Raw genomic sequence first — 57,671 nt, forward strand, 5'->3', positions numbered from 1 at the left:
GGGCGCCGCCGGATCCCGGGCCGGGGCGGCGGCCGGGGCGTCCGCGGGAGCCGGTTCCACGACCGCGACCGGCCCGCCCCGGATGACCGCGGGGGTCGCCGACCCCCTCCGCGGCCTCGCCGAGCTGCCCGCCGCCTGGGAGCAGGCCGTGGCCGCGGCCCGCGCGGCGGTGGCCGAGCCCCGGTTCGGCCCGGTTGCCCAGTGGTCGCTGATCGGCCCGTACCGGCTGCTGGCGAGCCTGGCTGCCGACCCGGTGGACGATCCGGCGGCCCGGACCCTGCTCACCCCGGTCCACCGTGAACTCGCCCGTACCGCCGAGGTGTTCCTGGACTGCGCCGGCCAGGCGGGCCGCGCCGCCGCCGCCCTCGGCATCCACCGCCAGACCCTCTACTACCGCCTCGGCCGCGTGGAACAGCTGACCGGCCTCGACCTCGACGCGGGCGAGGACCGCCTCCTGCTCCACATGGCCCTCAAGGCCTCCCGCCTGACCTGAGGGAACCGGGGGCGGAGCACTCCCGCGCGGAAGGCGGTCACGTGGTGGCCGGCCTCCGACCCCGGGCGGGTGCTACGTCCGCGGACGTGCCATGGCCTCGGCGGCCCGGCGCATGCCCTCGGTGAACTCCTCGGCCGTGGCCGCCGATTCCGGGTCGAAGAGCCATTGGATCATCAGGCCGTTGAGCAGCGCCTGGTAGAAGGACCCCAGCGTGCGCACGTCCCGCTCGTCGAGCTCGTCCTCCGGGGTGCCGGTGAGCATCGAGATCAGCCCGCGGCGCCCCTCGGCCTGCGAGGCCGCGAGCCTGGCCCGCAGCTCCGGCCGCCGGTCGCGGCCGAGCGCCACCTCCAGGCTCGCCGCCCAGACGGGCGCGGACTTCTCGTGCTGCGCGAGGACGCCTTCCCAGAGCGCGCGGAAGCGCTCCAGCGATCCGTCGTCACCGGCGAGGCCGTCCTGGAAGAGCGCCCCCCACTCCTCCATCAGGCCGATGAAGGCCTCGGCGAGCAGGGCGTCCTTGGAGCCGTAGTGGTAGCCGATGGAGGCCAGGTTCGTCCCCGACGCGCTGACGATGTCGCGCGCGGTGGTGCGTACGAACCCCTTCTCCACCAGGCACTTCTTGGCGCCTTCGAGCAGATCTTCGCGATGTCCCATGGCCTCACCGTAGCAAGACAGCTGTCCTAGACGGCAGTTCCAGACGGGAGTTCTATACAAGCGTCATAGACAGTCGTTTAATACGTGTGTATGTTTCTCGGCATGACGAACCCCGCCGCCACAGCGCGACTCGCCGGCCGCCGCGAATGGACCGCCTTCACCGTCCTGCTGCTGCCCCTGCTCCTGGTCTCGATGGACGTCTCGGTCCTCTACTTCGCCATCCCGGCGATCACCGAGCAGCTCGACCCGAGCGCCACCCAGCAGCTCTGGATCTTCGACAGCTATGCCTTCGCCCTCTCCGGCCTGCTGATCACGATGGGCTCGCTCGGCGACCGGATCGGCCGCCGCCGGCTGCTGCTGATCGGAGCCGGCGCCTTCGGCCTCGCCTCGGCGGGGGCCGCCTACGCCACGAGCGCCGAGATGCTCATCGCGGCCCGCGTCCTGCTCGGCATCGGCGGCGCGACCCTGATGCCGTCGACGCTGGCCCTCGTCCGCAACCTCTTCCAGGACGACAAGCAGCGCGGCAAGGCCATCGCCATCTGGTCCGGGGCGATGACCGGCGGCATCGCGCTCGGCTCGGTGCTGAGCGGCGTGATGCTGAACCACTTCTGGTGGGGTTCCGTCTTCCTCGTCAACGTGCCCGCCATGGTCCTGCTGCTCGCCCTGGTCCCGGTCCTGGTCCCGGAGTTCAAGGACCCCGCTCCCGGCCGCTTCGACCTGGCCGGAGTCCCGCTGTCGATGGCCGCCGTACTGCCGGTCGTGTACGGCCTCAAGGAGATCGCCGCCGAGGGCTTCGAGCCCCTGTACGCAGGCTGCCTCGCCGTCGGCCTGGCCTTCGGGTACGTCTTCGTCCGCCGCCAGCGCACCCGTGACGACGCCATGATCAGCCGCTCGCTGTTCCAGGGCCGCGGTTTCGGCACCGGCATCGGCCTGAACACCGTCGCCGCCTTCGCCCTGCTCGGCTCGGCCTACTTCACCACCCAGTACCTCCAGTCGGTGCTCGGCATGGGCGCCCTGGAGGCCGCGCTGTGGAGCCTGGCCCCCTCCGTCGTCATCGGTGCGGCGGCCCCCGTCTCCGCGGCCCTCGCCCAGAAGGTGGACCGGGCCTACGTCCTCGCCGGCGGGTTCGTCCTCGCCGCCGCCGGATTCGCGCTGATCGGCCTGGTGGGCACCGACTCCCTGTGGCTGCTGCTGACCGGCGCGGGCGCCCTGTCCTCGGGCATCGTCACCGTGATGTCCCTGGTCTCCGACATGGCCCTGGGTGCGGCCCCCGCCGAGAAGGCCGGTTCCGCCGCCTCGCTGCTGGAGACCGGTACGGAGTTCGGCGGTGCGCTGGGCATGGCCGTCCTCGGCAGCATGGGCACCGCGGTCTACCGCAGCGACCTGGCCGGCGCCGAGCCCGCCGTACGGGAGACCCTGGGCGGCGCCGTCGCCACCGCCCACCGGATCGGCGGGGAGGCGGGCGAGCGGGTCCTGGCCCTGGCCCGCGAGGCCTTCGTCCACGGAATGCAGTACGCGGCCTGGGGCGGTACGGCACTGCTGCTCGGGGCGGCCGTGCTCGCCGCGGCTCTGATGCGTGGGATCGGGGCCCCCGACGCGGCGGCCGCGGCGCAGGAGCACGAGGCGGCGTACAGCTGACCGGCTCGGCACGGCCGGCGGAACGAGGAAGGGCCCGGGGTCTGTCCCCGGGCCCTTCCTCGTGTCACTGCCGTGGCGGCGTCAGGCGAGGCTGACCGTGCGCGCCGAAACGGCGCCGATCTCGGAGGCGATGTCCGCGAGGACGCCCGCCGGCACCTCGGCGTCGACGGTGAGGACCGCGAGGGCCTCGCCGTGCTCCTCCGCACGGGCGACCTGCATGCCCGCGATGTTCAGGCCGCCCTCGCCGAGGACGCGGCCGACGGTGCCGACCACGCCGGGGCGGTCGGTGTAGCGCAGCACGACCATGTAGTCGGCGAGCGCCAGGTCCACGTCGTACTCGCCGATGCCCACGATCTTCTGAAGGTGCTTCGGACCCGCGAGCGTGCCGGAGACCGAGACCTCCTGACCGTCCGACAGGGTGCCGCGGACGGTCACCACGTTGCGGTGGTCCGGGGACTCCGAGCTGGTGGTCAGGCGCACCTCGACACCGCGCTCCTGCGCGAACAGCGGGGCGTTGACGTAGGAGACCGTCTCGTCGACGACGTCCTCGAAGACACCCTTGAGCGCGGACAGTTCGAGCACCTTGACGTCGTGCTGGGTGATCTCGCCGCAGACCTCGACGTCGAGGCGGACCGCGACCTCGCCCGCGAGGGCGGTGAAGATGCGGCCGAGCTTCTCGGCGAGCGGCAGGCCCGGACGGACGTCCTCGGCGATGACGCCGCCCTGGACGTTGACCGCGTCCGGTACGAGCTCGCCGGCGAGGGCGAGGCGCACCGACTTGGCGACCGAGACACCGGCCTTCTCCTGGGCCTCGTCCGTGGACGCGCCGAGGTGCGGGGTGCAGACGACCTGGTCGAGCTCGAAGAGCGGGGAGTCCGTGCAGGGCTCCTTCGCGTACACGTCGAGGCCGGCGCCGGCGACGCGGCCCTCCTTGAGGGCCGAGAACAGGGCGGCCTCGTCCACGATGCCGCCGCGCGCGGCGTTGACGATGCGGACGGACGGCTTGACCTTGTGCAGGGCCTCGTCGCCGATGAGACCGAGGGTCTCCGGCGTCTTGGGCAGGTGCACCGTGATGAAGTCGGCGACCTCCAGCAGCTCGTCCAGCGTCAGCATCTTGACGCCCATCTGGGCGGCGCGCGCGGGCTGGACGTAGGGGTCGTACGCGACGATCTTCATGCCGAAGGCCGACATGCGCTGGGCGACGAGGACGCCGATGCGGCCGAGGCCGACGACACCCAGGGTCTTCTCGCTGAGCTCGACGCCCGTGTACTTGTTCCGCTTCCACTCGCCGTTCTTCAGGGCGGTGTTGGCCTGCGGGATGTTGCGGGCGGTGGCGACGAGCAGGCCGCAGGCGAGCTCGGCGGCGGTCACGATGTTCGAGGTCGGGGCGTTGACGACCATCACGCCGGCCTTGGTGGCGGCGGAGACGTCGACGTTGTCCAGACCGACGCCGGCGCGGGCGACGACCTTCAGCTTCTTCGCCGCGGCGATGGCCTCGGCGTCGACCTTCGTGGCGGAGCGGACGAGGATCGCGTCGACGTCGACGATCGCGGGCAGCAGCTCCGCGCGGTCGGCTCCGTTGACGTGCCGGATCTCGAAGTCCGGACCGAGCGCGTCCACCGTGGCGGGCGACAGCTCTTCGGCGATGAGTACGACAGGTTTCGAGCTCACGTGGGTCATCCTCACAAGTCCAGTGCGGACGGCCGTCCCGACGGCCGCAGGCGGTGGAGGGGGTAGCCGCGTGGAAGACGCACGACACTGTGGGCCTGACGCGTATGTGTTGAGCAGTGTAGTGGCGCGGACGGACCGGTTTTCCGCCTGTACGGAAGGATCACTCTTCCGTGGTTGGCCGGGGTGGACAAGGGGCCCCCGCGAGGGCTCCGGTCCCGGCGCTCCGGTCACCGGTGCGGCAGGTGCCGTACCGCACGGTGATGCGCGGCGGGGCCGGGACTCGACCGTCCCGGCCCCGCCGCCGCGAGATCAGCTCTCGTCGTTGTCGACCCAGCTCATCAGCTTGCGCAGCTTCTTGCCGGTGGTCTCGAGCAGGTGCTCGGAGTCGGCCTTCTTGTACTCGTTGTACTTCGGCAGACCGGCCTTGTACTCGGCCATCCACTCCTCGGCGAACTTGCCGCTCTGGATCTCCTCGAGGACCTTCTTCATCTCGGCCTTGGTGGCGTCGGTGATGACGCGCGGGCCGGTGATGTAGTCGCCCCACTCAGCGGTCTCGGAGACCGACCAGCGCATCTTCTCCAGGCCGCCCTCGTACATGAGGTCGACGATGAGCTTCAGCTCGTGCAGGCACTCGAAGTAGGCGATCTCCGGCTGGTAGCCCGCCTCGGTCAGGGTCTCGAAACCGGCCTTGACCAGCGCGGACGCGCCACCGCAGAGGACGGCCTGCTCACCGAACAGGTCGGTCTCGGTCTCCTCGGTGAAGGTGGTCTTGATGACACCGGCGCGGGTGCCGCCGATGCCGGCCGCGTACGAGAGCGCCAGGTCGAAGGCCTTGCCGGTGGCGTCCTGCTCGACGGCGGCGATGCACGGGACGCCGCGGCCCTCCTCGTACTGGCGGCGGACCAGGTGACCCGGGCCCTTCGGGGCGACCAGCGCGACGTCCACGTTGGTGGGGGGCTTGATGAAGCCGTAGCGGACGTTGAAGCCGTGGCCGAAGAAGAGCGCGTCGCCCTCCTTGAGGTGGTCCTTGATGGACTCCTCGTAGATCTCGGCCTGCAGCGGGTCCGGGGTGAGGATCATGATGACGTTCGCCCACTCGGCGGCCTCGGCCACGGGGACGACCTTCAGGCCCTGCTCCTCGGCCTTGGCCTTGGACTTCGAGCCCTCCTTCAGGCCGACGACGACGTCGACGCCGGAGTCACGGAGCGACAGCGCGTGGGCGTGGCCCTGGCTGCCGTAACCGATGACCGCGACCTTGCGGCCCTGGATGATGGACAGGTCGGCGTCGTTCTCGTAGAACAGCTCGGCCACTGGGATATCTCCTTGGTGCGCTGGTGTTGCTCCCACCGTACGGCGGGGAACGGAATCTGAGTCTGTCGGTCTCGCTATGCGGGCCGAGCGTGTCTGCCGCGGCTCCGGCGGCCGCTGTGCGGCGGCCGCCGGGCCTGCCGGGTCGGGCGCTGCGGGTCAGGCGCTGCGGTCGAGCGCGCGCAGGCTGCGGTCCGTGATGGACCGTCCGCCGCGCCCTATGGCGATCGTGCCGGACTGCACCAGCTCCTTGATGCCGAAGGGCTCCAGCATCTTGAGCATCGCGCCGAGCTTGTCGGAGCCGCCGGTCGCCTCGATGGTGACGGCCTCCGGGGAGACGTCGACCGTCTTGGCGCGGAACAGCTGGACGATCTCGACGATCTGCGAGCGGGTCTCGTTGTCGGCGCGGACCTTCACCAGGACGAGTTCGCGCTCGATGGCGTTGTGCGGCTCCAGCTCGACGATCTTGAGCACGTTGACCAGCTTGTTCAGCTGCTTGGTCACCTGCTCCAGCGGGAGGTCCTCGACGTTGACGACGATGGTGATGCGGGAGATGTCGGGGTGCTCGGTGACGCCGACCGCGAGGGAGTCGATGTTGAACCCGCGGCGGGAGAACAGGGCGGCGATCCGGGCGAGGATGCCGGGCGTGTTCTCGACCAGGACGGAGAGCGTGTGCTTGGACATGTGAGGCGTTCTCTCTCTCAGGCTCTCTCGGCTCAGTCGTCTTCGTTGTCGCCGAAGTCGGGACGGACGCCCCGGGCTGCCATGACCTCGTCATTGGAGGTACCGGCGGCGACCATCGGCCACACCATGGCGTCCTCGTGGACGATGAAGTCGATGACGACGGTACGGTCGTTGATCGCGTTGGCCTCGGCGATGACCTTGTCCAGGTCGGCGGGGTCCTCGCAGCGCAGCGCCACGCAGCCCATGGCCTCCGAGAGCTTGACGAAGTCCGGGACGCGCGTGCCCTTGCGGGGGGCGACGGACTCGCCGAGCTGGGAGCCGACCGTGTCGTGCCCGGTCTCGTCGGCGTGCAGGACGGTGTTGGAGTACCGCTGGTTGTAGAACAGCGTCTGCCACTGACGCACCATGCCCAGCGCACCGTTGTTGATGATCGCGACCTTGATCGGGATGTTGTTCAGGGCGCAGGTGACCAGTTCCTGATTGGTCATCTGGAAGCAGCCGTCGCCGTCGATCGCCCAGACCGTGCGCTCGGGCATGCCGACCTTGGCGCCCATCGCGGCCGGGACCGCGTAGCCCATGGTTCCGGCGCCGCCGGAGTTCAGCCAGGTGCGGGGCTCCTCGTACTTGACGAAGTGCGAGGCCCACATCTGGTGCTGGCCGACGCCTGCCGCGAAGACCGTTCCCTTCGGCGCGAGCGCGCCGATCCGCTCGATGACCTGCTGCGGGGACAGGCTGCCGTCCGCGGGCAGGTCGTAGCCCAGCGGGTACGTCTCGCGCCAGCGGTTGAGGTCGTTCCACCAGGCGGTGTAGTCGCCGGCGTTCCCCTCGGTGTGCTCGGCCTGGACGGCCTGGATCAGGTCGGCGATGACCTCGCGGGCGTCACCGACGATCGGGACGTCGACGGCGCGGTTCTTGCCGATCTCGGCCGGGTCGATGTCCGCGTGGATGATCTTGGCGAAGGGGGCGAAGCTGTCCAGCTTGCCGGTGACGCGGTCGTCGAAGCGGGTGCCGAGCGCGATCAGCAGGTCCGACTTCTGCAGCGCGGTGACGCCGGTGACGCTGCCGTGCATGCCGGGCATGCCGACGTGCAGCGGGTGGCTGTCGGGGAAGGAGCCCAGCGCCATCAGGGTGGTGCAGACCGGGACGCCGGTCAGCTCGGCGAGGACCTTCAGCTCGGCGGTCGCGCCGGACTTCATGACGCCGCCGCCGACGTACAGGACCGGGCGCTTGGCCTGGCAGATGAGCTTGGCGGCCTCGCGGATCTGCTTGGCGTGCGGCTTGGTGACCGGCCGGTAACCGGGGAGGTCCTGGGAGGGCGGCCACGTGAAGGTGGTCTTCGCCTGCAGGGCGTCCTTGGCGATGTCGACGAGGACCGGGCCCGGGCGGCCGGTGGCGGCGATGTGGAACGCCTCGGCGATCGTCCTCGGAATGTCCTCGGCCTTGGTGACCAGGAAGTTGTGCTTGGTGATCGGCATGGTGATGCCGACGATGTCCGCCTCCTGGAAGGCGTCGGTGCCGATCGCCTTGGAGGAGACCTGGCCGGTGATCGCGACGAGGGGGACGGAGTCCATGTGCGCGTCGGCGATCGGGGTGACCAGGTTCGTGGCGCCCGGTCCGGACGTGGCCATACAGACGCCGACCTTGCCGGTGGCCTGGGCGTAGCCGGTGGCGGCGTGGCCGGCCCCCTGCTCGTGGCGGACCAGGATGTGACGGACCTTCTTCGAGTCCATCATCGGGTCGTACGCGGGGAGGATGGCACCTCCCGGAATCCCGAAGACGGTGTCGCACCCCACCTCTTCGAGAGAGCGGATGAGGGACTGCGCACCCGTGACGTGCTCAACTGCGGCGGACTGGTGTCCGCCGGAACGGGGCCGCGGCTGCGGATGGTGGGCCCCGGTGGCCTGCTCGGTCATCGGCATTCTCTTCTCGAAGCTGAGGGTTTTACGCGGATTCGACTCTGTGCCAGTGCAACAAAAAACCCCTCGTGCCAGGAGGCAAGCGAGGGGAGCGCGTCGGGGGTGTTGAGCGGGGACATGCAGGTCCCAGCTTCAGCCGACGCGCTTTCCAAGTACGAGAATTCGGGTGCGCATGGCACTGACCCTCCCTCCGGCGAGAGGGTGATGTCAAGTAGGTGGGACGGGCGTCTCATTATGTGAGCCTCTACGGATGACCATCGAGCCCCCGGAGGAGCCGCCCGCCAGTGCGGGCTGGGCCGCTCCGCCCGGTACTGGGAACGTACCGCGCACCAGCGCGCGCCGCAGCCTGTACTCGTCGAGGGGGCCGGAAAAGGCCATCCCCTGGCCGTGTGTGCACCCCATCGCACGCAGCGCGGCCACCTGCTCGGGCAGGTCCACCCCGTCGGCCACCGAGCGCATGCCCAGGTCGTTTGCGATGCGCAAGAGACCGGCTGTGATCTTGTGCAGGCGGGCGGATTCGACCACTCCCTCCACGAGGCCCCGGTCCAGCTTGAGCATGTCCACGGGGAGGCGGCGCAGGGCGCTGATGGCCGCATAGCCGCTGCCGAAGCCGTCGAGGGAGATTCCCACTCCGAGCCGGTGCAGGGCCGCGAGGCGCCGCTCCAGGTCGTCGAAGGGGACTCTGGGGTCGGACACGGCCAGCTCCAGCACCAGGGCCCCGGACGGCAGGCCGTGCCGGGTCAGCAGGGCCTCCACCGAGCCGAGCGGCATGGCACTGTCCAGGAGCCGCTGGGCGGTCATCCGTACGGCCACGGGTACGTCGTGGCCGGCCCGGCGCCGGTCGGCGGCCTGCTCCACGGCCTCCTCCAGCAGCCAGCGCCCCAGCTCGGCGGTGCGCGAGGCGTCCGGGCCCGCGCCGGCCGCGGCACCGCCGCCCGCCGCGCCCTCGCTGTACTCGGCCACCCGGAGGAACTCGGCCGGGGTGAAGAGGATCCCCTGGGCGGAACGCCATCGGGCCTGCGCGGCGACGGCCGCGATCTCGCCGGTGGACAGCGAGACCACGGGCTGGTGCAGCAGGGCGAACTCGCCCTCGTGCAGCGCGGTGCGCAGCCGGCCCGCCAGCTCGGCCTTGCGCACCACCTCGGCCTGCATCTGCGGGGCGTAGGTCTCGACGCGGTCCTTGCCGCCCGCCTTGGCCCGGTACATCGCCAGGTCCGCGTTGCGCATCAGGTCCGAAGGGGTGATCCCGGGGTCGGCGAAGGCCACGCCGATGCTGGCGGCCACCCGCACCTCGCTGCCGCCGATCCGGTACGGCTGGGACAGCCTGGCGCGCAGCCGGTCGGCGATCTCGCGCACCTGGTACTCGCGGGCGCTGCGGTCGCGGCTGCCGTCGCCCAGGATCAGCGCGGCGAACTCGTCGCCGCCCAGCCGGGCGGCGGTGTCCCCGGCCCGGACCGAGTCCTGGAGCCTGCGGGCGGCCTCGATGAGCAGTTCGTCGCCGGCCTGGTGGCCGATGGTGTCGTTGACCGCCTTGAAGCCGTCGAGGTCGATGAAGAGCACGGCGGTGCTGTGGTCGCCCGCGCGGCGGCCCGTCAGGGCCTGGCGCACGCGGCGGGTGAAGAGGGCCCGGTTGGGCAGGTCGGTCAGCGGGTCGTGTTCGGCGCTGTGCTGGAGCTGGGCCTGGAGCCGGACGCGCTCGGTGACGTCGCGGCTGTTGAGGATGAGTCCGCCCTGGTGGCGGTTGACGGTGGACTCCACGTTGAGCCACTCGCCGCCGCCCGACTTGAAGCGGCATTCGATGCGGGTGGTGGGCTCCTCGGTGGGCGGTGCGGCGAGGAAGCGGCGTACCTCGTGGACCACTCTGCCGAGGTCGTCGGGGTGGATCAGGGTGGCCAGTTCGGTGCCGACCAGCTCCTCGGCCTCGCGGCCGTAGACCCCGGCGGCGGCTGGGCTGACGTAGCGCAGGGTCCCGGTGGGCGCGGCGATCATGATGACGTCGCTGGAGCCCTGCACCAGGGAGCGGAAGTGGTTCTCCTTCTGGGCCAGCTCCTGGGTCAGTGCGATGTTGTCGAGGAGCATGATGCCCTGCCGGATGACGAGGGCGAGCACGACGGTGCAGCCGGTGAAGACGACCATCCTGTCGACCTTCCGGCCGTCCACGACGTTGTAGAGGATTCCGAGGGTGCACACGGCGGCCGCGAGGTACGGCGTGAGGGCGGGCAGTGATCCGGTGATCGGGCGGCTGTGCGGCCGGTCCCGGCGCGGGTGCCCGGCCGGCATCTGGCTCTGGTGGATGCGTCGGGCGCCCCAGGGCGCGTACGCGAGCAGCAGCGAGCCGGCGAACCAGCCCGCGTCGAGCAGCTGTCCGGACTGGTACTCGGCGCTCAGCAGCGGCGAGGTGAACAGGGCGTCGCTGAGGACGGTCAGGGCCAGCGCCGCGATGGCGGTGTTGACGGCGGAGCGGTTGGTCTCGCTCCGCCGGAAGTGCAGGACGAGGACCATCGAGACGAGCGCGATGTCGAGGAGGGGGTAGGCGAGGGAGAGCGCGGCGCGCGGGACGCTGCCGGGGGCGCCCGACTGCGCGGTCCGCGCCGCGTGGGCCAGGGCCAGGCTCCAGGACAGGGTGAGCAGGGAGCCGCCGATGAGCCAGGAGTCGAGTCCCAGGCACACCCAGCCGGCGCGGGTGACCGGGCGTTTGGCGAGGACGAGCAGGCCCACGATGGCTGGCGGCGCGAAGCAGAGGAAGGCGAAGTCGGCGAGCGAGGGCTTCGGCACGTCCTGGCCGAGGATCACCTCGTACCAGCCCCAGACGGCGTTGCCGCAGGCGCCCATGAGGGAGGAGAAGGCGAAGAGCAGCCAGGCGGGGCGTTCCCGGCTGTCGATCGTGCGTGCGTAGGTGTAGCAGGAGACGGCGGCGAGCAGACCGGCCACACTGAGCCCGAAGTCGCCCATGATCTCGGCGACTTCCTCGGACCCCCAGTTGAGGGCTGCGCCGACGGCGTAACCGCCGCTGACGACCGCGAGGATCAGCTGCATCGCCAGGCCCTTGCCTCCGCCGCCCGAGACCGACGGCCGGTCCAGGAGCGCCGCCCCCGGGGTACTCACCGGTCCCCCTCGCCGGCTGGTTCCGGCGCGGTCCAGTCTCGGCAGCGTCGCCTCCGGCGGCTCTGCCGCATCGGATCCTTCGTCCATTGGCCGTGCATCGCCCGTCGCCCCCCAAAGTGTCCGATCACTCCCCAGCGCCAGACGTTCCTGGCGCAGCCCCTTCTTCCGGACGATACACCACTTTCGTCACTCAGGGACATAGTTGCTCTACGCTCCGTTACCGAGCGGGGAGTTGCTGCAACCGATCGCATTCGAGTGACTGCGGAGCGTACAGGGGTGGGGTGTCACTCGGTGATCAGTACCGTGTGCTCCACGGGCTCTCCGGCGGCGAAGCGGGTGAGCTGGCGGGCCAGCAGGCGCTTGGCCCGTGGCTCGAACGCCGAGCTGCTGCCGCCGACATGGGGTGTGATCAGGACGTTCGGCGCGTGCCAGAGCGGGTGGCCGGCGGGCAGCGGTTCCGGGTCGGTGACGTCGAGGGCCGCGCGCAGCCGGCCCGACTCCACTTCCGCCAGCAGGGACTTGGTGTCGACGACGGGGCCCCGCGACACGTTCACGAGCAGGGCCCCGTCCTTCATGCGGCCGAGGAACTCGGCGCCGGCCAGACCCCGGGTGGCGTCGGTCAGGGGGGTCACGAGGATCACCACGTCGGCCCGCGGCAGCAGCCCCGGCAGGTCGGCGAGGGCGTGCACCGGGCCCCGGGCGGTGGTCCGGGCCGAACGGGCCACGCGTTCGATCCGTTCGCACTCGAAGGGCGCGAGCCGGTCCTCGATGGCCGAGCCGATGGATCCGTAGCCGATGATCAGAACTGACTTGTCGGCGAGGGCGTCGTAGAAGCCGGAGTGCCATTCCTCGCGGTCCTGCCCGCGGACCATGCCGGGGATGCCGCGCAGGGAGGCGAGGGTCAGCGCGAGGGCCAGCTCGGCGGTGCTGGCCGTGTGGACCCCTGCGGCGTTGCACAGCCGTACGCCGGGGCGCAGGTCTCCGAGGCGGCCCAGCACGTCGTCGATGCCGGCCGTCAGGGTCTGGACGACCCGGACGGCCGGCATGGCCGCGAGCGGGCGCACGGTGACCTCGGCGGACTTCATGTAGGGGGCCGCGTAGAAGACGCAGTCGGCCGGATCGGCCGGGAAGGCGTCCTCTCCGTCCCACTGGCGGTACCGGAAGGAGTCGGGGAGGCCGGCGACCTCTTCTGCGGGGAAGGGGAGCCAGACGTCCCGGGGCATTGCAGTCATGATCACGAGGCTATGCCAAGCCGTCTTGATCAAGCCGTTAGTTTGGTGGCCGAAGTGGAGGGGGACGCAGCGGTGGAGCGCAGGTCGATCGGGGCAGGGGCGCTGAGCGTGGGCGCCGTCGGCCTCGGCTGTATGCCGATGAGCTGGGCGTACGCGCCTTCTCGGCGGCGGGGGCACGAGTCTGTGGCCGCCGTGCACGCGGCGCTGGACCTGGGGTCGAACCTGCTGGACACGGCGGATGTGTACGGGCCGTTCACCAACGAGCTGCTGCTGGGGCGGGTGCTGCGGGAGCGGCGGTCCGACGCGTTCGTGTCGGCCAAGGTCGGGCTGCGGGCCGGCGACCAGCACGTGGTGGCCGACGGGAGGCCCGGGTACCTGCGGCGGGCGTGCGACGCCTCGCTGCGGCGGCTGCGCACGGACGTCATAGACCTCTACCAGCTGCACCGGGTGGACCCGGAGGTTCCGGTGGAGGAGACCTGGGGGGCCATGGCGGAGCTGGTGAGCGCGGGGAAGGTGCGGGCGCTCGGCTTCTGCGCGCTGGGGGCCGGAGCCGGCCCGGGGGCCGGGCGGCGCGGTGACCGCGGGTACCGGACGACGCTGCGGCACCTGGAGCGGCTGCAGCAGGTGTTCCCGGTGAGTGCGGTACAGGCGGAGCTGTCGGTGTGGTCGCCGGAGGCGGCGCGACAGCTGCTGCCGTGGTGCGCTGCGCGCGGGGTGGGGTTCCTGGCGGCGATGCCGCTGGGCAGCGGTTTCCTGACGGGGACGCTCACGCCGGGCGAGGGCTTCGAGTCGCAGGACGTCCGGGCCCGGCACCCGCGTTTCACGGCGGAGGCGATGGCCTCGAACCAGGTGCTGGTGGCGGGGCTGCGGCGGGTGGCCCGGCGGCACGGACCCGAGGTCACGGTCGCGCAGGTGGCCCTGGCCTGGGTGCTGGCCCAGGGGCGACAGGTGGTTCCGGTGCCGGGTGCGGACCGGGCGCACTGGGCCGTGGAGAACGCACGGGCGGCGCAGCTGCGGCTCACGGCCGCGGACCTGGCCGAGATCGCGGACCTTCCGGTCGACGTGGGAGCCTGGGACTGACCGCCCACAACCACTCGATCGGGTGTACGAGTGGTGGAACTTCGGGAACTGCCCCGGCTGTTGAGACGGGTGAAGGGCAGGATCGGAGGACCGGAAGGGAGCAGGGCGATGCGATACGGAAGTTCTCCCGGGCAGGTGGGGTGCGAGGGTCCCGGCGCGCGGCGCCGGAGCGTGCTGGCGGCGGTGGCGCTGGCCGGGTGCGGTGCACTGCTGGTGACGGGGTGCTCCCCGGAGGGCGCCTCGGACACCGGGCGGGGCGGTTCCCCACCGGGTGCGACGGCGGCGGGGTCCGGGTCGCCGGGCCCTTCGGGGAGCGGGACCGCCTCACCGTCGGTGTCCGCGCCGCCGGCGAAAGGCGCGGTGACGGTCACCGGCGAGGCCGCCAAGGACCTTGAGTCCCCCTGGGGCGTGGCCCCGCTGCCGGGGGGTGACCTGCTGGTCGCCTCCCGGGACAAGGGGACGATCAGCCGGGTCGCGGCCGGGTCGGGCGCGGTGACGCAGATCGGCGAGGTTCCGGGCGTGGACCCGGGCGGCGAGGGGGGCCTGCTGGGCCTCGCGCTGTCGCCCGACTTCGCCTCGGACCGTCTGGTGTACGTCTACTTCACGACCGCGTCCGACAACCGGATCGCACGGCTGCGCTATGACGAGCAGAGACCTCCCGGGCAGCAACTGGGCGCGCCGGACACCGTGTTCCGGGGGATCCCCAAGGGGCTGATCCACAACGGCGGGCGGATCGCCTTCGGCCCCGACAAGATGCTGTACGCGGGAACGGGAGAGACCGGTGTCACCGGTCTCGCGCAGGACAAGAAGTCGCTCGGCGGCAAGATCCTGCGGATGACCCCGGACGGGGATCCGGTGCACGGCAATCCGGAGGCCGATTCGGTCGTCTACTCCTACGGGCACCGCAATGTGCAGGGCCTCGCCTGGGACAAGGACAAACGGCTGTGGGCGGCCGAGTTCGGCCAGAACACCTGGGACGAGCTGAATCTGATCGAGCCCGGCGCGAACTACGGCTGGCCCGAGGCCGAGGGGAAGGCGGGCAAGCCGGGCCTGCGGGATCCGGTGGCCGTGTGGCGGACCGACGAGGCCTCGCCGAGCGGCATCGCCTGGGCGGAGGGCTCGGTGTGGATGGCCGGGCTGAAGGGCGCGCGGCTGTGGCGGATCCCGTTGGCCGGGACGGAGCCGGTCGCCGAGCCCGAGGCCTTCCTGCAGGACAAGTACGGCCGGCTGCGGACGGTGATCGCTCTCGGAGGCGACCGGCTGCTGCTGGTCACGAGCGAGACGGACGGGCGCGGGTCGCCGGAGGCGGGCGACGACAGGATCCTGACCCTGACAGTGCGGTGACCGGCATGCTCCCGGCCGGGGGCGAAAGGTGCGTGGAGACGGTGTTCAACATGATCGAGGAGCTGTTCAACCCGGGACGCAAGCACACGAACGAAGAGAAGAAGCGGCTGGAGCTGTCCCGGACCGACGTGGGCGACAACGACCCGGGACGGGGTCCGATAGACCTCGACTCCGGCAGGGTGCTCATACGCGTGGACGAGGAGCCCGCGGACGATCACTGACCGGCCCCGCACCGGGCGGGCCGACCGGGCCGGGCGGGCTGAAGAGCCGTAGCCGGTGGGCGAGGGCGGCCGCCTCGCCGCGGCCGGTGACACCCAGCTTGGCCAGGATGTTCGAGACGTGCACGCTCGCCGTCTTCGGGGAGATGAAGAGCTCCTCGGCGATCCTTCGGTTGGTGCTCCCCGCCGCCACCAGGCGCAGCACGTCCTGCTCGCGGCTGGTCAGGCCGAGGGCCTCGGCCGGGTCCGGCTCCGGTTCGGGGGCTTCCGGGGGTGTGTCGTCGGCAGTCAGCGGGATCCGGGCGCGCCGGGAGAGCAGGGCCAGGTCCTCACGCAGCCGGCGTGAGCCGATCCGGTCGGCCGTGGCGTGGGCCTCGCGGAGCAGAGCGGCCGCGGGTTCCCGGTCGCCGACGGCCAGCAGGGTCTCGGCGAGCCGGTAGCGGGCCCGGGCCAGCAGGTACGGGCGCTCCAGCGCGCGGACGGACTCCTCCACGGCGGTCCAGTCGGCGACGGTGTCCCGGGCCTCGGCCCGCAGCAGTTCGGCCCGCAGGTACTCGGCGTGGGCGGTCCACACCGGGACCGGGGTGGCGAGGGTGCGGGCAGCGGTGCGCAGCACGTCCAGGGCCGCCGCGCGACCGGCCTCGGCGGCGGGCAGCCCTCGGGCGTCCGCCTCGGCGGAGGCGGACGCGAGCAGCAGGGGCCAGGCGTAGCGGTGCTGTCCGAGCGGGAAGCCGTGGTCCACGGCGGCGGCCGTCCCGGTGCGGACGTCGGCGATCCGGCCCTCCCCCGCGGCGATCCCGATCGCCAGGCGGTGCAGCGGGATCCGGTGCTGGGGCTGGGTCTCGTGCGTGCCGAAGTGGGTGTGGGCGGCGGCGAGCCGGTGGGCCGCCTCGGTCAACTCGCCCCGGGCCAGTGCGAGGTACCCGAGCCGCGCGGAGGCGGAGCCGCGCGGGGCTGCGCTCCGGCCGACCTGCAGGGTGCGCCGGGCCGCTTCGGCGGCCTCGTCCCAGCGGCCGAGGCTGTAGAGGCTCTCGGCCATGTTCCCGAAGACCCAGGCCTCGGTGTCCAGCAACCGGGACCTCCGGGCCAGTTCGGCCCCTTGTTCGCACAGTTCCACGGCCTCGTGGGACCGTCCCAGGCTTTCCAGCTGAGAGGTGAGATTGATATGCGCACGTCCTGCCAGCAGTGCCAGCCCGAGCTCAGTGGCCCGTTCCCGGACCGCGTGCATCTCGGCGAGGCCCCCGGGGCCGTCGCCGGCGTCGGTGAGGAGCGCGCCGACCGTGATCCGGGCGTTGAGCTCCGTCTCGGCCGCGCCGACCATCCGCGCGTACTCGACGGCGCGTTCGGCGGCGGCGAGGTTGCCCGGTCCCGGCTTGTGGAGCATGCCCCAGCTCGCGGCCCGGACCAGGACCTCGGCGTGCACCTGGGACGGGGGCAGCCCCCGGACGAGTTCCTGCGCCCTGGCTATCTCCTCCCAGCCGTCGCCTCGGCCGAGGGAGGCGACCAGGCGGGAGCGTTCGGTCCAGAACCACGCGGCGCGCAGCGGGTCGGCGTGCTCCTCCAGCAGGCGCAGCGCCGTCTTCGTGATCTTCAGGGCGCGTTCGCGCTCCCCTCCGTAGCGCGCCGCGACGGTCGCCTCGGCCAGCAGGTCGAGGCGCTGGAGCGGGGTGGTCGCGGGGTCGCAGCCGCAGGGCGGGTAGACGTCGGCGTAGTCGGCCGGGCGAAGGTCCTCGCGGACCTCCTCCGGGGCGCTGTCCCACAGGTCCAGCGCCCGCTCCAGCAGGTTCAGCTGCTCGGAGTAGGCGTGGCGGCGGCGGGCCGCGACCGAAGCGGCGAGTACGGCGGGCAGTGCCTTGGCGGGGTCGTTCGCGGTGTACCAGTAGCTGGCCAGCCGGATGATCCGCTCCTCGGCGCGGATCAGATGGGCGTCGGCCTCCACCGCCTCGGCGTAGCGGCGGTTGACGCGGGCGCGCTCGCCGGGCAGCAGGTCGTCGCTGACGGCCTCGCGGACCAGCGAGTGCCGGAAGCGGTAGCCGTCGCCGTCGGGGGTGGCGAGCAGGATGTTGGCTCCGACCGCGGCCCTCAGCGCCTCGATCAGTTCGTCCTCGGTGAGTCCGGCGACGGCGCGCAGCAGCGGGTACTCCACGGTGGAGCCGCCCTCGGCGACGATCCGCACCAGGCGCTGGGTCTCGTCGGGGAGGACCTCGACGCGGACGAGGAGGAGGTCGCGCAGGGATTCCGTGAGTCCGGTGCGGCAGCCGCTCTCCCGGGAGGCGACGAGTTCCTCGACGAAGAAGGCGTTGCCGTCGGATCGGTCGAAGACGGTGTCCACGAAGTCCTCGTCGGGCTGCGCGGCGAGGATGCCGGCGAGCTGGCGGCGGACCTCGGCGCGGTTGAAGCGGGACAGCTCGATCTTCCGGACGGTGCGGAGCCGGTCGAGTTCGGCGAGGAGCGGACGCAGCGGGTGGCGGCGGTGGACGTCGTCCGAGCGGTAGGTGGCGACGACGACGAGCCGGCCGCTGCCGAGGGTGCGGAAGAGGTAGGACAGCAGGTGCCGGGTGGAGGTGTCCGCCCAGTGCAGGTCCTCCAGGACGAGGACGACGGTGCGGTCGGCGGCGAGCCGCTCCAGCATCCGGGCGGTCAGTTCGAAGAGCCGGGCGGTGCTCTCCTCGTCGTGCGGGCCTCGGGGGGTGTCGCCGAGTTCGGGGAGGATCCGGGCGAGTTCGTCCTCCTGGCCCGCGGCCGCGGCGGCCAGTTCCTCGGGGAGCAGCCGGTGCAGGGTGCGCAGGGCCGTCGAGAAGGGGGCGAAGGGAAGTCCCTCCGCCCCTATCTCCACACAGCCGCCGACGGCGACGACGGCTCCCAGCCGGTCCGCCTCGCAGAGGAACTCCTCGGTGAGGCGGGTCTTGCCGACCCCGGCCTCTCCCCCGATGAGCAGGGCCTGCGGTTCCCGGTCCGCTGCGCGGGTCAGTGCGTCGGTGAGTACGGCCAGTTCGTCGGCGCGGCCGACGAACACCGGGCTGACAGATCTGGTCTCCACGTCGCCGAGCATCGCACAGAGGCCCCGGCCGGCGGCACCCGATATGGGTTCGCTCCGCATCGCTCGCCGGTTCACGCGGGCCGGGGCGCCGAGCGGGCGCCGCGGGCGCCGGATCCTGTCACCCGCCCTCGGGGTTCCTGGCTGCGCATGGAGGTGCGGCGCGCCTTCCGGGCTTCCCGGACGAACCGGTACGCGGCGGCCTCACGGAGGAGGTCGGTGGTGCGGGCGGCTGCGGCGATCTCGTGCTCGAACATCTCGTACTCCCTGGTCGCGGTTGTCGGCACCTCGTTCGGTGTGATCCGAGATTCGCGTCCCAGGGGGTACCGGCGCATCGGCCGCATGCCGCATCCGTGCAGTGCCGGGGGCCTTAGTACCGGGCGGATCGCGCGGGACGGGCCGCGGCCCCCTAAGGCACTGCCTAGGCGGCTGCCTTCGGGATGGCCAGGAGGAGGTCGAAGTACATGAGGACGAAGAGCAGGATGCCGAGGGCGCCGAGGCCGATGCCCGCCCAGGAGACGGACCGCACCCAGGTGGGGAGGGTGCGCTCGGGGGTGCTGAAGGCGGGAAGGGCCAGCACGAAGGTGGCGATGATCAGGGCGAGGGCCGAGAAGACGCCGTTGACCATGGCGGTGGTGTGCCACGGGTCGACGAACTGGGCGGCGATCTGCGCGTTGGCGTCGGCGGCCTGGCTCAGCTCCAGACGGGCGGCGATGCTCGCGCGCTCGGACACGATGCCGGCGACCCAGCTTCCGCTGAGGGCGACGACGGAAAGACCGGCGGAGACGATCGCGAAGGCCGCGGAGCCGACGTGGCTCGGCTGCTCCGCGTCGTCCCGGTCCTCGGCGAAGTCGTCGTCGAGGTCGGCGTCCGTGAGCGCGGCGTCGGCGTCGGTCGCTGCGGCCAGGTCGGCGTCGGCCTGGGCCTCGGCTGCGGCGTCCTGGGTGGTCTCACTCTTCTCGAGGTCGACCTGGGTGTCCGCCTCGGCGGCGTTCGGGGCGGGGGTCTTCGTGGTGTCCATGCGGGGCACCGTAGGGGCCGTGTCTGAGATTTCTCTGAGAATCCGGTGGTCGTGGCCGTATCGGGCCCCGCGACGGGCGGGGCCCGATCGGCGTGCCTCAGGAGGTGCGGGCGGCCGACCACTCGTGGGCGAGGATCGACCAGACCTCGGTGTCCTGGCGGACGCCGCGGTGGAGGTAGTTCTCCCTCATGACGCCCTCGCGGGTCATGCCGAGGCGTTCGGCGACGGCGAGGCTCTTCTTGTTGCCGGTGGCGGCGTGCCACTCGACACGGTGCATGCCGCGCTCGCCGAAGGCGTAGTCGATCAGGACCTGGCAGGCCTTGGTCACCAGGCCGCGGCCGGCCGCGGTGGGCTCCAGCCAGCAGCCGATCTCGCAGTTCCCGCCGTCGGCGTCGAAGTTGGGGAAGAGGACGCCGCCCACCAGGGTGCCGTCGAGGCGGATACCGAAGAAGCGGGCGCCGTCCTCACCGGCCTTCACGGCGTACTTGGCCAGGAAGGCCCTGGCGGAGTCGACGTCCGGGGAGCGGTCCGGGAAGCCGACGTACTGGCCGATGTACTCGCGTCCGCGTTCGATGTGCGCGAAGAACTCCTCGGCATGCCGGGCCTCCAGCGGGAACAGCTGGGCGCCTTCGGCGAGGTCTATGGAGAACATGCGGCTTCTTCCTTGGGTCTCGTGCGGCGGTGGGCCGGATCACCGGGAGGCGGTGGCGGGCTCGGCGTCGTCCTCGCTCGTGGTGAGGACCTCGCCGGACCGCTGTGCCGGAAGTTTCGCATGCGGCCGGTGTTCGGGGGGCTCGATGCTGATCCGGGGCAGCCTCCGGTCGAGCCAGGCGGGCAGCCACCAGTTGGCGCCGCCGAGCATGTGCATCAGTGCCGGGACGAGCAGGGTGCGCAGCACGAAGGCGTCGAGGGCGACGGCCGCGGCGAGCGCGATGCCGAACATCGCGATGATCCGGTCGCCGCTGAGCACGAAGGCGAGGAAGACGGAGATCATGATGACGGCCGCCGAGTTGATGACCCGGCTGGTCTCGGCGAGGCCGACGCGTACGGCCCGCCGGTTGTCTCCGGTCTCCAGCCACTCCTCGTACATCCGGCTGACGAGGAAGACCTGGTAGTCCATGGACAGTCCGAACAGGACGGACACCATGATCACGGGCAGGAAGGGCTCGATGGGGCCGGCGCTGCCCAGGCCCAGCCGTTCGCTGCCCCAGCCCCACTGGAAGATCGCGACCACGACGCCGAAGGAGGAGGCGACAGCGGCGACGTTCATGGCCGCCGCCTTCAGCGGGATGCCGATGGACCGGAAGGCCAGCAGCAGGAGCAGGCAGCCGAGGGCGATGACCACGGAGACGAAGAGCGGCAGCTTCCCGACGATGACCTCGGCGAAGTCGTCGTAGGCGGCCGTCACACCGCCGACGTGGACCTCCATGGAGTTGCCCTGGCCGGCGCGCGGAATGACGTCCTGGCGGAGCGTGTCGACGAGGTCGCTCGTGGCCCTGGACTGCGGGGCGGAGTCCGGTACGACGGTCAGGACGGCCGTGTCGCCGCTGCGGTTGAAGACGGCGGGGCCGGTGGAGGCGACGCCCGGCGTCGTGCGGAGCGCCTGCTCCAGCTGGTCCACCGCGAGCCGGTCCCCTGCTCCGTCCAGGCGGGCGACGACGGCGAGCGGGCCGTTCGCGCCGGGTCCGAAGCCCTCCGCGAGCAGGTCGTAGGCCTGCCGGGTGGTGGAGCCGGCGGGGTTGTTGCCCTGGTCGGAGGTGCCCAGGTGGAGGGAGAGGGTGGGCACGGCCAGTACCACCATGACGGCGGTGGCGACGGCACCGAGCAGCTTGGGGTGGCGCTCCACGAAGGCGGACCAGCGGGCGGCGAAGCCGGAGGTGCGCTCGGGCTGCGGGCCCTCGGCGGCGAGCCTTCGGCGTTCACGGCCGGAGAGGGCGCGCATGCCTATGCAGGACAGGAGGGCGGGCAGCAGGGTGACCGAGGCGGCGACGGTCAGGACGACCGTCACGCACGCGGCTATGGCGACGCCGTTGAGGAAGTTCAGCCGCAGCACCAGCATGCCGAGCAGTGCGATGCAGACGGTGGCGCCGGCGAAGACGACGGCCCGGCCGGTGGTGGCGACGGCTCCGGCCGCCGCTTCCTCCACCGGGAGGCCCCGTGCGAGGCCCTTGCGGTGCCGAGTGACGATGAACAGCGCGTAGTCGATGCCGACGCCGAGACCGACGAGGGTGCCGAGCATGGGGGCGAAGTCGGCGACCGGCATCGCGTGCCCGAGCAGGGTGATGCCGAAATAGGCGGTGCCTACGCTGACGAGGGCGGTCGCGATCGGGAGCAGGCTCGCGGCGAGGGAGCCGAAGGCCAGGTAGAGGACGAGGGCCGCGACGGCCACGCCTATGACCTCGGCGAGGTGCGCGGTGGGGGCCTCGGTGAGCTGGATGGCGCGGCCGCCCAGCTCGACCTGGAGTCCGCCGGCCTCGGTGGTGGGGTTCTTCGCGGTGTCGACGACCGCCGCGGCCTGGCCCTTGGGTACGGAGTCGGCCGGCTGGTCGAAGGTCACGACGGCGTAGGCGGTGCGTCCGTCGGGGCTGATGCGTGCGGCGCTCTCGGGGCCGGGGCCGTAGGGGCCTGCGACCGATCCGACACCGGGCAGTGCGGCGACGGCGTCGAGCGCCCGGGTCATGCGCTGCTCGATGTCCGGGGTGCGCGCGCTCTGATGCTCCGGGGCCCGCCAGACGATGGTGTCGGTGTCGCCGCCCTGGCCGTGGAAGCCTTCGCGCAGGAGGTCGTTCGCTCTGCCGGACTCGGTGCCGGGGACCTCGTAGTTGTTGGAGAACGCCGCTCCGGCGGTCACTGCGGCAGCCGCGGTCCCGCCGAGGGCGAGCAGCCAGATCAGGACGGCGAGGAGGCGGTGGCGCATGCACCACCGCGCGAAGACTGCCAACGGACGTGCTCCCTGGTGGGTTCGGATCTTTACCGGGAGACAGCCCGTCGCAAAGAACGCGTGAACTCGTGAAGGCCCGGCCGAAGCCCGGGGGATCGCCCCGCGGTTCGGCCCAGATGGTCTGCTACCTGCACGATCCCAGCGTTTCGTGATCGTTGGCCCTTTTCGTGTGCATCATCACAGGGGGGCCGGGAGGTGCGCGGGAACTCAGATGTCGGCAGGGGGCCGGCCGGAGGTGTCCGCGGACAGGGCGTCGGTGCGGTCCTCGGGCTCGTCCACCCGGTAGCCGGGGATCGAGGGCCAGCGGACGGTGAGGACGACCGCGTCCTCCTCCGCGTACCAGGAGTGGTCGACGCCGCGGCCCCAGAGCACGTAGTCGCCCTGTTCGGCGAGGACGACGGTCCGCCCCGGGAACTCCAGCCGGAAGCGTCCGCTGATCAGGACCAGCAGGGCGGTGCGCTTCTCGGCGGTCGCCCAGCGCTCGCGTTCGTCGCCCTGGGCGTGGACGCCCCATTTGATCTCCACGTCCTCGCTGTGGCGGGGATCGGCCGGGTCCTTGAAGTGGCCGAGGAGCCAGCCGCGGTCTGCGGCGGCGTCGGGGGCGGCCTTGCCGGTATAGATGGTGAGGTCGTCGTTCACGCCGGTGAGGCTAATGCAGTTGTGCGGGCCGACCGGACACTGGTGAGCTGGGCGGATGACGATGGATCCTGATGAGCTGCTGAAGGTGCGCGCCCGCTACGACGCCGAGGTCCGCGAGGATGCCCGACCGGACGGCGCGGACGCCCTCGTGGAGCGGGTGGGCGGGGTCGTCCGGCAGAGCGTGCCCGGCCTCGGGTGGAACGGCGTCCTCTGGTCTGACCTCGACGAGCAGACGGCGGATGCGCAGATCGCGGCGCAGGTGGCGTTCTTCGCGGAGCAGGGCTGTCCGGACTTCGAGTGGAAGCTGTACGAGCACGACCGGCCGGCGGACCTCGGGGACCGGCTGCGGGCCGCGGGCTTCGTAGCGGAGCCGCCGGAGACGCTGATGGTGGGCCGGGTGGCCGAGCTCGCGCAGCTGCCGGTGGAGCCGCCGGAGGAAATCACCCTGCGGGTGGTGGCGGACGAGGCCGGCGTCGACCTGATGATGCGGGTCCACGCGGGGGCCTTCGGCACGGAGCGGCCCCGGATCCGGGAGGCCCTGCTGAGCCGACTGCGCGACGAGCCGGAGACCATCGCCGCGGTGGTCGCGATGGCGGGCGACACCCCGGTCAGCGCGGCCCGGATGGAGATGCTGCCGGGTACGGCCTTCGCGGGCCTGTGGGGCGGCGGCACGGTCCCGCAGTGGCGCGGCCGGGGCATATACCGCCTGCTGGTCGCGCACCGCGCCCGCCTGGCGGCGCAGCTCGGCATCCCGTACCTGCAGGTGGACGCCTCGGACGACAGCCGCCCGATCCTGGAGCGACTGGGCTTCGGGGTGATGGGCGTGACGGTTCCGTACATCTGGACGCGGCCCGGCCCGGACACGGACTGAAAACGCGCGGGCGATCCGGCCCGGCCCACCCCGCGGGCGGGCAGGGGGTTCCGCGGCACGGGGGCCGACGGGCAGGATCGCCGGCATGGAACGCACCAGCCCGCCCCTGACCGGGGGCGAACGCGAAACCCTCCGGGCCTACCTCGACTACCACCGGGCCACCCTCGCCCTGAAGTGCGAGGGCCTCACCGACGAACAGCTGCGCCGCGCCTCGATGCCGCCGTCCACCCTGTCCCTGCTGGGCCTCGTCCGGCACATGGCCGAGGTGGAACGGCACTGGTTCCGCCGGGTCGTCGGCGGCGAGGAACTCCCCCACCTGTGGTCGGACAGCCACGACTTCCAGGCCGCCTACCATGCCTCCGGCTCCGACCGCGCCGAGGCGTTCACCGCCTGGCAGGAGGAGGTGGCGCACGCCCGCCGCATCGAGGCGGCCGCCGAGTCCCTGGAGGTGACGGCGTACGTGCCGCGCTGGGAGGAGGAGGCCTCGCTGCGCCTGGTCATGCTGCACCTCATCCACGAGTACGCCCGCCACAACGGCCACGCCGATTTCCTGCGCGAGGCGATCGACGGCGCTACCGGGGCATAGGGGGCGTGACCGGGATTCGGCCGTACGCCCGGGCCTGCGCGCAAGCTGTGCGCCCGGGCCGCCGTGTCTAGTGCTGTGGCCGGAAAGGTTTGCCGGGGCGCGGTGTCCGGTGCGGTGGATCGCAAGGCGGAGGGCCACGGCCCGTACCGGACGTACGTGCGTGGTCCGACAACGCGGCGAGGTGCCGTGCCGGGCGCCGCGACACGGTGAACCTTTCCGGTCACAGCACTAGGCGGGCCGCCAGTAACCGAGGCCGTTCACCCGCTGCTTGGGCAGGCCGAGGTCCTTGCGCAGGTAGGCCGTCAGGGTGCGGGTCGTGGCCGTGTCGCAGGCCAGCCAGACGTACGCGGATCCCGGGTCCCCGAGCAGCTCCGGCAACTCGGCCCGGACCCGGTCGGCCAGCGCCGTACCGTCGCGCGGGACCCGGCGGAGGTCGTGCCGGTCCGCGTCCAGGCGTACGGGCAGCTCCGTGTCGGAGGTGTGCTGGGTCTCGAACCAGATGGTCGCGGGCAGCTCGGGGAAGGAGTCCAGCAGCGAGTTGATCGCCGGGAGGGAGGCGGGGTCGCCGATGACCAGCAGGCGCTCCGGCGCCGGAGCCGGGGCGGTGAATCCGGTGCCCTGGACGGTGGCCTCGATGGTGTCGCCCGGCTGGGCGCCCCGCGCCCAGGCGCTGGCGACGCCGTCGTGGAGCGCGAACTCGAAGCAGAAGGTGCCGGCCTCGGGATCGGGGTCGACCAGTGTGTACGCGCGCTGGTGCGGCTTGTCCGCGTTCTGGAACCAGACACGCACCCACATCGTCGGGTGCAGCGATTCGCCGGCGGCGGCCAGCAGCCCGCCGTCGGTGAAGTACACCCTGCGATAGTGCTCCGTGACGTCTTCCGCCCCGGTCACCGTGAACGTGAAGTCCTTGCCCCGCAGGAGCTTGAGGACCACGCCCTCCCAACCCTTGCCGACCGCCATGTCCGACCCCTCCCCTGACACCTTTATAGTTAGGGCAGCCTAACCTAAATGCACGTCGGGGAAGAGTGTGAGCAGCGTGAGCAGTGTGAGCAGCGAGAGCGACCCGGAGTCGTACCCGGGCGCCCAGGACGAGCCCCACGGGCAGTCCCCGGAATCCTACGACGTCTTCCGCGACCCCTGGGGCATCCCCCACCTGCGCGCATCGGACGAACTCGGGCTCGCCCGCGCCCAGGGCCGCGTCACCGCTTTCGACCGCGCCTGGCAGCTGGAGGTCGAACGACACCGCGCCGAAGGGTCCAGCGCCTCCTTCCTGGGCCCGGACTCCGTCGTCTGGGACCGCTTCGCCCGCCAGAGCCGCCTCGCCGACACCGCGCGCCTCTGCTACGAGGCCATGGAGGCCGACGATCCCGCGACCGCCGCCTGGGTGCGCGCGTACGTGGACGGCGTCAACGAGGGCCTGGCCGACGGCGCCGCCCGCGACGAGCGCTTCGCCCGCACCGGCCTCGCCCCCTCCCCCTGGGAGCCGTGGGTGCCGCTGGCGATCTGGGTCGCCACGCACATCCTGTTCGCCGGCTTCCCCACCAAGCTGTGGCGCGAGCGCGTGGCCCGCGCCCTCGGCGACGAGACGCTCACCCTCTTCGCCACCGACGGCCCCCGCATCGCGGGCAGCAACGGCTGGATGGTGCCGGGCGACCGCACCACCACCGGGGCGGCGATCATCGCGGGCGACCCGCACCGCTTCATCGAGGACCCGGGCGTCTACCAGCAGATCCGCCTGGCCTGCCCGGAGTACGACGTCCTGGGCCTCGCCGTCCCCGGGGTGCCCGGCCTCGCCCACTTCGGGCACACCGGCTCCGCCGCCTGGGCGATCACCAACGCGATGTCCGACTACCAGGACCTGTACGTCGAGCGGCTGCGCCGCGGCGCCGACGGCGGCGTCGAGGCGCTCGGCCCGGACGGGGTCTGGGAGGCCGTGGCGCGCCACACGGAGACCATCTCCGTGGCGGGCGGCGACGACGTCGAGGTGGAGATCCTGGAGACCGCCCGCGGCCCGGTGATCGTGCGCGCGGACGGCGACCTCGACAGCGACACCGACGCCGACACCGACGGCGCCGCCGCCTCCGCGAGCAGCGCCGACGGCAGCACCCAGACCCTCTCCCTGCGCTACCCGCCCCGCGTCCGCCGCGACCTCGGCTTCGCCGCACTCCCCGCCCTGCTGCGCGCCCGCACCGTCGCCGACATCGACCGCGCCCTCGACGGCTGGGCCGAGCCGGTCAACGTCGTCCACGCCGCCGACACCGAAGGCGGCCTGCTGCACCGCGTCGCGGGCGCCGTGCCGCTGCGCCACGGCACCAACCGGCTGCGCCCCGTGCCCGCGTGGGAGCCGGAGCACCTCTGGCAGGGCTGGGCACCGACCCCCGCCGAGCCCGTCCAGGGCTTCGCCGTCATGGCGAACGCGCGCGGCATCGCAGCCCCGCTCGGCGTGGAGTTCGCACCGCCGCACCGCGCCGACCGCATCCGCGAGCTGCTCAGCGGCTCCGCGGACTGGTCCCCGAAGGCGATGGCCGACGTACACCGGGATACGTACCTGGCCTCGGCCGAGCCCCTGCTCGCCCTGCTCCCCGGCTTCGAGGACCTGACGCCGGCCGCGCGGGAGCTGCGCACCCGGCTGCTGGCCTGGGACCGGCGCATGGAGGCCGACAGCACCGACGCCACCGCCTTCTCCGCCTTCCGGACCGCGGCCGTACGGCGGCTCGCCGCCGACCCCGTCTTCGCGGACCTGGCGGGGGCGCCCGCCGGACCGGCGGTGTTCCACCCGTGGCTGTACCTGGTTCCCAAGATCGGTTACGCGCTCGAAGGCCTGCTCACCACGTCCCTGGTGCCGGAGCTGGACCGTGCGGCGCACGTCCGCGCCGCCCTGGAGGAGACGGCCGCGGCGGGCTCACCCGACACCCCGTGGTCGGAGGTCCACCGGCTGACCCCGTGGCAGGCGGTCCCCGACCCGGACGCCCCCGAGTGGCCCGGCCTCGGCGGCGACCACGACTGCGTGAACGCCACCTCCTGCGTGCCCGGCTTCACCGACCTCACCGCCCGCGCGTCGGCAGCCCGTTACGTCTGGGACCTGGCCCGCCGCGAGGACAGCCTCTGGGCCGTCCCGCTGGGTGCGGACGGCGTCACCGGAACCCCCCACCACCGCGACCAGCTCCCCCTGTGGGCACGCTGCGAACTCGTCCCCGTCATCACCGACTGGACCCGGCTCACCAAGGAATCGATATGACCTCCGCCGTTTCCCCCCGCCAGCCCGTCTACACGCACCTCGTCGAGGGCTTCGGCACCGTCACCATCACCCCGGTCGACCCGGCCGCCGACGCCGGCCTGATCCACGGCTGGGTCACGCAGGAGCGGGCCCGCTTCTGGGGCATGGGCGAGGCCAGTCGCGAACTGGTCCGGGAGATCTACGAGGACGTCGACCGCCGCACCACCCACCACGCCTTCATCGTGGCCCGCGAGGGCGAGCCGGTCGCCCTGTTCCAGACGTACGAATGCGCCGAGGACCGGGTCAGCGAGTGCTACGACGCGCTGCCCGGCGACGTCGGCGTGCACCTGCTGATCAGCCCCGGCGAGGGCACCCCGCAGCCCGGCTTCAGCGCGAGCCTGATGGAGGCGTTCTTCTCCTTCGTGTTCTCCGACCCGGCCACCCGGCGCGTGGTCGCCGAGCCGGACGCCCGCAACACCAAGGCCATCGCACGGCTGGAGCGCACCGGGTTCGTCCTCGGCCCGGCGGTCGTGCTCCCGGAGATCGACCTGCCCGAGATCTACCTTCCGGCCAAGCCGGCCCGCCTCGCGTTCCTCAGCGCACCGCAGGACCGCTGAGGAAGTCGGTGACCGGCGGCGCCCGGCCGCAGGGTGCCGAAGCGGGCGCGCCCGGCTTGTTCGGCGACCGCAGCACAAAGCGGCAGGGGCAGATCCACGCTTTCGATTGCCGTACCGATTCCGGCCACGCCAGACTGACCCCCACTCAACACAGGGCAGCTGGGGGGAAATTGACCAGCCAGGATCTGCACATCGGGCCGGACGCGGCAGCGGACCGCTACCGCCTGCTCAGGTCGATCGGGCGCGGCGGGGAGGCCGTGCTGTACCTCGCGGAGATCGAACTCGCCGGCGGGTCGGAGCCCGTGGTCGTCAAGGTGCTCGACTCCAAGACCACCATCACGCCCGAGGTCTTCGACCGCATCAGCCAGAAGTGGAACGAGCAGGCCGAACTGCTGAGATTCGTCCACCGGCCGGGCGTCGTGGGCGTGCGGGAGCACTTCGAGGGCCCACCGATCCACCGGCCCGGGGAGTCGTCCACCCTGACCGGACGGGCGCTCGTCCTCGTCATGAACCACATCGACGGGCTCGACCTGCGGGACTGGCGCGCCGAACGGACGCTCGCCACCGCCGCCGAGCGGCGCGAGGTCATGCGGACTCTGGAGCAGCTGGCCGAGGTGCTGGACTGGCTGCACTCGGGGAAGGCCACGCCCTCCGGACGCCAGGTCGTCCACGGCGACCTCTCCCCCGGCAACGTGATGGTCGACGCGCACGGGCAGGCCACGCTGGTGGACTTCGGCCTCAGCAAGCTGACCGCCGACCACCAGACGGCCGAGGTCTGGTTCACCCCGGGCTACGCGGCCCCCGAGGTGTTCGAGGGCAGGCGGACCCCTGGCACCGACCGGTACGCCTTCGGGGCGATCGCGTACTTCCTGCTCAGCGGGGAGTCGCCGCCCGCCTCTCCGCAGCAGCTGGCCCGGGCGATGGCCGAGCTGCCGCAGATCGCCGTGCTGGACGCCGAACAGCGGGCCCGGATCACGGCCCTGTACGCGGAGGAGCCCTCCCGGCGGCCGGTGAACCTGGCCGGATGGATGAAGGACGTACGCCGCGCCGTGGTGTCCACGACGACGTCCACGACCTCCCAGCGGGCCGCCCTCCAAGACTCCCCGCCGAAGCCGGCCGCACCTCCGCCCCCCACGGTGGCTCCGGCGGCCGCGGCGGTGGCGGCGCCGCCACCGCCCGCGTACAGTCCGACCGCGCCCGCCGGTGCCGCCGCGTCGGACCCGCCGACGGCGCCGCTGACCGCGCCGGATCCGGCGCCGCCCGCACAGTCCACGCAGCCCGCACAGCCGGCGACGGAGCCCGCGCCGGCACCCGTACCGGAACCGGCGGCCTCGGTGCCGCAGGGGTACGGGCCCGCGTACAACCTGTCGCCGGCGCCGCCCGCTCAGCCCGCCCCGCCGAAGAAGAAGCGGCGGACCGGCCTGGTCCTGGGCTCGGCGGTCACCGTCGTCGTTCTGGCGGCGCTCGCGGTGGCCGGCGTGAAGTTCCTGGGCGACAAGGACAAGGGGGACGCGGCCGCGAGCGGGAAGCCCGGCGGCGCAAGCGCGTCGCAGTCGTCGGCCCCTGCGCCCTCCTCGGCCTCCGCGAGCCCGTCCCCGGACTCCTCGTCGGACGGTTCCGGCCCCGGTGCCTCTCCGACCCCGGAGGGCTCCTCGAGCCCGCACGCCCCGGGGGAGGTCAAGGACAGCAACGTCGCCGACCTGACCGTGCTGTCCTCGGTGGGCGGCGTCGACAACTTCGAGGTCGGCTCCGCGAAGCTGAACACCACGGAGTACGGGGCGGCGCTGCTCGGCAGCTGCTATTACGGCGCGGCGATCGAGTACGACGTCAACAGGGCCTGGTCCACGCTGGAGTTCACCGCCGGCATCGACGACGGCTCGACCGTGGAGCAGGCACGGCTGACCATCTCGGTGGACGACAAGCCCGCGGTCTTCTCCGAACTGGTCCACCTGGGCAAGCCGGTCACCAAGTCCCTGGACATCAAGGGCGCCCTGCGGCTGCGCATCAAGGTGGAGGAGGGCTGCAAGGGCCGCGGCAGCGCCGTCCTGGCGGCCCCCGTCCTCAAGCGCTGACGGACCCACCCGCTACACCGAGGTCCTGCCGCATCGCCGCACGCATCTCGGCGATGAGCTCCCAGACATCGTCCTTCGCACGGACGGCGGTCTGGATCGTCTCGCCTGGTTCGGGGGCCCCTCGTTCCAGGCGTTTGACCTGACCGTATAGCTGGTAAAGGGCGCGGTTCACGAGCCTCGCCCGTGCCAGCACTTCGTCGGGAGCGATCATCTGAGCCTGGGAGTACCGGTCGCGGTGCGCGTCCTTCGCCGCCTCCAGTACATCGCTGTCGGCACCTCCGACACCCGGCTCCTGCATGGCGTGCAGGTGTCGGTTCAGAGCGGTGGTGAACTGCCTGGCGTCACGGTTGAGATCGATGTAGCAGGTGCGCCGCAGCACCTGGCTCTCACGGACCTCCTCCTGCCCGCGGAGCAGTTCGATCTCCCGACGTTTCGCCCGCTCCGTGCCGCGCTGAGTGAGCAGCGCGGCGCCCAGGGTGCCCGCGACACCCACGACCCCGATGACCATCGCTCCGATCTCCACCCGCAACTCCCCCTGCCCTCCGGCGGCCTTGACGGTCCAGTGTGCGGGAGACGACCGAGGCCCCGCACCAACGGGTGCGGGGCCTCGGGGTGTTCGGGCCGTCAGGGCCGGAGGGGTCAGCCCTCGGAGACGCCCAGGCGCTCCAGGATGAGCTCCTTGACGCGCGCCGCGTCGGCCTGGCCGCGGGTGGTCTTCATGACCGCGCCGACCAGGGCGCCGACCGCGGCGATCTTGCCGCCGCGGATCTTGTCGGCGATGGCTGCGTTGCCCGCGATGGCCTCGTCGACGGCCGCGCCGAGTGCGCCCTCGTCCGAGACGACCTTCAGGCCGCGCTTCTCGACGACCTCGTCGGGGGTGCCCTCGCCGACGAGGACGCCCTCGATGACCTGACGGGCCAGCTTGTCGTTCAGGTCGCCGGCCGCGACGAGGGACGCGACCCGGGCCACCTGCGCCGGGGTGATCGGCAGCTCGTCGACGACGACGCCCTGCTCGTTGGCGTTGCGGGCCAGCTCGCCCATCCACCACTTGCGCGCGGCGGCCGAGTCGGCTCCCGCCTCGATCGTGGCGACGATGGAGTCCACCGCGCCCGCGTTGAGGATCGACTGCATGTCGTGCTCGGTGACGTCCCACTCCTCGCGGAGCCGGTTGCGGCGCACGCGCGGCATCTCGGGCAGACCGCCGCGCAGCTCCTCGACCCACTCGCGGGCCGGGGCGACGGGGACCAGGTCGGGCTCCGGGAAGTACCGGTAGTCCTCGGCGTTGTCCTTGATGCGGCCGGCCGTGGTGGAGCCGTCCTCCTCGTGGAAGTGCCGGGTCTCCTGAACGATCGAGCCGCCCGACGAGAGCACCGCGGCGTGGCGCTGGATCTCGAAGCGGGCCGCCCGCTCGACGGAGCGGAGCGAGTTGACGTTCTTGGTCTCCGAGCGGGTGCCGAACTCGGACTCGGGCGTCGGGCGCAGCGACAGGTTCACGTCGCAGCGCATCTGGCCCTTGTCCATGCGGGCCTCGGAGACGCCGAGCGCCTTGATGACCTCACGCAGCTCGGCGACGTACGCCTTGGCGACCTCGGGGGCCCGCTCGCCCGCGCCCTCGATGGGCTTGGTGACGATCTCGATGAGCGGGATGCCGGCGCGGTTGTAGTCCAGCAGGGAGTGGGACGCGCCGTGGATACGGCCGGTGGCGCCGCCGACGTGCAGCGACTTGCCGGTGTCCTCCTCCATGTGGGCGCGCTCGATCTCCACGCGGAAGATCTCGCCGTCCTCCAGCTGGACGTCCAGATAGCCGTTGAAGGCGATGGGCTCGTCGTACTGGGAGGTCTGGAAGTTCTTCGGCATGTCCGGATAGAAGTAGTTCTTCCGGGCGAAGCGGCACCACTCGGCGATCTCGCAGTTCAGCGCGAGACCGATCTTGATGGCCGACTCGACGCCGATCGCGTTGACGACCGGCAGGGAGCCGGGCAGACCGAGGCAGGTGGGGCAGGTCTGCGAGTTGGGCTCGGCGCCCAGCTCGGTGGAACAGCCGCAGAACATCTTGGTCTTGGTGCCGAGCTCGACATGGACCTCCAGGCCCATGACGGGGTCGTACGAGGCGAGAGCGTCCTCGTACGACATCAGTTCGGTGTAGGTGCTCACGGTGAAACTTTTCCCTCTCAGCCCAGCAGGACGTCGTCGTCGCCCAGGCGCTTCAGCTCGCGGTACAGGATCGCGAGGCCGGTGACGATGGCGGCGGCGGACACGGCGGCGTCGACCAGCTTCAGCACGTCGTTCTCGCTGCGGGCCTTCTTGACCTGCTTGATCACGCTGATGGCGCCGAAGGCGGTGGTGCCGATCGACAGGTAGGTGCCGGTCTTGGACTTCTTGAAGCCCTTGGCCTTGGTCAGTGCACTGGTGCTCACAGGGACGGTGCCTCCTCAAGCAGCGGGTGACCCCAGCGTGCGACGAAGGCCGCCTCCACGGCGGCACCGACCTTGTAGAGCCGGTCGTCCTTCATCGCCGGGGCGATGATCTGGAGCCCGACCGGGAGACCGTCCTCCGGTGCCAGGCCGCAGGGCAGCGACATGGCGGAGTTGCCGGCCAGGTTGGTCGGGATGGTGCACAGGTCCGCGAGGTACATGGCGAGGGGGTCGTCAGTGCGCTCGCCGATGGGGAAGGCGGTGGTCGGGGTCGTCGGGGAGACGATCACGTCCACCTTCTCGAAGGACTTCTCGAAGTCCTGCGAGATCAGCGTGCGGACCTTCTGGGCGGAGCCGTAGTACGCGTCGTAGTAGCCGGAGCTGAGCGCGTACGTGCCGAGGATGACGCGGCGCTTGACCTCGTCGCCGAAGCCGGCTTCGCGGGTCAGGGCGGTGACGTCCTCGGCGGACTTGGTGCCGTCGTCGCCGACGCGCAGGCCGTAGCGCATGGCGTCGAAGCGGGCCAGGTTCGAGGAGCACTCGGACGGCGCGATCAGGTAGTACGCGGCCATCGCGAGGTCGAAGGACGGGCAGTCCAGCTCGACGATCTCGGCGCCGAGCTCCTTGAGGAGCGCCACCGACTCGTTGAAGCGCTGGACGACGCCGGCCTGGTAGCCCTCGCCCGCGAACTGCTTGACGACGCCGACGCGCATGCCGGCGACCGAGCCGTTGCGGGCGGCCTCGACGACCGGCGGGACCGGGGCGTCGATGGAGGTGGAGTCGAGCGGGTCGTGCCCGGCGATCACCTCGTGCAGCAGTGCCGCGTCCAGGACCGTGCGGGCGCAGGGACCGCCCTGGTCGAGGGAGGAGGAGAAGGCGACCATGCCGTAGCGCGAGACGCCGCCGTACGTGGGCTTCACGCCGACCGTGCCGGTGACGGCGGCGGGCTGGCGGATGGAGCCGCCGGTGTCCGTGCCGATGGCGAGCGGGGCCTGGAAGGCGGCGAGCGCCGCGGCGGAGCCGCCGCCGGAGCCGCCGGGGATGCGGGTGAGGTCCCACGGGTTGCCGGTCGGGCCGTAGGCGCTGTTCTCGGTGGAGGACCCCATGGCGAACTCGTCCATGTTGGTCTTGCCGAGAATGACGACGTCGGCTTCCTTCAGCTTGCGCGTCAGGGTGGCGTCGTAGGGCGGGATCCAGCCTTCGAGGATCTTCGAGCCGACGGTGGTCGGGACCCCGACGGTGGTGAAGATGTCCTTGAGGGCGAGGGGCACGCCGGCCAGCGGGCCGAGCTTCTCACCGGCCGCGCGCTTGGCGTCGACGGCGCGGGCCTGGGCGAGCGCCCCTTCGCGGTCCACGTGCAGGAAGGCGTGGACCTTCTCGTCGGTGGCGTCGATGCGGGCCAGGTGGGCCTCGGTCACCTCGACGGCCGTGAGCTCGCCGGAGGCGATCTTCTCGGCGGTCTCGGCGGCCGTGAGCTTGATGATGTCGACCATGGCTGTTAGTCCTCCCCCAGGATCTGCGGCACCTTGAAACGCTGCTGCTCCTGGGCGGGAGCACCGGAGAGCGCCTGCTCGGGGGTGAGCGACGGACGGACCTCGTCCGCGCGCATGACGTTCGTCAGCGGCAGCGGGTGGGAGGTCGGCGGGACGTCTTGGTCGGCGACCTCGGAGACGCGGGCGACCGCGCCGATGATGTCGTCGAGCTGTCCGGCGAAGTGATCCAGCTCGTTGCTGGACAGCTCAAGGCGCGCCAGCCGTGCGAGGTGGACGACCTCCTCGCGCGTAATGCCAGGCATGCAGCGATCCTCTGGGGGTGGGTGGATGTGTCGTTTCGGGCTCAATCCTATGGGGCCCGGTGCCCGGCCTGCGAAACGGTTTGGCCCGAGCCACGGCACGGGCCCGCGCACCGGACGCCGGCGGGGCTCCGTTTCAGCCTCGCCGGCGTGTGGGGCGCGGGGTCCGGGGCCCAAGCCCCGGCGGCGGCGGCCTGCCCGCGGGGGTACCGCCGCGCCGGCGGGGCACCGCCGGGGGACGGCGGTCAGACCGCGTCGGCCTCGGCCGCCGCCAGTTCCGCCGTGATGTCCGCCGGGCGGCGCCAGCCGCGCTCACCGCGGGCCAGCAGCCAGGCGGTGGCCTCCTGCGGCGGCATCGCGGCGGCCACCAGCCACCCCTGTACGGCGTCGCAGCCCAGGTCCCGCAGCCGCTCCCAGGTCTCGTCGTCCTCGACGCCCTCCGCCACGACGAGCAGGCCGAGCGAGTGGGCGAGGTCCACGGTGCAGCGGACGATCTCCGCGTCCTGCGTGTCGACGGCGAGCCGGCCCACGAACGAGCGGTCGATCTTCAGCTCGCTGACCGGCAGGCGGCGCAGGTGCACGAGGGAGGAGTAGCCGGTGCCGAAGTCGTCCAGGGACATCTTCACGCCGTGCCCGGTGAGGCCGGCCATGGTGTCCGCCGCCCGCTGGGGGTCCTCCAGCAGGACGTGTTCCGTTATCTCCAGCTGCAGGCCGCTGGCCGGGACCCCGTGGCGGGCCAGCCGCGCGGCGACCGCGCCGGCGAACCCGGGCGTGTGGACGTCGCGCGGTGAGACGTTGACGGCGACCGGAACCTTCAGGCCCTGCGCCCGCCAGCGGGCCACCTGGGCCAGGGCGGTCTCCAGCACGTACTCCGTCAGGTGCGGCATCAGCCCGGAGGTCTCGGCGATCGCGATGAATTCGTCCGGGGGTACCCGGCCGCGTTCCGGGTGGACCCATCGGACCAGTGCTTCGAGCCCGGCGACCTGGCCGTCGAAGCGGACCTTCGGCTGGTAGTGGAGTTCCACTTCACCTGCGTCGAGGGCCCGGCGGAGGTCGCCGAGGAGGCCCAGGCGGTCGGGGGTGTTGCTGTCCCGCTTGGACTCGTACACCTCCACGCCCGTGCGGTCCCGCTTGGCCTGGTACATCGCCACGTCCGCGCGCCGCAGCAGCCCCTCGGCGTCCAGCGCGTGGTCGGGGAAGACGGCGAGGCCGGCGCTGGCCTCCAGGACGAGCGTCAGGCCGTCCAGGTCGAGCGGGGAGCTGAGCTCCGCCACCAGGTGGCGGGCGATGCGCTGGGCGCTGGTGGTGGAGTCGGCGACGGGGAGGAGGACGGCGAACTCGTCGCCTCCCAGGCGGGCTGCCTCGGCCTCCTCGGGCAGCGCCTGGCGCAGCCGGTCGGCGATCTGGAGGAGGAGCCGGTCGCCCGCCAGGTGGCCCAGGGTGTCGTTGACCGCCCGGAAGCGGTCCAGGTCGATCAGCACGAGGGCGGCCCGGGTGCCCAAACGTTCAGCCTCGTCGAGGGCGGACCAGGTGCGCTCCAGCAGCCACTGCCGGTTCGGCAGCCCGGTCAGGGGGTCCCGCAGCTGCTCCTCGGCGCGCGCCCGGGCGATCCACAGGGTGGAGTCCAGCGCGATCAGCGGTACGGCGAACAGCGGCAGCAGGACCGGCTGGGTGACCGCGACCACGCAGATCAGGGGTGCGATGCCGAGCAGCGCGACCGCCACTAAGGCCTGTCGGATCAGGGCGGTCCGGGCGACGGTGGGCAGCCCGCCGCCACGCGGGGCCAGTGCGATCCAGAGCAGGAGGCGTGTGGAGAGCAAATAGGCGACGGCGACGAGGACGATCTCCGGGAGGGCGTCCAGCCCCCAGGTGGTGGGCGGCCACGGGGTTTCGACGGTGGGCGTCTCGCCGAAGGCGGCGAGCACGAGGGCGCCGGCCCCGATGCCGAGGATGTCGACGGAACCGTGGAGCAGCCCCTGGCGCCAGCGGTGCCGGCGGGCGGCCCCGACGAGGGAGACCACGGCCAGCGAGACGAGTCCGGCGGGCACCCAGCCGTAGAGGATGAGTACGCCGAGGGTGAGCGCGGCGCCCGATCCGGTGCCGCCCCACCAGCGGTCCCGGCCGAGGGCGACCAGGTGGCCGACGATGATGCCGGTGAGGAGGGCCAGCGCCCAGCCGACCGGCCCCCCGGGGAACAGCGCATGACGGCCGCTCAGGGCCGACACGACGCCGGTGGTGAGCACGACGACCGCGAGACCCACGACGAGGAAGGGCAGCACGCCGCGCCGCCCCTGCCCGCCCTCACCGGTGTCGACCGGTCGGGTCTCCGGCGTCCTGGCCCGCAGGACGCCGAGCCTGCCCGCCCGCATGGACGGGATGTCCCCGCCGAATTCAGGTGACGGGTCGGCGCTTTCGGTGGGTTTCATGCCCGTACCTCTCACAGCCGGCGATGCCGATGTCACGCGATGGCCCCGATGTCATGCCACCACGGCCGGAATCGCATCCCGCAGCCGTGCACGACAGGCGCACCCCTCAACAGTAGGACGCGGGAGGCTCCCAGGGGCAGCGGTCGGCAGTGGTTGCCCGAATGCGACCCAGCCATCCTCATCAGTACGGTATCCGCCGAACGGGTGAGTTTGGACCGGGGCCCCCAGTCACCCCTCCGATGATCCGACAGGTCACCGCCCTGCGACCAGCCTTGTACCGGCCGTTTACCACCGTCCGCCGCGCCTGGCGTGCGCCCGCCCGTACGGCCGCACGCCACGCATCCGTTCGCCTTCGCCACTCCCCCCTCGGGGATTGCCCTTGGGTACTTACTCCCCTTCGGGCGCGCCGTCCACCGGGAGCGCGGCCTCGCGTGCCGCGTCCGGGCCCTGCTCCAGCAGTACGGCGAAGCCGGCGTCGTCGAGGACGGGCAGCTTCAACTGGACGGCCTTGTCGTACTTCGAGCCGGGGTTGTCGCCGACCACGACGAAGGAGGTCTTCTTCGAGACGGATCCGGTCACCTTGGCGCCGCGGCTCTGCAGGGCCTCCTTGGCGCCGTCCCGCGTGTGGCTCTGCAAAGTGCCGGTGACGACCACGGTCAGTCCCTCCAGGGGCCGCGGTCCCTCCTCCTCGGCGGAACCTTCCTCCTCCATCCGGACCCCGGCCTCCCGCCACTTGCGCAGGATCTCCTGGTGCCAGTCGACCGCGAACCACTCCTTGAGCGAGGCGGCGATGATGGCGCCGACCCCGTCCGTGGCGGTCAGCTGCTCCTCGGTCGCCGCCTCGATGGCCGCGATGGAGCGGAACTCGCGGGCGAGCGCCTCGGCCGCGACCGGTCCGACGTGGCGGATGGACAGGCCGTTGATGACGCGGGCGAGGGGGCGGTCCTTGGCGGCGGCGATGTTCTCCAGCATGGCCAGCGCGTTCTTCTTCGGCTCGCCCTTCTGGTTGGCGAAGACCGTGACGATCTTCTCCTCGCCTGTCTTGGGGTCGCGCTTGGGCAGACCGCTGTCCGGGTCGAGGACGTACGCCTTGATGGGCAGCAGCTGCTCGATGGTCAGGTCGAAGAGGTCTCCCTCGTCGAGCAGGGGCGACCGGGCCGGCTCCAGCGGGCCGGTCAGCGCGGCCGCCGCGACGATGCCGAAGTTCTCGATGTCCAGGGACTGCCGGCCGGCGAGGTAGTAGATCCGTTCGCGCAACTGGGCCGGGCAGGTCTGTCCATTGGGGCACCGGACGTCGATGTCCCCCTCCTTCATGGGCCGCAGCGCCGTCCCGCAGGCGGGGCAGTCGGCCGGCATGACGAACTCCCGCTCGGTGCCGTCGCGCAGGTCGACCACCGGGCCGAGGATCTCGGGGATGACGTCGCCCGCCTTGCGCAGGACCACGGTGTCCCCGATGAGCACGCCCTTGGCCTTGACGACCTCCTGGTTGTGGAGCGTCGCGAACTCGACCTCGGAGCCCGCCACCGTCACCGGCTCGACCTGCGCGTACGGGGTCACGCGCCCGGTGCGCCCGACGCCGACCTTGATGTCGATCAGCTTGGTGTTGACCTCTTCGGGCGCGTACTTCCAGGCGATGGCCCAGCGGGGGGCGCGGGCGGTGGAGCCGAGGCGGCCCTGGAGGGCGATCTCGTCGAGCTTGACGACCACGCCGTCGATCTCGTGCTCCACCGAGTGCCGGTTCTCGCCGAACTCCGCGATGAAGGCCCGGACCTCGGCGAGCGAGGAGACCACCTTGTTGTGCCGGGCGGTGGGCAGGCCCCACTCGCGCAGCAGCTCGTACGCCTGCGACTGGCGCTCGATCTCGAAGCCCGCGCGGGCACCGATGCCGTGGACGACCATGTGCAGCGGCCGGCTCGCCGTGACCTTGGGGTCCTTCTGGCGCAGCGAACCGGCCGCGGCGTTGCGCGGGTTGGCGAAGGGCTTGCCCTCCGCCGCGACGAGTCTCGCGTTGAGCTCCTCGAACTTCTCCATCGGGAAGTAGACCTCGCCGCGGATCTCGACCAGCGCCGGGATCCGGTCGCCGGACAGGCAGTCCGGGATGTCGGCGATGGTGCGGACGTTGGGCGTGATGTCCTCACCGGTGCGGCCGTCGCCGCGGGTGGCGGCCCGGGTGAGGCGGCCGTTCTCGTAGGTGAGGTTGACGGCGAGACCGTCCACCTTCAGCTCGCACAGGTAGTGGTAGTCGGCAGTTCCCGTGTCGCGGGCCACCCGGTCGGCCCAGGCGGACAGTTCTTCGTCGTCGAAGGCGTTGTCGAGGGAGAGCATGCGCTCGCGGTGCTCGACGGAGGCGAAGTCCGTCTCGTACGCCCCGGCCACCTTCTGGGTGGGCGAGTCGGGCGTGCGCAGCTCCGCGTACTGCTCCTCCAGCGCCTCCAGCGAACGCAGCAGCTTGTCGAACTCGGCGTCGCTGACGACCGGCTGGTCGTTCACGTAGTACCGGAAGCGGTGCTCCTCGACCTGTTCGGCCAGCAGCTGGTGCTGTTCGCGCACCGCCGCCGGTACTGCCGTGTCCTGCTGTTCGGCTGCCATGCCGTGTCCTCCCGTGGCCCGTCCCGACCGTCACTCAGGGTTGTCGGCGAGCGACCTCGCCGCTCTGACGCAATGTGCCTGCACCGCGCGGGCGTAGGCGGGCGAGGCGCCCGCCAGACCGCACGAGGGGGTGACCACGACGGACTCCGCCAGAGTCCCCGGGGCCAGCCCCAGCCTGCGCCAGAGCTTCCTGACACCCATGACGCTACCGCCCGGGTCCGACAACGGGCCGTCGGTGCCCGGCACCACTCCGGCGAACAGCTTCGTGCCGCCTTCGACGGCCTCCCCGATGGCGTCGTCCTCGCGCTCCGTGAGCAGGGAGAAATCGAACGACACGCCCGTGGCGCCGGCCCGGCGCAGCAGGCCGAAGGGGACCTCGGGCGCGCAGGAGTGGACGATCACCTCGCCGTCGTGGACGGCGAACAGGTCGCGCAGGGTGCCTTCGACGACCTGCCGGTCGACGGCGCGGTAGGTGCGGTAGCCGCTCGCGGAGCGGACCCGGCCGAGCAGCACGGCCGTCAGGGACGGCTCGTCGAGCTGGAGCACCACGTCGGCGCCGGGGATCCGCTTGCGCACGTCGGCGAGGTGCTCGCGCAGGCCCTCGGCGAGCGATCCGGCCAGGTCCCGGCAGGCGCCGGCGTCCTGCAGCATCGCCTCGCCGCCGTGCAGCTCCAGAGCGGCGGCGAGCGTCCACGGCCCGACCGCCTGGACCTTGAGCCTGCCGGTGTAGCCCTGGGTGAACTCCTCCAGGGCGTCCAGGTCCTCGCCCAGCCAGGACCGGGCCCGGCGCGTGTCGCGCCCGGGCCGGTCGCTGATCCGCCAGCCGCTGGGCTCCACGTGCGCGTACATGTCGACGAGCAGCCCGGTCGAGCGGCCGATCATGTCGGCGCCCGGCCCGCGGGCCGGCAGTTCGGGCAGGTACGGGAAGTCCTCGAAGGAACCGGTCGCGGTCTTGGCGGCCTCGCGGGCGTCACCGCCGGGCAGCGAGCCGACGCCGGTCGCGCCTGCGCTCATCGGCCCGGCCTGACGGACAGGTCGTTGACCTCGGCGTCGCGGGGCAGGTCGACGGCCATGACGACGGTGGTCGCCACCGACTCGGGGTCGATCCAGTCGGCGGGGTCGTACTCCTTGCCCTCCTGGGAGTGCACCTTGGCCTGCATGGGGCTGGCGGTGCGGCCCGGGTAGACGGAGGTGACACGGACGCCGTTGGCCCGCTCCTCTGCGCGCAGCGAGTCGGCGAGGGCCTTCAGGCCGTGCTTGGAGGCGGCGTACGCGCTCCAGTCGGCGTGGGCGTTGAGGCCGGCGCCGGAGTTCACGAAGACGATGGTGGCCCGGGATGCGCGCAGGGTGGGCAGCAGCAGCCGGGTCACCTCGGCGGGGGCGATCAGGTTCACGTTGAGCTGCTGGTGCCAGGTCTTGGGGCGCAGCTCGCCCACCGGTCCGAGGTCCACGATCCCGGCGATGTGCAGCAGCGAGTCGATGCGCTCGGGGATCGCCTGCTTGGAGAAGGCCCAGGAGAGCCGGTCGGGATCGGCGAGGTCGCCCACGAGGACCCGGGAGCCGGGGTAGCGCTCGACGAGCTGCTTGCCGCGGGCGGCGTCGCGGGCCAGGAGGACGAGGTCGTCGCCGCGGGCGTGCAGACGGGTCGCGACGGCGGCGCCGATGCCGGAACCGGCACCGGTGATCAGGTGAGTAGCCATACCGCCCATGCTCGCAGGTCCGGCAGGCCGCGGAGGGCGAAGCCCCGGGGTCCCCGCCCCGGCCCGGGCCGGGCGGCCCGGCCTGCTGCGGCGGGAGGTGGGCCGGTGCCGAGGGCGGTCCCGCGGGCGCCCGGGGCCCGGAGGCCGGGGTCGGGTGGGACGGCTGCGGCTCGGGCCCGCTCCACGGCGGCGCGGGCGGCGGGCGGGAGTTCGGTGCCGGTGACGGTGCCCGGGGGCGAGGTGGCCGAATTCGCCGGTCAGGTGGCGGCGGCCGCCGCGTGGGCCCGCTCCACGGCGGCGCGGGCGGCGGCAGCCTGCTCCGCCGTGACGGCGGGGGCGAAGCCCCGGCCGATCGTGGTGTGCGGGAGCGCGGCGACGAGCCGTTCCCGCGCGTCGCCCCGCGGCCCTGCCCACCGCTCCAGCGCCTGCGCCCGTACGTCGGCCAGCGCGGCGGCGCGGTCGGGCGCGGGCGGGGCGAAGCGGCCGCCGGAGGCCCGTTCGTGCTCCGCCCAGCGGTCCTCCCAGAACTCCACGGTCCAACCGGGCCACCGCTGCTCGACGGTGCGGGCGTGGGCCCGGGCCGTGTTCAGCCACCAGCTGACGTGGCGCCGCGCCGGGTCGACGTGGATGCCGGCATCCGCCCGCAGCCGGTACCGGCCGTGGTCGGGGGCGTCCAGGAGCCGGTCCAGCAGGGCGGGGCCCTCCTCGACCGGGTGGTCGTTGATGTCGGCGAGGACGTGGCAGCGGTCGGTGCCGACGGTGACCACGGCGACCAGCGGATCGGGGTCGGCCAGCTCCTCGTCGTCCGGCTCCAGCGCCGGGCCGGGGTACACCTCGGCGGCGGGCTCCTGCGGAGCGAGGCCGAGGTGGGCCCGCAGCCCGCTCTGGCCGTCGTAGAGCCAGCGCACCTCCCAGCCGGGCCAGGCGAGCCGCAGGAGTTCCAGGCCCGCGGCCCGGGTGCGCAGGGAGGCGGTGGGCCCCTCCCACGCGAAGACCAGCAGGAGCCTGCGGCAGGGATCGGCGAGGATGCCCGCCTCGACCATGTCGTCCGGGTACCAGCTGTCGTCGGACGCGTGGGCGCGCAGGTACGGGACGGCCACCTCGGGCCCGGCGAGCAGGTCGAGGTCCAGGGCCACCGCGCCGTAGGAGGAGCGATGGCGGGTGTACCCCTCGGGGCCCGCGATCACGAAGGTGGCCCGGTTGCCCATCAGAGGCCGGCTTGGGCGCGCAGGCCGGCGGCCGTCTTCGAGGCGTCGTAGTCGGCCGGGACGCCCTCGACGAGGATGACCTCGCCGGGGATGTGCTTCGTGCGCAGGGGGAGGATGGCCCGGTAGGCGTCGGAGGCGTACCAGGCGCGGGCCCGTTCGATGTCGGGGAAGCCGATGACGACGACGGTGCCGGGGAAGGGGCCTTCGAGGACCTCGACCTCCTTGCCGTGCACGAGGAAGCGGCCGCCGAAGGGGTCCAGGGTCGACTGCATGGTCTCGATGTAGGTGAGGATGTCCTCGTTCATCGTCTCGGGGCGTATGTGGGCGATGGCGTAGGCGGTCATGGTCTGCTCCCCCGTCGGTTCCGATCGGCCCGCCGGTGCGGGCCGTTGATCCGATGCTGTCAGCGGGCGGCGGCGTTGGCGATTACTTATGGGGTCATGCCGGGGCGGCGGGCTGGAAGGTGCGGCGGTAGGCGATCGGGGAGACGCCGAGGGACGCGCGCATGTGCTGGCGCAGGGAGTTGGCGGAGCCGAAGCCGGACCGGTGGGCGACGAGGTCGACGGGGAGGTCGCTGGATTCGAGCAGGTGCCGGGCCGTCTCCAGGCGTTGGGCGGTGAGCCACTGCACGGGGGTCATGCCGACCTCGTCGCGGAAGCGCCGGGTGAAGGTGCGCAGGCTCATCCGGGCGTGGGCGGCGAGTTCGGCGAGGCTGACCGGTTCGGCGAGGCGTTCCAGGGCCCAGGCGCGGGTGGCGGTGGTGGTGGCGACGGTGGGCTCGGGAACGGGCCGGTCGATGAACTGGGCCTGCCCGCCGTCGCGCCAGGGCGGTACGACGCACATGCGGGCGGCCCGGTTGGTGACGGCGACGCCGTGGTCGCGGCGGATCAGGTGCAGGCACAGGTCGACTCCGGCGGAGACCCCGGCCGAGGTCAGGACGTCGCCGTCGTCGACGAAGAGGACGTCCTCGTCGATGCGGACCCGGGGGTAGGCGCGGCGGAACTCGTCGGCGAGGTTCCAGTGCGTGGTCGCGGGGCGGTCGTCGAGGAGTCCGGCGGCGGCGAGCACGTAGGAGCCGGAGCAGATGGACACCAGGCGGGTGCCGGGTCGGATGCCGGCGATGGCCTCGGCGACGGCGGGCGGCAGCGGCCCGCCGCGGGCGAGCTCGGGCATGGCGTGGGTGGGCGGGACGATCACGGTGTCGGCGGCGGCGAGGGCCTCGGGGCCGGCGGCGGGCTGGAGGGCGAATCCGGAGTCGCTGGGCACGGGGGCGCCGTCGGAGGTGCAGACGACGACCTCGTAGAGGGCCTCGCCGTCGTCGTCGACGGCGCTGCCGAAGACCCGGGAGGGGATCCCCAGCTCGAACGGGGGGAAGCCCGGCAGGGCCAGCACCGCGACCAGGTGCCGGCCGGCCGCGCCGCTCCCGCCGTGGGTCGTGTCCTTGATGTGCTCCTGCATCTCACCCATGGCCAGATCCTGTCACATAGTGGCCAAACGGCCAACACCGGGCGAGTGCCCGGTGCCCGAATCTGGGACACGTCGCCGGGAAACGACCCGGTGGAGGATGCAAACGGATGGAATGAGGCGGACTGAGATGCGCGCGATCGTCGTCAACGAGTGGGGCGGCCCGGAGAACCTGGTCGAGCGGGAGATCGAGCGACCGGAGCCGGGGCTGGGCGAGGTCCTCGTCCGGGTCCACGCGGCGGGCGTCAACCCGGTCGACTGGAAGACCCGCGCCAGCGGCGCCCTGATCGCCTGGGGCGAGACCCCGATCGTCGGCTGGGACGTGTCCGGCACGGTCGAGGCGGTCGGCCCCGGCGTGACCATCTACGCCCCCGGTGACGAGGTGTACGGCATGCCGCTGTTCCCGCGCCAGGCGGGCGGATACGCGGAGTACGTGGTGGCCCCGGCGCGGCACTTCGCCCGCAAGCCCGGCTCCCTCGACCACGTGCAGGCGGCGGCGCTGCCGCTGGCGGCGCTCACCGCCTGGCAGGCGCTGGTGGACACCGCCGGTGTCACGGCCGGGCAGCGGGTGCTCGTGCACGCGGCGGCCGGCGGCGTCGGGCACCTCGCGGTGCAGATCGCCAAGGCGCGCGGTGCGTACGTGATCGGAACGGCCAGCGCCGCCAAGCACGACGTGCTGCGCGGGCTGGGCGCCGACGAGCTGATCGACTACCGCTCCGTGGACTTCGCCGAGGCGGTCTCGGACGTCGACGTCGTGCTGGACGCGCTGGGCGGCGACACCGCCGAGCGCAGCCTGAACGTCCTCAAGCCCGGCGGGCACCTGGTCTCGCTGCCCGGCCCGGACTCCGTGCCGGCGGACCCCTCCGGGGTGAACGCGTCCTGGGTCCTGGTCGACCCCGACCTCAAGGGCCTGGAGGCGATCGCGGACCTCGCGGACAAGGGGCTGCTGAAGCCGCTGGTCGAGACGGTGCTGCCGCTGGCGGACGCGGCGCGGGCCCACGAGATCGGCGAGCAGGGCCGGACCACCGGCAAGATCGTCCTGACGGTGGTCTGACCGGAGCCCGTCAGACCGCGGCCGCGGCCCGCGTCGTCGTCGCGATGGTGGCGGAACCGACCACGCGGGTGCCGTCGTAGAGCACGATCGCCTGGCCGGGGGCCACACCGCGGACGGGCTCGGTGAAGGAGACCCGCAGCTCGCCGTCCACGACCTCGGCGAAGACCTCGGTCTCGCCGCCGTGGGCGCGCAGCTGGGCGGTGTAGGTGCCCGGGGCGGCCGCCTCGGCGCCGCACCAGCGGGGCCGGATCGCGGTGAGGGCGCTGACGTCGAGGGCCTCGACGGGGCCGACGGTGACGGTGTTGTTCACCGGGGAGATGTCGAGGACGTAGCGCGGCTTGCCGTCGGGGGCCGGGTGGCCGATCCGCAGGCCCTTGCGCTGGCCGATGGTGAAGCCGAAGGCACCGTCGTGCGTGCCGACCTTCTCCCCGGTCGCCTCGTCGACGATGTCGCCCTCGGCCTTGCCGAGGCGGTTCGCGAGGAAGCCCTGGGTGTCGCCGTCGGCGATGAAGCAGATGTCGTGGCTGTCGGGCTTCTTCGCGACGGCCAGCCCCCGCTCCTCGGCCTCGGCGCGGATCTCTTCCTTGGTGGTGAGGGTGTCGCCGAGCGGGAAGAGGGCGTGGGCGAGCTGCTTCTCGTCGAGGACGCCGAGGACGTACGACTGGTCCTTGGCCATGTCGGAGGCGCGGTGCAGCTCGCGGGAGCCGTCCTCCTTCAGCACGACGGTGGCGTAGTGGCCGGTGCAGACGGCGTCGAAGCCAAGGGCGAGGGCCTTGTCGAGCAGCGCCGCGAACTTGATCTTCTCGTTGCAGCGCAGGCAGGGGTTCGGGGTGCGCCCGGCCTCGTACTCGGAGATGAAGTCCTCGACGACGTCCTCGCGGAAGCGCTCTGCCAGGTCCCAGACGTAGAAGGGGATCCCGATGACGTCGGCGGCGCGGCGGGCGTCGCGGGAGTCCTCGATGGTGCAGCAGCCGCGGGCGCCGGTCCGGAAGGACTGCGGGTTCGCGGAGAGCGCGAGGTGGACGCCGGTCACGTCGTGTCCGGCTTCGACGGCACGGGCGGCGGCGACGGCGGAGTCCACTCCGCCGGACATGGCGGCCAGGACGCGAAGGGGGCGGTCGGTGCGCGGCAGGTTCTCAGTCATAGCACCGTCCAGGGTACGGGGGAACCGAGCGGGGTCACAGCGCGTTATCGGCTACAGGGGGTGGATCACATGGCCGAGCAGGGGAACAAGAGATCGAAGCCGGGGCGGACGCGCAGGGCGGTGCTGCTCGGCGGGCTCGGGATCGTCGCGGCGGGGGCGGTCGCCGGGCAGGACGAGATCAGGCGCGCGTGGTGGCTGATGCCGGGCGTGGCCAAGCCGCGCAAGGAGGGCGAGATCGACCACGCGGGGGCGGGCTGGACCGCGGCCTCGCCGGCGAACTGGCGGATGGCGGACCGGCCCGACGACTACCGGGTGGACCGGATCGTCGTGCATGTCACACAGGGCGGCTTCAAATCCTCGGTGGATGCCTTCAAGAACCCCTGGCACAAGGCTTCGGCGCACTACATAGTCCGCGGCGACGGTCATGTGGAGCAGATGGTGCGTGAGCTGGACGTGGCCTTCCACGCGGGCAACCGCTCGATGAACGAGCGCAGCGTCGGCATCGAGCACGTCGGTTTCGTGGACCGGCCGAAGGACTTCACGGACACCATGTACACGGCGTCGGCGCGGCTGGCCGCCGACATCTGCCGCCGCTATGACTTCCCGGCGGACCGGAAGCACATCGTCGGGCATTCGGAGGTGCCGGGCGCCGACCATACGGACCCGGGTGAGCACTGGGACTGGGACCGCTACATACGGATGGTCCGGGAGGCCCTGGCCGCTTCGGCCTGAGCCTGAGCCTCCCGGACGCTCAGCTGAGGCCTGCCGTCCGGGCGCGCTCCACCGCGGGGCCGATGGCCGCGGCCAGGGCGGCGACGTCCTCCTTGGTGGAGGTGTGGCCGAGGGAGAAGCGCAGGGTGCCGCGGGCCAGTTGCGGGTCGGTGCCGGCCGCCAGCAGGACGTGGCTCGGCTGGGCGACGCCCGCGGTGCAGGCCGAGCCGGTGGAGCACTCGATCCCCTGGGCGTCGAGCAGGAGCAGCAGGGAGTCGCCCTCGCAGCCGGGGAAGCTGAAGTGCGCATTGGCCGGAAGCCGCTCTTCGGGGTCCCCTCCGAGGACGGCGTCGGGCACGGCCGCGAGGACGGCGGCGATGAGTTCGTCGCGCAGGGCGCCGACCTCGGCGGCGAACTGCTCGCGCCGCTCGGCGGCGAGGACGGCGGCCACCGCGAAGGCGGCGACGGCGGGCACGTCGAGGGTGCCGGAGCGGACGTGCCGTTCCTGCCCGCCGCCGTGCAGGACGGGTACGGGGGTCTGGTCGCGGCCGAGGAGCAGCGCTCCGATGCCGTAGGGGCCGCCGATCTTGTGGCCGCTGACGGTCATGGCGGCGAGGCCGCTGTCGGCGAAGTGGACGTCGAGCTGTCCGAAGGCCTGGACGGCGTCGGAGTGCAGCGGGATCCCGGCCTCGCGGGCGGTGGCGGCCAGTTCGCGGACCGGCATGACGGTGCCGATCTCGTTGTTGGCCCACATGACGGTGGCCAGGGCGATGTCGTCGGGGTTGCGCTCGACGGCTTCGCGGAAGGCGTCGGGGTGCACACGTCCGTAGCGGTCCACGGGCAGGTAGTCGACCTGGGCGCCCTCGTGCTCGGCGAGCCAGTGCACGGCGTCGAGCACGGCGTGGTGCTCGACGGGGCTGGCGATGACCCGGGTGCGGGCGGGGTCGGCGTCGCGCCGGGCCCAGTAGAGGCCCTTGACGGCGAGGTTGTCGGCCTCCGTGCCGCCGGCGGTGAAGACCACCTCGCTGGGGCGGGCGCCGATCGCCTCGGCGAAGGCCTCGCGGGCCTCCTCGACGGTACGGCGGGCCCGTCGGCCGGCGGCGTGGAGGGAGGAGGCGTTCCCGGTGGCGGCGAACTGCGCGGTCATCGCCGCGGCGGCCTCCGGCAGCATGGGGGTGGTGGCGGCGTGGTCGAGGTAGGCCATGATCCCCCGATTCTAGGGGCCCGCCCGTGCCCTTCCGCCCGGCGGGACCCCGATCCGGCCGGGCCGCGGGGAGGGGCGTACCCGCCCCGCCGCTTCCCGGCCGGGTGCCGCGGCCGTGCGCGCGGGAGTCAGATGCGCAGGGCGCGCGCGAGCTGGCGGGACTGCGCGACCAGGTGGTCGGTGGAGTCCCAGACCTCGGCGTCCTCCTCCAGGAAGCCGCCGGCCAGGTTGCGGGTGGTGATGGAGATCCGCAGCGGGCCCGGGGCCGGGCGGCGGCGGATGTGCGTGGTGAGCTCCACGGTCGGGGTCCAGGCCACCAGGCCGAGGTCGAAGGCGGTCGGCGGCAGCGCGTCCACCGCGAGGAGCATGGAGAGCGGGTCGGCGTCGCGGCCGTCGGCCAGCTCGAACCAGGCCCGCATCTCGCCCTTGCCGGAGGGCGCGCCGACGGCCCAGCCCGCTGTCGCCGGGTCCAGGCGGAGCCGGAGCCGGTCGACGATGGCCGAGCTGCCGGGGATCGGCGCCGGGCCGGCCTCGGGGCCGATGCAGTTCTCGTAGGACGGCATGAGCGGCGGCTCGGCGACCGTCCGCACGTCGTCCGGCAGCGACGCGAGGTCGCCGTAGGAGGCCAGGACGCGGATGCGCTCGACCTCGTTGCCGTGCTCGTCGTACTGGAAGAGCGAGGCCTGGCCGGTGGAGAGGGTGCGGCCGACCCGGACGACCTCGGTGCGGATCACGGCGGGGCCGGGCACGGAGGAGGTCAGGTAGTGCGCGGACACCGTGAAGGGGTCCGGGTGCGGGAGGGTCGCCGACAGGGCCCGGCCGACCAGGGCCAGCAGGTAGCCGCCGTTGACAGCGGCGATGATCGTCCAGCCGGCGGAGAGCTCCGCGTCGTACACGCCGGGCTCGCCCGCGCGCTCGGTGATGGCGGTGTCGCGGTCGAACTCGCTGTCGCCGATGGATGCCTGGGCAGCTGCAAATGACATGGAACGACGGTACACCCGCTTGCTACTAAGCGGTAGCTTTCTCTTGTTACGGCTCTTCGGCCACCGAGGAGCGCCGGTTCCAGGCCAGCGGCGCCCGCCAGTGGTAGCGCATGGCGAGGAGCCTCAGGACGAAGGTGGTCACGATCGCGAGGCCCGTGGTGATGGCGTTGAGGGAGTCCAGGGCGATGGAGACGGCGACCATCGCGGCGCCGACGGTGGCGGGCACCGCGTACATCTCGCGGTCGCGCAGCAGCGAGGGCACCTCGTTGACCAGGACGTCGCGCAGCACGCCGCCGCCGACGGCCGTGGCCAGGCCCAGCGCGGCGGACGCGGTCAGGCCCAGGCCGTACTCGTAGGCCTTGGTCGTGCCGGTCACGCAGAACAGGGCGAGGCCGGCGGCGTCGAAGACGTTGATGGCCCGGTTGATCCGCTGGACCTCGGGGTGCAGGAAGAAGACGAACGCGGCGGCGAGCAGCGGAGTGACGAAGAAGCTGAGCTCGCCGAAGGCCGCCGGCGGGACGGCGCCGATGACCAGGTCGCGGAAGAGGCCTCCGCCGAGGGCGGTGACGAGGGCCAGCACGGCGATGCCGAAGACGTCGAAGTTCTTGCGGACGGCGAGCAGGGCACCCGAGGTGGCGAAGACGAAGATGCCGGCGAGGTCCAGCGCATGCTGAACCCCCGGCGGGAAGAGATCGTGGAGCACCGGGCCATTGTCGCCTGTGGCGGGTCGGGCGGAATGCGGGGCTCCGCCGCCGCCGCCGGGTGCCGATGCCGGCGCGGGCCGGAACCGGGGCGCCGCGCCGCCCCCGGACCCCTCGTCTCGCACGCACGCGGCGCGCCGTAGCGGGGGCGCTGCCCCCGGACCCCCCGCGCCTCAATCTCCCCAGCCACCGCCGGCAGGGGCTCCCGGGCGGGGCTGGTTCTGCCGGGCGGGGCCGGTGGTGCACGGGTGCGGGCGGGCCGTTCGGCCCGCCCGCACCGGGGTCACTCCGTCGCCGTCGCCACCGCGTCCGCCGCGCCCGGGAGGGGCTTGTCGCCCGGGGCCTGGTCGGGGGCGTTCTCCGGGTGGTGGCAGGCCACCTGGTGGCCGGTCTTCAGCGCGAGCAGCGGCGGCTCCTGCGTCGCGCAGATCTGCGTGGCCTTCCAGCACCGCGTGTGGAAGCGGCAGCCGCTCGGCGGCGAGATCGGGGACGGCACGTCGCCCTTGAGCAGGATGCGGCCGCTCTTGGCGCCCCGCCGCCTCGGGTCCGGCACCGGCACGGCCGACATCAGGGCCGCGGTGTAGGGGTGCATCGGCTCCCCGTACAGCGACTTGTTGTCGGCGAGCTCGACGATCTTGCCGAGGTACATCACCGCGATGCGGTCCGACACGTGCCGGATGACCGACAGGTCGTGCGCGATGATCACGTAGGTGAGGCCGAGCTCCTCCTGGAGGTCGTCCAACAGGTTCACCACCTGGGCCTGGATCGATACGTCCAGCGCCGAGACGGGCTCGTCCGCGACGACCAGCTTCGGCTTCAGCGCCAGGGCCCGCGCGATGCCGATGCGCTGGCGCTGGCCGCCCGAGAACTCGTGCGGGTAGCGGTTGTAGTGCTCGGGGTTGAGGCCGACGAGCGACAGCAGCCGCTGGACCTCCGCCTTGAGCCCGCCCTCCGGCTCCACGCCCTGGAGCTTGAAGGGGGCGCTGACGATGGTGCCCACCGTGTGGCGCGGGTTCAGCGAGCCGTAGGGGTCCTGGAAGATCATCTGCACGTCGCGGCGCAGCGGGCGCATGCCCGCCACCCCCAGGTGCGTGATGTCCTTGCCCTCGAACTCGATCGTGCCGCCGGTCGGTTCGAGCAGCCGCGTGATCAGCCGGCCCATGGTCGACTTGCCGCAGCCGGACTCGCCCACGATGCCGAGGGTCTCACCGCGCCGGACGTCGAAGTCGAGGCCGTCGACAGCCTTGACCGCGCCGGCCTGCCTGCGCAGCAGCCCCTTGGTGATGGGGAAGTGCTTGGTCAGTCCGGTGACCCTGAGCAGCGGCTCGGGAGAGTCCGTGGCCTGTGCCGGAAGGGTGACGGCCGGATCCGTCTTCTGGGTGTCGGTCACAGCTTCGGCGCAATCTCTTCGGTCCAGATCCGGGTCCGCTCGTCCTGCGACATGTGGCAGGCGGACCAGTGACGGGTTCCGTCCTGCCCGGTGTCGTCCTGCGCCGTGAGCTCGGGGCGCACGGTGCGGGTGACGTTGCCCTTGGGCACGTCCGCGTACGGGCAGCGCGGGTTGAAGGCACAGCCGCTCGGGATGTTGATGAGGCTGGGCGGCGAGCCCTTGACCGGGATGAGGCGCTCGGTCTGCTCGCGGTCGATGCGCGGCATCGAGCCCAGCAGGCCCCAGGTGTAGGGGTGGCGGGGCTCGTAGAAGACCTTCTCGGCGGTGCCCCGCTCGACGCAGCGGCCGCCGTACATCACGAGGAGTTCGTCGGCCATCTCGGCGACCACGCCGAGGTCGTGCGTGATCATGATGACCGCGGAGCCGAACTCCTTCTGCAGGTCCCGGATCAGGTCGAGGATCTGGGCCTGGACGGTGACGTCCAGGGCAGTCGTCGGCTCGTCCGCGATGAGCAGTTCGGGGTTGTTGACGAGCGCCATCGCGATCATCGCGCGCTGGCGCATGCCGCCGGAGAACTCGTGCGGGTAGCTGTCGAACCGCTTGTGCGGCTCGGGGATGCCGACGCGGTCGAGGAGCTCGACGGCCCGCTTGCGGGCGGCCTTCTTGTCGACCTTGTGGTGGACCCGGTACGCCTCGGAGATCTGCTTGCCGACGGTGAAGTACGGGTGCATCGCGGACAGCGGGTCCTGGAAGATCATCGCGATCTCCCGGCCGCGCAGCCTGCGCACCTCGTCCTCGTCGGCGGAGAGCAGCTCCTTGCCGTCGAGCCAGATCTCGCCGGAGATGCGGGCCCGCTGGCGGCCGTACTGGCCCACGCGGTGCAGGCCCATGATGCCCAGCGAGGTGACCGACTTGCCGGAGCCGGACTCGCCCACGATGCCGAGGGTCTTGCCCTTCTCCAGGGAGAAGGAGAGCCCGTCGACCGACTTGACCAGGCCGTCCTCGGTCGGGAAGTGCACCTTGAGGTCGCGGACCTCCAGGAAGGCGGTGGGGGGCCGTGACCCGTCGTAGGGCTGGTTGAGCGCTCCGGTCTCTGCGGACTCTCCGGTCTTGGTCGTCGGGTCGGTCATGACAGCCTCACTCGGGGGTCGATCACCGCGTACAGGAGGTCAACGATGAGGTTCGCGGCGACGACGAAGAACGCGGAGATCAGGGTGATGCCCAGGATGACGGGGAGGTCGTGCTCGCTGATGGCGCGCACCGCGCTGTAGCCCAGGCCGTGCAGCGAGAACGTGTACTCGGTCAGGACCGCGCCGCCCATCAGGGCGCCGAGGTCGAGGCCCAGCACGGTCAGGATCGGCGTCATCGTCGAGCGCATGGCGTGCTTGCCGATGACGACGGGTTCCGTCAGGCCCTTGGCGCGGGCGGTGCGGATGTAGTCCTCGTTGAGGACTTCGAGCATGGTCGCGCGGGTGAGCCGCGCGTACATCGCCGCGTAGAGGAAGGCGAGCGAGACCCACGGCAGGATCATGCCGTTGAACCACTTGGCCGGATCCTCGGCGAAGGTCGCCTCCGGTCGTCCGAACCAGCCGAGCTGGTCGGAGAAGAGGGCGATGACCAGCATGCCCGTGAAGTAGATGGGGAGGGAGACGCCGGCGAGGGCGACGCCCATGGCCGAGCGGTCCAGGACGCTGCCGCGCTTGAGGGCGGAGACGACGCCGGTGGCGACACCGCCGGCGACCCAGAGGACGACGGCGCCCATGGCGAGGGAGAGGGTGACCGGCAGCCAGTCCAGCAGCAGCGGCCAGACCTCCTGCTCGGTCTTGAAGGAGTATCCGAAGCAGGGCGCGGCGCATTGCGTGACGTCGGAGCCGTTGGCGTACGTGCGACCCGCCACCAGCCCGACGACGAACTTGCCGAACTGGACGAGGATCGGGTCGTCGAGACCCATCTTCTGCCGGATGCCTTCGATGGCCTCGGGGTCGGACTGCTTGCCCACGAAGTACAGGGCAGGGTCCGTCCCGATCAGCTTCGGGAACAGGAAGAAGATTCCGAAGGTCACCAGCGTGATGACCAGCAGCATGACGAGGACGGCGAAGATCCGTCGAATGAGGTATGCAAGCACTGCGCTCGGCCTGGCTGCGGACCGGGGGCGCCCTCTTCTGGAGAGCGCCCCCAAGCCGTAGCCGCGGCCATCACCTGCCCTTCGTGCCTAGCGGGTGTGGCACTGGAACACTGGAACTGGACTGATGGACCGTTACTTCATGACACCGAGGGACGCGTAGTCGTAGCGGCCGTTGTAGGCGTCGGTGGTGTAGGCGTTCGTCAGCCGGGTGCTGCGCCAGGTGATCGTCTTGTCGAAGACGAAGGGCAGGTAGACCGCGGCCTCGGAGACCTTCTGGTTCATCTGCTTGTAGATGTCGCCGGCCTTGGCCGGGTCGGTCTCCGCGATGGCCTGGTCGAACAGCGTGTTGATCGCCGGGTCGTTCAGCTCGGAGAAGTTGTTGTTGCCGCTCTGCAGGATGAAGCGACCGTCGACCAGCGGCTGCGAGAAGCCCTGTCCGGTCGGGAAGTCGGCGCCCCAGCCCATGATGATGATGCCGTAGCCCTTCTCCTTGACGACCTTCGGCGAACCGATGATGCCGGAGGTCTGGGCGCCGTCGAACTGGTCGACGTCGGCCTCGATGCCGACCTGCTTCAGGGCGTTCTGCAGCGAGACGGCCGTGGCGACCTCGACCGGCTTGTTGTTGCGGACGGCGATGGTGGTCTTGAAGCCGCTCTCCTTGCCACAGGCCTTGAGGGCCTCCTTGGCCTTCTCGAGGTTCGGCTTGCCGTCGTTCTTCAGGACCTCGTACGGGTCGTACTTGGCGTCCGAGCCCTTGATGCCCAGCGGGAGCATGTTGGGGGCGATGTCGCCACCGGCCTGCGGGCCGCCGCGGGCGGTCTGCAGGGACTTCTTGTCGGCCGCGTGGATGACGGCCTTGCGGCACTCGATGTTGTCGAACGGCGCGACGGTCTGCGGCATGACCGCGTACCGGATGAAGCCGGTCTGGCCGTTGTCGAGGTTGCCCTTGTGGTCCTTCAGCGCGGTGGCGCGGGCCGCCTGGCCGATGCCGGTCGCGTTGATGTCGAGGTCGAACTCGCCGTTCATCAGGCGCTTGTCCATGTCGTCCGCGTTCGCCATGAACGTGACCGAGATGGTGTCCGGGAGCGCCTTGCGGATGGTGTCCGACTCGGGCTTGTAGTTCTCGTTGCGCGAGAGCTTCATGCTCTTGTTCGGCTCGTACGAGTCGATCTTGTACGGTCCGTTCGAGAAGGGCTTGAGGCCGTACTTGGCGGCCGTGTCCTTGTCCTGCTTGACCGGGCTCGCCGCGGGCATCGCCAGCATCTGCTCGAAGTCGCCGTTGGGCGTGGGGAGCTTGAAGATGATGGTCTTCGCGTCCGGGGTCTCGATCGCCTTCAGGCCGAGCTTGTCCGGAGCGGTGTCCTTGTACGGGCCGGGGTACTCGGACTTCGGGTCGAGGACCTGCTGGAGGTAGACCGGACCGCCGGAGATGACGTCCTGCGCCCAGGTGCGCTCGATGCCGTACTTGATGTCCTGGGCGGTGACGGGCGAGCCGTCCTCCCAGGTCACGTTGTCCTTGAGGGTGTACTTGTAGGTCTTGCCCCCATCGCTGATCTCGGCCTTGGCGGTGGCGAGGTCCGGGACGAGCTCGGTGCTCTCCTTGCCGGGGCCGGGCTTGAAGCTGATCAGCTGGCGCGTGTAGTAGCGGGAGAAGTCCCACATGAAGCCGTAGTAGCCGCGCTGCGGGTCCCACGAGTCGGCGTCCTGGGTACCGACGAACTTCAGCTCGCCGCCCTTCTTGTCCGACGCGTTGGCGACCTTCTCGATGCCCGCGTTGAAGCCGCTGCCGGAGCCGGCGGCCTTGTCGTCCTTCTTGTCGGCCCCGCCGCCACAGGCGGTCGCGGTGAGCATGGCCGCGAGCACGACGGCCGTGCCGGCGGCAAGTCTGCGCTTCGACGTGCGATGGGTAGTCACGATGCTCGCAACCCTCCGTTGTAGTTCCGGTGTACGTACGGCACGAGGCCGGTTCCTGGTTTGCCCTGCGGTGGCTAGCGGGAGCCCTTCGGGTCGAGGGCGTCGCGGACGCCGTCGCCGAAGAGGTTGAAGGCCAGCACGGTGATGAAGATCGCTACGCCGGGGAAGATCATGAAGAGCGGATCGTCCTCGTAGGTCCGCACGGCCGTGGCGAGGGTTTCCCCCCAGGACGGCGTGGGCGGCTTGACGCCGACTCCGAGGAAGCTCAGCGCCGCCTCGGTCAGCACGTTGGTGGGGATCATCAGCGTCGCGTAGACCGTGATGGGCGCCACCAGGTTCGGGAGCAGTTCGCGGAAGAGGATGTAGAAGCGGCCCGCGCCGAGGCTGCGCGCCGCCTCGACGTACTCGCGCTCGCGCAGCGAGAGGGTCTGGCCCCGGACGATGCGGCCGATGTACGGCCAGCCGAAGAAGCCGATCACCAGCACCAGGACGGCGATGCGCAGGCCCGAACCCTCGAAGCCCCAGAGCTTGTTCGGGATGACCGAGATCAGCGCGATGATGAAGAGCAGCTGCGGGAAGGCCAGCAGCAGGTCCATGACCCGGCTGATCGCGGCGTCGACCCAGCCGCCGAAGTAGCCGGCGACGATGCCGAAGAAGGTGCCCAGCGAGACCGCCACGAAGGCGGACAGGAAGGCCACCAGCAGCGAGATCCGGGCGCCGTAGACGATGCGGCTGAAGACGTCGCGGCCGTTGACCGGCTCGACGCCGAGCAGGAAGTCGCTGCTCATGCCACCCCAGTCGCCGAGCGGCAGGCCCAGCAGCGGGTCGAGCAGGTCCTCGTGCAGCTCCTCCGGCGGGTGTCCGAAGGCCTTGACGATCAGCGGCGCGAAGATCGCGACGAGGATCAGCAGGAGCACGATGACACCGCCGGCCAGCGCGACCTTGTCTCGCTTGAGGCGCAGCCAGGCGATCTGCCACGGCGAGCGCCCCTCGATCGCCTTCTGCGGAACGTCGGGGGCGGCCACGGCCGCGGGCTCGGCCGCGCTGGTGTCGTGCAGTGGTGCCGTCATCGTGGTGGGGACCCCTCTCGGCCGACGGTGGCCGGCCCATGCCCGCCGCTGTGGCGGCTTGGTTCAATCGGCGTCGCTGGTGCTGCGATTGGCGAGAAATGTGCCGGAAGTGCACGTGAAGAGCTGGCGCTTGTGAGATGGACCGGCCTTCGGTGGGGGGAGTCTTCAACGCCCTCTCAGCCACCCGCCAGACCCCCCGGGGATGTGATGCGCAACCGTGATCTGCGCCTACACCTTCCGTTATCCGAACCGCCAGACCTGTTGAGCGGTGAAACACCGCGCGTTCGGCGCGGAACGGACATCTGGCCCAACTGCCCTTTCGAGCATGGATCTTGGTTCTATTCAGTGGATATGCCGAAGGCCGCACCGGTGGGACCGGTACGGCCTTCGAGATGGATGTCTCCATATGCGAATGTCGTGCGGGATGTCGCGCCGAAGGTCGCGCAGGAGCTCGCCGCAGCTCTGCGGACCCCCTGCGGGCCGGATCAGTACGCCGGCGCCTGGCCCTCGCGGTCGTAGAAGGGGCGCGTCTGCGCCCGCAGCCACATCGCCACGGGATCGTGCTCGTCCGCCAGCGCCACGGTGCACACCGGGACGCCCTCGGGGACCGCCCCGACCGACTGGCGCATCATCTCCCGGACGGACTCCAGCGCGGGCGCGGAGGCGTCGTACAGGTCGAGCCCGACGGCGAGGTACGGCGACCCGAGCGCCGGCTGCACCCAGGCGCGGCGCAGCGACCGTACGGCCGGCGTGCGGTGCGCGTGCTGGGTCAGCAGCCCGTAGAACTGCGGGAGCTCGATGCTGGGCTCGGACAGCCGCAGCGGGCCCGCCGGCATCCGGTCCAGGCCGGTCGCGATGCGGCGCAGGTCCGCCCAGGGGACGCCGAGGCCGCCGCCCTGGGCGTGCGGGTTGAGCCACAGCCCCCAGCGGTCCGGGTAGAGGGCGCGGGCGATGTCCCGCCCGGTGACCACCTCGTAGCCGCGGTTCCAGCCGCTCGCGGCCAGCTCCTGGGGGGAGGTGACGCAGGGCGCGTAGCCGAGCCCCTCGACCTCCATCCCGCCGTACTGGGCGTCCGGGGACCCCGGCTGCCCCTGCCACAGCAGCATCCACAGCCGGCCCTCGGAGAGGGCGTGCAGCATTGACTCGTAGCTCTCGTAGCGCCCGGGGGTCACCTGGCGCATCATGTGCTCGACCTGCCCGGCCGCGGCCGTGCCTGACGCACTCACCCGGTACCCCTCTTCGTCCGCCCGTCGCTCCACGCGTGCCTCACCCGGGCCGGCGCTCATGCGTGCGGCCAGGAGATGTAACCAGCTTAAGCGGCCCTACGGGAGGTAGAAGGGGCGTACGCGCTCACGAATCCAGTCCGTGACCGGGTCCTGGGCCGCGTCCAGGAGGATCAACTGCACCGGCCACGGCGCCGGAACACGGCTCAGGGCCCGTC

48 protein-coding genes and 1 pseudogene (1 of these 49 running past the window's edge) are annotated in these 57,671 nt (G+C 72.0%); 12 read left to right on the forward strand and 37 right to left on the reverse strand.

What is annotated here, in order from left to right; translation table 11 throughout:
* The coding region (locus E6U81_RS26540; protein ID WP_136232601.1) for a helix-turn-helix domain-containing protein at positions 1-493 on the forward strand (493 nt) is incomplete at its 5' end.
* A 72-nt stretch (positions 494-565) separates the two neighbouring features.
* Here E6U81_RS26540 and E6U81_RS26545 read toward each other — a convergent pair.
* Positions 566-1,144, reverse strand: coding sequence for a TetR/AcrR family transcriptional regulator (locus E6U81_RS26545; protein WP_136232602.1), 579 nt, complete (start codon positions 1,142-1,144; stop codon positions 566-568).
* A gap of 102 nt (positions 1,145-1,246) precedes the next feature.
* Between E6U81_RS26545 and E6U81_RS26550 the strand changes: the two genes are divergently transcribed.
* Positions 1,247-2,782, forward strand: coding sequence for an MFS transporter (locus tag E6U81_RS26550; protein ID WP_136232603.1), 1,536 nt, complete (start codon positions 1,247-1,249; stop codon positions 2,780-2,782).
* An 81-nt stretch (positions 2,783-2,863) separates the two neighbouring features.
* Here the strand turns inward: E6U81_RS26550 and serA are convergent, their stop codons facing one another.
* From serA to E6U81_RS26580, 6 genes are all read right to left on the reverse strand, one after another.
* The gene (gene serA, locus E6U81_RS26555; RefSeq protein WP_136232604.1) at positions 2,864-4,453 is read right to left on the reverse strand and encodes a phosphoglycerate dehydrogenase; all 1,590 of its coding nucleotides are present in this window, start codon (positions 4,451-4,453) and stop codon (positions 2,864-2,866) included.
* 309 nt (positions 4,454-4,762) lie between these two features.
* Positions 4,763-5,764: a ketol-acid reductoisomerase gene (gene ilvC, locus E6U81_RS26560; RefSeq protein ID WP_030664757.1), complete on the reverse strand. Its 1,002-nt coding sequence runs from the start codon at positions 5,762-5,764 to the stop codon at positions 4,763-4,765.
* Between the two features lie 156 nt (positions 5,765-5,920).
* The gene (ilvN, locus tag E6U81_RS26565) at positions 5,921-6,445 is read right to left on the reverse strand and encodes an acetolactate synthase small subunit (RefSeq protein WP_030027475.1); all 525 of its coding nucleotides are present in this window, start codon (positions 6,443-6,445) and stop codon (positions 5,921-5,923) included.
* Between the two features lie 32 nt (positions 6,446-6,477).
* Positions 6,478-8,364 carry an acetolactate synthase large subunit gene (locus E6U81_RS26570; protein WP_206310018.1) on the reverse strand — a complete coding sequence of 629 codons (1,887 nt, stop codon included), beginning with the start codon at positions 8,362-8,364 and terminating at the stop codon, positions 6,478-6,480.
* A 204-nt stretch (positions 8,365-8,568) separates the two neighbouring features.
* Entirely contained in the window at positions 8,569-11,397 is a 2,829-nt protein-coding gene (locus tag E6U81_RS26575) for an EAL domain-containing protein (RefSeq protein WP_136232675.1), read from the reverse strand.
* A 353-nt stretch (positions 11,398-11,750) separates the two neighbouring features.
* Positions 11,751-12,698, reverse strand: coding sequence for a 2-hydroxyacid dehydrogenase (locus tag E6U81_RS26580; RefSeq protein ID WP_136232606.1), 948 nt, complete (start codon positions 12,696-12,698; stop codon positions 11,751-11,753).
* 72 nt (positions 12,699-12,770) lie between these two features.
* Here E6U81_RS26580 and E6U81_RS26585 point away from each other — a divergent pair, with 72 nt between their 5' ends.
* From E6U81_RS26585 to E6U81_RS26595, 3 genes are all read left to right on the forward strand, one after another.
* Positions 12,771-13,778: an aldo/keto reductase gene (locus E6U81_RS26585; protein WP_136232676.1), complete on the forward strand. Its 1,008-nt coding sequence runs from the start codon at positions 12,771-12,773 to the stop codon at positions 13,776-13,778.
* 108 nt (positions 13,779-13,886) lie between these two features.
* Positions 13,887-15,122 (forward strand): PQQ-dependent sugar dehydrogenase, encoded by a 1,236-nt coding sequence (locus E6U81_RS26590; protein ID WP_136232607.1) that lies wholly within the window; start codon positions 13,887-13,889, stop codon positions 15,120-15,122.
* 5 nt (positions 15,123-15,127) lie between these two features.
* Positions 15,128-15,343 carry a DUF6191 domain-containing protein gene (locus tag E6U81_RS26595; protein ID WP_346766173.1) on the forward strand — a complete coding sequence of 72 codons (216 nt, stop codon included), beginning with the start codon at positions 15,128-15,130 and terminating at the stop codon, positions 15,341-15,343.
* On the opposite strand, the gene E6U81_RS26600 is transcribed toward E6U81_RS26595, so the two are convergent.
* From E6U81_RS26600 to E6U81_RS26625, 6 genes are all read right to left on the reverse strand, one after another.
* Positions 15,306-18,440 carry an AAA family ATPase gene (locus E6U81_RS26600; RefSeq protein WP_240804032.1) on the reverse strand — a complete coding sequence of 1,045 codons (3,135 nt, stop codon included), beginning with the start codon at positions 18,438-18,440 and terminating at the stop codon, positions 15,306-15,308. The genes E6U81_RS26595 and E6U81_RS26600 overlap by 38 nt on opposite strands.
* Positions 18,441-18,451: 11 nt before the next feature.
* On the reverse strand, positions 18,452-18,664 hold the full coding sequence (locus E6U81_RS26605; RefSeq protein WP_136232608.1) for a hypothetical protein: 213 nt from the start codon (positions 18,662-18,664) through the stop codon (positions 18,452-18,454).
* 134 nt (positions 18,665-18,798) lie between these two features.
* Complete coding sequence (locus E6U81_RS26610) at positions 18,799-19,398, reverse strand: hypothetical protein (RefSeq protein WP_136232609.1); 600 nt, start codon at positions 19,396-19,398, stop codon at positions 18,799-18,801.
* 97 nt (positions 19,399-19,495) lie between these two features.
* Positions 19,496-20,050, reverse strand: coding sequence for a GNAT family protein (locus E6U81_RS26615; protein WP_136232610.1), 555 nt, complete (start codon positions 20,048-20,050; stop codon positions 19,496-19,498).
* Positions 20,051-20,089: 39 nt separating this feature from the next.
* Entirely contained in the window at positions 20,090-22,339 is a 2,250-nt protein-coding gene (locus E6U81_RS26620) for an MMPL family transporter (RefSeq protein WP_136232611.1), read from the reverse strand.
* A gap of 207 nt (positions 22,340-22,546) precedes the next feature.
* Positions 22,547-22,978 (reverse strand): signal peptidase I, encoded by a 432-nt coding sequence (locus tag E6U81_RS26625; protein WP_240804033.1) that lies wholly within the window; start codon positions 22,976-22,978, stop codon positions 22,547-22,549.
* Between the two features lie 61 nt (positions 22,979-23,039).
* On the opposite strand from E6U81_RS26625, the gene E6U81_RS26630 reads away from it, so the two are divergent.
* Positions 23,040-23,849: a GNAT family N-acetyltransferase gene (locus E6U81_RS26630; protein WP_136232679.1), complete on the forward strand. Its 810-nt coding sequence runs from the start codon at positions 23,040-23,042 to the stop codon at positions 23,847-23,849.
* An 85-nt stretch (positions 23,850-23,934) separates the two neighbouring features.
* Positions 23,935-24,435 carry a DinB family protein gene (locus E6U81_RS26635; protein WP_136232612.1) on the forward strand — a complete coding sequence of 167 codons (501 nt, stop codon included), beginning with the start codon at positions 23,935-23,937 and terminating at the stop codon, positions 24,433-24,435.
* A gap of 228 nt (positions 24,436-24,663) precedes the next feature.
* Here the strand turns inward: E6U81_RS26635 and E6U81_RS26640 are convergent, their stop codons facing one another.
* Entirely contained in the window at positions 24,664-25,395 is a 732-nt protein-coding gene (locus E6U81_RS26640) for a siderophore-interacting protein (protein ID WP_136232613.1), read from the reverse strand.
* A 184-nt stretch (positions 25,396-25,579) separates the two neighbouring features.
* On the opposite strand from E6U81_RS26640, the gene E6U81_RS26645 reads away from it, so the two are divergent.
* From E6U81_RS26645 to E6U81_RS26650, 3 genes are all read left to right on the forward strand, one after another.
* Positions 25,580-27,673 carry a penicillin acylase family protein gene (locus E6U81_RS26645; protein ID WP_240804037.1) on the forward strand — a complete coding sequence of 698 codons (2,094 nt, stop codon included), beginning with the start codon at positions 25,580-25,582 and terminating at the stop codon, positions 27,671-27,673.
* Positions 27,670-28,269 carry a GNAT family N-acetyltransferase gene (locus E6U81_RS40030; protein WP_168714747.1) on the forward strand — a complete coding sequence of 200 codons (600 nt, stop codon included), beginning with the start codon at positions 27,670-27,672 and terminating at the stop codon, positions 28,267-28,269. The genes E6U81_RS26645 and E6U81_RS40030 overlap by 4 nt, the downstream gene beginning before the upstream one ends.
* A gap of 170 nt (positions 28,270-28,439) precedes the next feature.
* A complete protein-coding gene (locus E6U81_RS26650) occupies positions 28,440-30,341 on the forward strand; it encodes a protein kinase (protein WP_168714748.1) in 1,902 nt (633 codons plus the stop codon).
* On the opposite strand, the gene E6U81_RS26655 is transcribed toward E6U81_RS26650, so the two are convergent.
* The 12 genes and pseudogenes from E6U81_RS26655 to E6U81_RS26710 all read right to left on the reverse strand — a co-directional run bounded on the left by E6U81_RS26655 (position 30,331) and on the right by E6U81_RS26710 (position 43,928).
* Complete coding sequence (locus tag E6U81_RS26655) at positions 30,331-30,864, reverse strand: hypothetical protein (RefSeq protein ID WP_240804034.1); 534 nt, start codon at positions 30,862-30,864, stop codon at positions 30,331-30,333. The genes E6U81_RS26650 and E6U81_RS26655 overlap by 11 nt on opposite strands.
* A gap of 116 nt (positions 30,865-30,980) precedes the next feature.
* On the reverse strand, positions 30,981-32,474 hold the full coding sequence (gene gatB, locus E6U81_RS26660; RefSeq protein ID WP_136232681.1) for an Asp-tRNA(Asn)/Glu-tRNA(Gln) amidotransferase subunit GatB: 1,494 nt from the start codon (positions 32,472-32,474) through the stop codon (positions 30,981-30,983).
* 38 nt (positions 32,475-32,512) lie between these two features.
* On the reverse strand, positions 32,513-32,758 hold the full coding sequence (locus tag E6U81_RS26665; protein WP_033224566.1) for a hypothetical protein: 246 nt from the start codon (positions 32,756-32,758) through the stop codon (positions 32,513-32,515).
* On the reverse strand, positions 32,755-34,248 hold the full coding sequence (gene gatA, locus E6U81_RS26670) for an Asp-tRNA(Asn)/Glu-tRNA(Gln) amidotransferase subunit GatA (protein ID WP_136232616.1): 1,494 nt from the start codon (positions 34,246-34,248) through the stop codon (positions 32,755-32,757). Before gatA ends, E6U81_RS26665 begins: the two co-directional genes overlap by 4 nt.
* A 5-nt stretch (positions 34,249-34,253) precedes the next feature.
* Positions 34,254-34,550, reverse strand: coding sequence for an Asp-tRNA(Asn)/Glu-tRNA(Gln) amidotransferase subunit GatC (gene gatC, locus E6U81_RS26675; protein WP_030030671.1), 297 nt, complete (start codon positions 34,548-34,550; stop codon positions 34,254-34,256).
* Between the two features lie 242 nt (positions 34,551-34,792).
* Positions 34,793-36,751: pseudogene (locus E6U81_RS26680) on the reverse strand (EAL domain-containing protein); the annotation flags it as partial.
* Positions 36,752-37,360: 609 nt separating this feature from the next.
* A complete protein-coding gene (gene ligA / locus E6U81_RS26685; RefSeq protein ID WP_136232618.1) occupies positions 37,361-39,562 on the reverse strand; it encodes an NAD-dependent DNA ligase LigA in 2,202 nt (733 codons plus the stop codon).
* Positions 39,563-39,592: 30 nt separating this feature from the next.
* On the reverse strand, positions 39,593-40,576 hold the full coding sequence (locus tag E6U81_RS26690) for a methionine synthase (RefSeq protein ID WP_136232619.1): 984 nt from the start codon (positions 40,574-40,576) through the stop codon (positions 39,593-39,595).
* Positions 40,573-41,262, reverse strand: a complete 690-nt coding sequence (locus E6U81_RS26695) for an SDR family oxidoreductase (RefSeq protein ID WP_206310020.1) — start codon at positions 41,260-41,262, stop codon at positions 40,573-40,575. The genes E6U81_RS26690 and E6U81_RS26695 overlap by 4 nt, the downstream gene beginning before the upstream one ends.
* Positions 41,263-41,519: 257 nt before the next feature.
* Positions 41,520-42,470, reverse strand: a complete 951-nt coding sequence (locus tag E6U81_RS26700; RefSeq protein WP_136232621.1) for a hypothetical protein — start codon at positions 42,468-42,470, stop codon at positions 41,520-41,522.
* Positions 42,470-42,814, reverse strand: coding sequence for a DUF1330 domain-containing protein (locus E6U81_RS26705; protein ID WP_136232622.1), 345 nt, complete (start codon positions 42,812-42,814; stop codon positions 42,470-42,472). The genes E6U81_RS26700 and E6U81_RS26705 overlap by 1 nt, the downstream gene beginning before the upstream one ends.
* Before the next feature lie 94 nt (positions 42,815-42,908).
* Positions 42,909-43,928 carry a helix-turn-helix domain-containing protein gene (locus E6U81_RS26710; protein ID WP_136232682.1) on the reverse strand — a complete coding sequence of 340 codons (1,020 nt, stop codon included), beginning with the start codon at positions 43,926-43,928 and terminating at the stop codon, positions 42,909-42,911.
* A gap of 136 nt (positions 43,929-44,064) precedes the next feature.
* Here E6U81_RS26710 and E6U81_RS26715 point away from each other — a divergent pair, with 136 nt between their 5' ends.
* Positions 44,065-44,988 carry an NADP-dependent oxidoreductase gene (locus E6U81_RS26715; RefSeq protein ID WP_136232623.1) on the forward strand — a complete coding sequence of 308 codons (924 nt, stop codon included), beginning with the start codon at positions 44,065-44,067 and terminating at the stop codon, positions 44,986-44,988.
* A gap of 10 nt (positions 44,989-44,998) precedes the next feature.
* Here E6U81_RS26715 and mnmA read toward each other — a convergent pair whose 3' ends face one another.
* The gene (mnmA, locus tag E6U81_RS26720) at positions 44,999-46,132 is read right to left on the reverse strand and encodes a tRNA 2-thiouridine(34) synthase MnmA (RefSeq protein WP_136232624.1); all 1,134 of its coding nucleotides are present in this window, start codon (positions 46,130-46,132) and stop codon (positions 44,999-45,001) included.
* Between the two features lie 69 nt (positions 46,133-46,201).
* On the opposite strand from mnmA, the gene E6U81_RS26725 reads away from it, so the two are divergent.
* A complete protein-coding gene (locus tag E6U81_RS26725) occupies positions 46,202-46,864 on the forward strand; it encodes an N-acetylmuramoyl-L-alanine amidase (RefSeq protein ID WP_136232625.1) in 663 nt (220 codons plus the stop codon).
* Between the two features lie 19 nt (positions 46,865-46,883).
* Here E6U81_RS26725 and E6U81_RS26730 read toward each other — a convergent pair whose 3' ends face one another.
* From E6U81_RS26730 to E6U81_RS26775, 10 genes are all read right to left on the reverse strand, one after another.
* A complete protein-coding gene (locus tag E6U81_RS26730) occupies positions 46,884-48,047 on the reverse strand; it encodes a cysteine desulfurase family protein (protein WP_136232626.1) in 1,164 nt (387 codons plus the stop codon).
* A gap of 128 nt (positions 48,048-48,175) precedes the next feature.
* Complete coding sequence (locus E6U81_RS26735) at positions 48,176-49,030, reverse strand: thioesterase family protein (RefSeq protein ID WP_031148477.1); 855 nt, start codon at positions 49,028-49,030, stop codon at positions 48,176-48,178.
* Between the two features lie 46 nt (positions 49,031-49,076).
* The gene (locus E6U81_RS26740; protein WP_136232627.1) at positions 49,077-49,733 is read right to left on the reverse strand and encodes a trimeric intracellular cation channel family protein; all 657 of its coding nucleotides are present in this window, start codon (positions 49,731-49,733) and stop codon (positions 49,077-49,079) included.
* Positions 49,734-50,014: 281 nt separating this feature from the next.
* Positions 50,015-51,121: a dipeptide ABC transporter ATP-binding protein gene (locus tag E6U81_RS26745; protein ID WP_136232628.1), complete on the reverse strand. Its 1,107-nt coding sequence runs from the start codon at positions 51,119-51,121 to the stop codon at positions 50,015-50,017.
* Complete coding sequence (locus E6U81_RS26750) at positions 51,118-52,251, reverse strand: ABC transporter ATP-binding protein (RefSeq protein WP_136232629.1); 1,134 nt, start codon at positions 52,249-52,251, stop codon at positions 51,118-51,120. Before E6U81_RS26750 ends, E6U81_RS26745 begins: the two co-directional genes overlap by 4 nt.
* Entirely contained in the window at positions 52,248-53,246 is a 999-nt protein-coding gene (locus tag E6U81_RS26755) for an ABC transporter permease (RefSeq protein ID WP_136232630.1), read from the reverse strand. Before E6U81_RS26755 ends, E6U81_RS26750 begins: the two co-directional genes overlap by 4 nt.
* A gap of 132 nt (positions 53,247-53,378) precedes the next feature.
* Positions 53,379-55,160 carry an ABC transporter substrate-binding protein gene (locus tag E6U81_RS26760; protein WP_136232631.1) on the reverse strand — a complete coding sequence of 594 codons (1,782 nt, stop codon included), beginning with the start codon at positions 55,158-55,160 and terminating at the stop codon, positions 53,379-53,381.
* A 74-nt stretch (positions 55,161-55,234) separates the two neighbouring features.
* On the reverse strand, positions 55,235-56,230 hold the full coding sequence (locus tag E6U81_RS26765; protein WP_136232632.1) for an ABC transporter permease: 996 nt from the start codon (positions 56,228-56,230) through the stop codon (positions 55,235-55,237).
* 485 nt (positions 56,231-56,715) lie between these two features.
* Entirely contained in the window at positions 56,716-57,456 is a 741-nt protein-coding gene (locus tag E6U81_RS26770) for an enhanced serine sensitivity protein SseB C-terminal domain-containing protein (protein WP_136232633.1), read from the reverse strand.
* A gap of 96 nt (positions 57,457-57,552) precedes the next feature.
* Positions 57,553-57,671 carry the 3' end of an enhanced serine sensitivity protein SseB gene (locus E6U81_RS26775; RefSeq protein ID WP_136232634.1) on the reverse strand. 616 nt of this gene lie beyond the right edge of the window, so 119 of the gene's 735 nt are visible here — the last part of the coding sequence; its start codon lies beyond the right edge, outside the window — the gene reads right to left on this strand; the stop codon is at positions 57,553-57,555.

The sequence above is a fragment of the Streptomyces sp. A0592 genome, assembly GCF_004795115.1.
GTDB classification, from domain to species: Bacteria; Actinomycetota; Actinomycetes; order Streptomycetales; family Streptomycetaceae; genus Streptomyces; species Streptomyces erythrochromogenes.

Coding starts and splice junctions, on each gene's coding strand:
- gatA (WP_136232616.1), bottom strand. CDS start 34,248: ATGGTCGACATCATCAAGCTCACGGCCGCCGAGACCGCCGAGAAGATC.
- E6U81_RS26730 (WP_136232626.1), bottom strand. CDS start 48,047: ATGGCCTACCTCGACCACGCCGCCACCACCCCCATGCTGCCGGAGGCC.
- E6U81_RS26570 (WP_206310018.1), bottom strand. CDS start 8,364: ATGCCGATGACCGAGCAGGCCACCGGGGCCCACCATCCGCAGCCGCGG.
- E6U81_RS26575 (WP_136232675.1), bottom strand. CDS start 11,397: ATGCAGCTGATCCTCGCGGTCGTCAGCGGCGGTTACGCCGTCGGCGCA.
- E6U81_RS26630 (WP_136232679.1), top strand. CDS start 23,040: ATGGATCCTGATGAGCTGCTGAAGGTGCGCGCCCGCTACGACGCCGAG.
- E6U81_RS26750 (WP_136232629.1), bottom strand. CDS start 52,251: ATGACCGACCCGACGACCAAGACCGGAGAGTCCGCAGAGACCGGAGCG.
- E6U81_RS26635 (WP_136232612.1), top strand. CDS start 23,935: ATGGAACGCACCAGCCCGCCCCTGACCGGGGGCGAACGCGAAACCCTC.
- E6U81_RS26595 (WP_346766173.1), top strand. CDS start 15,128: ATGCTCCCGGCCGGGGGCGAAAGGTGCGTGGAGACGGTGTTCAACATG.
- E6U81_RS26615 (WP_136232610.1), bottom strand. CDS start 20,050: ATGTTCTCCATAGACCTCGCCGAAGGCGCCCAGCTGTTCCCGCTGGAG.
- E6U81_RS26725 (WP_136232625.1), top strand. CDS start 46,202: ATGGCCGAGCAGGGGAACAAGAGATCGAAGCCGGGGCGGACGCGCAGG.
- E6U81_RS26590 (WP_136232607.1), top strand. CDS start 13,887: ATGCGATACGGAAGTTCTCCCGGGCAGGTGGGGTGCGAGGGTCCCGGC.
- E6U81_RS26610 (WP_136232609.1), bottom strand. CDS start 19,398: ATGGACACCACGAAGACCCCCGCCCCGAACGCCGCCGAGGCGGACACC.
- E6U81_RS26580 (WP_136232606.1), bottom strand. CDS start 12,698: ATGACTGCAATGCCCCGGGACGTCTGGCTCCCCTTCCCCGCAGAAGAG.
- E6U81_RS26550 (WP_136232603.1), top strand. CDS start 1,247: ATGACGAACCCCGCCGCCACAGCGCGACTCGCCGGCCGCCGCGAATGG.
- gatC (WP_030030671.1), bottom strand. CDS start 34,550: ATGCCTGGCATTACGCGCGAGGAGGTCGTCCACCTCGCACGGCTGGCG.
- E6U81_RS26715 (WP_136232623.1), top strand. CDS start 44,065: ATGCGCGCGATCGTCGTCAACGAGTGGGGCGGCCCGGAGAACCTGGTC.
- E6U81_RS26710 (WP_136232682.1), bottom strand. CDS start 43,928: ATGCAGGAGCACATCAAGGACACGACCCACGGCGGGAGCGGCGCGGCC.
- E6U81_RS26545 (WP_136232602.1), bottom strand. CDS start 1,144: ATGGGACATCGCGAAGATCTGCTCGAAGGCGCCAAGAAGTGCCTGGTG.
- E6U81_RS26705 (WP_136232622.1), bottom strand. CDS start 42,814: ATGACCGCCTACGCCATCGCCCACATACGCCCCGAGACGATGAACGAG.
- E6U81_RS26765 (WP_136232632.1), bottom strand. CDS start 56,230: ATGACGGCACCACTGCACGACACCAGCGCGGCCGAGCCCGCGGCCGTG.
- gatB (WP_136232681.1), bottom strand. CDS start 32,474: ATGTCGTACGAGGACGCTCTCGCCTCGTACGACCCCGTCATGGGCCTG.
- E6U81_RS26700 (WP_136232621.1), bottom strand. CDS start 42,470: ATGGGCAACCGGGCCACCTTCGTGATCGCGGGCCCCGAGGGGTACACC.
- E6U81_RS26735 (WP_031148477.1), bottom strand. CDS start 49,030: ATGTCATTTGCAGCTGCCCAGGCATCCATCGGCGACAGCGAGTTCGAC.
- E6U81_RS40030 (WP_168714747.1), top strand. CDS start 27,670: ATGACCTCCGCCGTTTCCCCCCGCCAGCCCGTCTACACGCACCTCGTC.
- ligA (WP_136232618.1), bottom strand. CDS start 39,562: ATGGCAGCCGAACAGCAGGACACGGCAGTACCGGCGGCGGTGCGCGAA.
- E6U81_RS26695 (WP_206310020.1), bottom strand. CDS start 41,262: ATGGCTACTCACCTGATCACCGGTGCCGGTTCCGGCATCGGCGCCGCC.
- mnmA (WP_136232624.1), bottom strand. CDS start 46,132: ATGACTGAGAACCTGCCGCGCACCGACCGCCCCCTTCGCGTCCTGGCC.
- E6U81_RS26640 (WP_136232613.1), bottom strand. CDS start 25,395: ATGGCGGTCGGCAAGGGTTGGGAGGGCGTGGTCCTCAAGCTCCTGCGG.
- ilvN (WP_030027475.1), bottom strand. CDS start 6,445: ATGTCCAAGCACACGCTCTCCGTCCTGGTCGAGAACACGCCCGGCATC.
- E6U81_RS26690 (WP_136232619.1), bottom strand. CDS start 40,576: ATGAGCGCAGGCGCGACCGGCGTCGGCTCGCTGCCCGGCGGTGACGCC.
- E6U81_RS26600 (WP_240804032.1), bottom strand. CDS start 18,440: ATGCGGAGCGAACCCATATCGGGTGCCGCCGGCCGGGGCCTCTGTGCG.